62 protein-coding genes (2 of these 62 running past the window's edge) are annotated in these 55,758 nt (G+C 56.9%); 14 read left to right on the forward strand and 48 right to left on the reverse strand.

Features of this window, described 5'->3' with window-relative positions; genetic code table 11:
- Together folK and folB are read right to left on the reverse strand one after the other, a co-directional pair.
- On the reverse strand, positions 1–47 hold the 5' portion of the coding sequence (gene folK, locus BLT77_RS04075) for a 2-amino-4-hydroxy-6-hydroxymethyldihydropteridine diphosphokinase (RefSeq protein ID WP_090362484.1). The gene continues 460 nt to the left of window position 1, outside the view; only the first 47 of its 507 coding nucleotides appear in the window; its start codon is at positions 45–47; the stop codon falls past the left edge of the window.
- The gene (gene folB, locus BLT77_RS04080) at positions 47–412 is read right to left on the reverse strand and encodes a dihydroneopterin aldolase (RefSeq protein WP_245709859.1); all 366 of its coding nucleotides are present in this window, start codon (positions 410–412) and stop codon (positions 47–49) included. The genes folK and folB overlap by 1 nt, the downstream gene beginning before the upstream one ends.
- 154 nt (positions 413–566) lie before the next feature.
- Between folB and plsY the strand changes: the two genes are divergently transcribed.
- Positions 567–1,172: a glycerol-3-phosphate 1-O-acyltransferase PlsY gene (gene plsY / locus BLT77_RS04085; protein WP_090362489.1), complete on the forward strand. Its 606-nt coding sequence runs from the start codon at positions 567–569 to the stop codon at positions 1,170–1,172.
- A 1-nt stretch (position 1,173) separates the two neighbouring features.
- Here the strand turns inward: plsY and tsaD are convergent, their stop codons facing one another.
- On the reverse strand, positions 1,174–2,193 hold the full coding sequence (gene tsaD / locus BLT77_RS04090) for a tRNA (adenosine(37)-N6)-threonylcarbamoyltransferase complex transferase subunit TsaD (protein WP_090362493.1): 1,020 nt from the start codon (positions 2,191–2,193) through the stop codon (positions 1,174–1,176).
- Between the two features lie 334 nt (positions 2,194–2,527).
- Between tsaD and rpsU the strand changes: the two genes are divergently transcribed.
- From rpsU to rpoD, 4 genes are all read left to right on the forward strand, one after another.
- Entirely contained in the window at positions 2,528–2,743 is a 216-nt protein-coding gene (rpsU, locus tag BLT77_RS04095; protein WP_084144540.1) for a 30S ribosomal protein S21, read from the forward strand.
- A gap of 12 nt (positions 2,744–2,755) precedes the next feature.
- On the forward strand, positions 2,756–3,199 hold the full coding sequence (locus BLT77_RS04100) for a GatB/YqeY domain-containing protein (RefSeq protein ID WP_090362495.1): 444 nt from the start codon (positions 2,756–2,758) through the stop codon (positions 3,197–3,199).
- A gap of 85 nt (positions 3,200–3,284) precedes the next feature.
- Positions 3,285–5,051, forward strand: coding sequence for a DNA primase (gene dnaG / locus BLT77_RS04105; protein ID WP_090362497.1), 1,767 nt, complete (start codon positions 3,285–3,287; stop codon positions 5,049–5,051).
- Between the two features lie 79 nt (positions 5,052–5,130).
- Entirely contained in the window at positions 5,131–6,963 is a 1,833-nt protein-coding gene (gene rpoD, locus BLT77_RS04110) for an RNA polymerase sigma factor RpoD (RefSeq protein ID WP_245709860.1), read from the forward strand.
- A 68-nt stretch (positions 6,964–7,031) separates the two neighbouring features.
- Here the strand turns inward: rpoD and BLT77_RS04115 are convergent, their stop codons facing one another.
- Entirely contained in the window at positions 7,032–7,820 is a 789-nt protein-coding gene (locus BLT77_RS04115) for a crotonase/enoyl-CoA hydratase family protein (RefSeq protein ID WP_090362501.1), read from the reverse strand.
- Between the two features lie 101 nt (positions 7,821–7,921).
- Here BLT77_RS04115 and BLT77_RS04120 point away from each other — a divergent pair, with 101 nt between their 5' ends.
- Complete coding sequence (locus BLT77_RS04120) at positions 7,922–8,902, forward strand: response regulator (protein WP_090362503.1); 981 nt, start codon at positions 7,922–7,924, stop codon at positions 8,900–8,902.
- A gap of 10 nt (positions 8,903–8,912) precedes the next feature.
- The gene (locus tag BLT77_RS04125) at positions 8,913–9,875 is read left to right on the forward strand and encodes a GGDEF domain-containing protein (RefSeq protein WP_090362506.1); all 963 of its coding nucleotides are present in this window, start codon (positions 8,913–8,915) and stop codon (positions 9,873–9,875) included.
- Here BLT77_RS04125 and BLT77_RS20175 read toward each other — a convergent pair.
- The 7 genes from BLT77_RS20175 to BLT77_RS04155 form a co-directional block, all read right to left on the reverse strand.
- Positions 9,869–10,027 (reverse strand): hypothetical protein, encoded by a 159-nt coding sequence (locus BLT77_RS20175; protein WP_176819174.1) that lies wholly within the window; start codon positions 10,025–10,027, stop codon positions 9,869–9,871. The genes BLT77_RS04125 and BLT77_RS20175 overlap by 7 nt on opposite strands.
- 43 nt (positions 10,028–10,070) lie before the next feature.
- Entirely contained in the window at positions 10,071–10,592 is a 522-nt protein-coding gene (locus BLT77_RS04130; RefSeq protein ID WP_090362508.1) for a prepilin-type N-terminal cleavage/methylation domain-containing protein, read from the reverse strand.
- Positions 10,593–10,655: 63 nt separating this feature from the next.
- Complete coding sequence (gene rraB, locus BLT77_RS04135) at positions 10,656–11,009, reverse strand: ribonuclease E inhibitor RraB (RefSeq protein WP_035416282.1); 354 nt, start codon at positions 11,007–11,009, stop codon at positions 10,656–10,658.
- A gap of 37 nt (positions 11,010–11,046) precedes the next feature.
- Positions 11,047–11,784: a 1-acylglycerol-3-phosphate O-acyltransferase gene (locus tag BLT77_RS04140; RefSeq protein WP_090362510.1), complete on the reverse strand. Its 738-nt coding sequence runs from the start codon at positions 11,782–11,784 to the stop codon at positions 11,047–11,049.
- Between the two features lie 91 nt (positions 11,785–11,875).
- Positions 11,876–12,517, reverse strand: coding sequence for a CatA-like O-acetyltransferase (locus BLT77_RS04145; protein WP_090362512.1), 642 nt, complete (start codon positions 12,515–12,517; stop codon positions 11,876–11,878).
- Positions 12,518–12,636: 119 nt separating this feature from the next.
- Positions 12,637–14,892, reverse strand: coding sequence for a DNA topoisomerase IV subunit A (gene parC / locus BLT77_RS04150; protein ID WP_090362514.1), 2,256 nt, complete (start codon positions 14,890–14,892; stop codon positions 12,637–12,639).
- Positions 14,893–14,897: 5 nt separating this feature from the next.
- Positions 14,898–15,974, reverse strand: a complete 1,077-nt coding sequence (locus BLT77_RS04155) for a PQQ-dependent sugar dehydrogenase (protein ID WP_245709862.1) — start codon at positions 15,972–15,974, stop codon at positions 14,898–14,900.
- A 476-nt stretch (positions 15,975–16,450) separates the two neighbouring features.
- Between BLT77_RS04155 and BLT77_RS04160 the strand changes: the two genes are divergently transcribed.
- The gene (locus BLT77_RS04160) at positions 16,451–16,789 is read left to right on the forward strand and encodes a hypothetical protein (RefSeq protein ID WP_090362518.1); all 339 of its coding nucleotides are present in this window, start codon (positions 16,451–16,453) and stop codon (positions 16,787–16,789) included.
- A 60-nt stretch (positions 16,790–16,849) separates the two neighbouring features.
- Here BLT77_RS04160 and parE read toward each other — a convergent pair whose 3' ends face one another.
- Genes parE through nudF form a run of 5 tightly spaced genes read right to left on the reverse strand, consistent with a single transcriptional unit; the run spans position 16,850 to position 21,276 of the window.
- Complete coding sequence (parE, locus tag BLT77_RS04165) at positions 16,850–18,742, reverse strand: DNA topoisomerase IV subunit B (protein WP_090362521.1); 1,893 nt, start codon at positions 18,740–18,742, stop codon at positions 16,850–16,852.
- A 57-nt stretch (positions 18,743–18,799) separates the two neighbouring features.
- A complete protein-coding gene (locus BLT77_RS04170) occupies positions 18,800–19,375 on the reverse strand; it encodes a YqiA/YcfP family alpha/beta fold hydrolase (protein WP_090362524.1) in 576 nt (191 codons plus the stop codon).
- A gap of 11 nt (positions 19,376–19,386) precedes the next feature.
- A complete protein-coding gene (gene cpdA, locus BLT77_RS04175; RefSeq protein ID WP_245709863.1) occupies positions 19,387–20,211 on the reverse strand; it encodes a 3',5'-cyclic-AMP phosphodiesterase in 825 nt (274 codons plus the stop codon).
- A gap of 8 nt (positions 20,212–20,219) precedes the next feature.
- A complete protein-coding gene (locus BLT77_RS04180) occupies positions 20,220–20,654 on the reverse strand; it encodes a DUF1249 domain-containing protein (protein WP_090362531.1) in 435 nt (144 codons plus the stop codon).
- Complete coding sequence (nudF, locus tag BLT77_RS04185; RefSeq protein WP_090362534.1) at positions 20,647–21,276, reverse strand: ADP-ribose diphosphatase; 630 nt, start codon at positions 21,274–21,276, stop codon at positions 20,647–20,649. Before nudF ends, BLT77_RS04180 begins: the two co-directional genes overlap by 8 nt.
- Before the next feature lie 213 nt (positions 21,277–21,489).
- On the opposite strand from nudF, the gene tolC reads away from it, so the two are divergent.
- Entirely contained in the window at positions 21,490–22,803 is a 1,314-nt protein-coding gene (gene tolC, locus BLT77_RS04190; RefSeq protein ID WP_090362537.1) for an outer membrane channel protein TolC, read from the forward strand.
- 64 nt (positions 22,804–22,867) lie between these two features.
- Here the strand turns inward: tolC and BLT77_RS04195 are convergent, their stop codons facing one another.
- From BLT77_RS04195 to BLT77_RS04205, 3 genes are read right to left on the reverse strand one after another with little or no spacing between them, the layout of a single operon-like run.
- A complete protein-coding gene (locus tag BLT77_RS04195) occupies positions 22,868–23,533 on the reverse strand; it encodes a TIGR04219 family outer membrane beta-barrel protein (protein WP_090362539.1) in 666 nt (221 codons plus the stop codon).
- A 7-nt stretch (positions 23,534–23,540) separates the two neighbouring features.
- Positions 23,541–24,509 (reverse strand): DUF2333 family protein, encoded by a 969-nt coding sequence (locus BLT77_RS04200; protein ID WP_090362542.1) that lies wholly within the window; start codon positions 24,507–24,509, stop codon positions 23,541–23,543.
- Between the two features lie 14 nt (positions 24,510–24,523).
- Complete coding sequence (locus BLT77_RS04205; protein ID WP_090362545.1) at positions 24,524–24,967, reverse strand: copper chaperone PCu(A)C; 444 nt, start codon at positions 24,965–24,967, stop codon at positions 24,524–24,526.
- A 60-nt stretch (positions 24,968–25,027) separates the two neighbouring features.
- Between BLT77_RS04205 and BLT77_RS04210 the strand changes: the two genes are divergently transcribed.
- Positions 25,028–25,765, forward strand: a complete 738-nt coding sequence (locus tag BLT77_RS04210; protein ID WP_090362548.1) for an enoyl-CoA hydratase/isomerase family protein — start codon at positions 25,028–25,030, stop codon at positions 25,763–25,765.
- A 149-nt stretch (positions 25,766–25,914) separates the two neighbouring features.
- Here BLT77_RS04210 and BLT77_RS20180 read toward each other — a convergent pair whose 3' ends face one another.
- The 5 genes from BLT77_RS20180 to BLT77_RS04230 all read right to left on the reverse strand — a co-directional run bounded on the left by BLT77_RS20180 (position 25,915) and on the right by BLT77_RS04230 (position 28,552).
- A complete protein-coding gene (locus BLT77_RS20180) occupies positions 25,915–26,076 on the reverse strand; it encodes a hypothetical protein (RefSeq protein WP_176819175.1) in 162 nt (53 codons plus the stop codon).
- Entirely contained in the window at positions 26,061–26,261 is a 201-nt protein-coding gene (locus tag BLT77_RS04215) for a PspC domain-containing protein (RefSeq protein ID WP_028114405.1), read from the reverse strand. Before BLT77_RS04215 ends, BLT77_RS20180 begins: the two co-directional genes overlap by 16 nt.
- 105 nt (positions 26,262–26,366) lie before the next feature.
- The gene (locus tag BLT77_RS04220) at positions 26,367–26,654 is read right to left on the reverse strand and encodes a hypothetical protein (RefSeq protein ID WP_090362551.1); all 288 of its coding nucleotides are present in this window, start codon (positions 26,652–26,654) and stop codon (positions 26,367–26,369) included.
- Positions 26,655–26,930: 276 nt separating this feature from the next.
- Positions 26,931–27,926, reverse strand: coding sequence for a tRNA dihydrouridine(20/20a) synthase DusA (gene dusA / locus BLT77_RS04225; RefSeq protein ID WP_090362554.1), 996 nt, complete (start codon positions 27,924–27,926; stop codon positions 26,931–26,933).
- A 215-nt stretch (positions 27,927–28,141) separates the two neighbouring features.
- Positions 28,142–28,552 carry a secondary thiamine-phosphate synthase enzyme YjbQ gene (locus tag BLT77_RS04230; RefSeq protein ID WP_090362557.1) on the reverse strand — a complete coding sequence of 137 codons (411 nt, stop codon included), beginning with the start codon at positions 28,550–28,552 and terminating at the stop codon, positions 28,142–28,144.
- On the opposite strand from BLT77_RS04230, the gene BLT77_RS19965 reads away from it, so the two are divergent.
- Complete coding sequence (locus BLT77_RS19965) at positions 28,539–28,724, forward strand: hypothetical protein (protein WP_143026551.1); 186 nt, start codon at positions 28,539–28,541, stop codon at positions 28,722–28,724. The two genes, BLT77_RS04230 and BLT77_RS19965, sit on opposite strands and share 14 nt — an antisense overlap.
- A gap of 249 nt (positions 28,725–28,973) precedes the next feature.
- On the opposite strand, the gene BLT77_RS04235 is transcribed toward BLT77_RS19965, so the two are convergent.
- From BLT77_RS04235 to BLT77_RS04250, 4 genes are all read right to left on the reverse strand, one after another.
- Positions 28,974–29,891: a DUF5692 family protein gene (locus BLT77_RS04235; RefSeq protein ID WP_090362560.1), complete on the reverse strand. Its 918-nt coding sequence runs from the start codon at positions 29,889–29,891 to the stop codon at positions 28,974–28,976.
- A 181-nt stretch (positions 29,892–30,072) separates the two neighbouring features.
- Positions 30,073–30,924 (reverse strand): hypothetical protein, encoded by an 852-nt coding sequence (locus tag BLT77_RS04240; protein WP_245709864.1) that lies wholly within the window; start codon positions 30,922–30,924, stop codon positions 30,073–30,075.
- 46 nt (positions 30,925–30,970) lie between these two features.
- Positions 30,971–32,143: a DUF5692 family protein gene (locus tag BLT77_RS04245; RefSeq protein ID WP_245709865.1), complete on the reverse strand. Its 1,173-nt coding sequence runs from the start codon at positions 32,141–32,143 to the stop codon at positions 30,971–30,973.
- A 49-nt stretch (positions 32,144–32,192) separates the two neighbouring features.
- Positions 32,193–32,990: a hypothetical protein gene (locus BLT77_RS04250; protein WP_245709866.1), complete on the reverse strand. Its 798-nt coding sequence runs from the start codon at positions 32,988–32,990 to the stop codon at positions 32,193–32,195.
- Between the two features lie 503 nt (positions 32,991–33,493).
- Between BLT77_RS04250 and BLT77_RS04255 the strand changes: the two genes are divergently transcribed.
- Positions 33,494–34,054, forward strand: coding sequence for a chalcone isomerase family protein (locus tag BLT77_RS04255; RefSeq protein ID WP_090362566.1), 561 nt, complete (start codon positions 33,494–33,496; stop codon positions 34,052–34,054).
- Between the two features lie 42 nt (positions 34,055–34,096).
- Here BLT77_RS04255 and alr read toward each other — a convergent pair whose 3' ends face one another.
- Together alr and dnaB are read right to left on the reverse strand one after the other, a co-directional pair.
- Entirely contained in the window at positions 34,097–35,179 is a 1,083-nt protein-coding gene (gene alr / locus BLT77_RS04260) for an alanine racemase (RefSeq protein ID WP_090362569.1), read from the reverse strand.
- A 10-nt stretch (positions 35,180–35,189) separates the two neighbouring features.
- Positions 35,190–36,590, reverse strand: coding sequence for a replicative DNA helicase (dnaB, locus tag BLT77_RS04265; protein WP_090362572.1), 1,401 nt, complete (start codon positions 36,588–36,590; stop codon positions 35,190–35,192).
- 95 nt (positions 36,591–36,685) lie between these two features.
- Between dnaB and BLT77_RS04270 the strand changes: the two genes are divergently transcribed.
- The gene (locus BLT77_RS04270; protein ID WP_090362576.1) at positions 36,686–38,893 is read left to right on the forward strand and encodes a S46 family peptidase; all 2,208 of its coding nucleotides are present in this window, start codon (positions 36,686–36,688) and stop codon (positions 38,891–38,893) included.
- A 140-nt stretch (positions 38,894–39,033) separates the two neighbouring features.
- On the opposite strand, the gene rplI is transcribed toward BLT77_RS04270, so the two are convergent.
- Genes rplI through rpsF form a run of 4 tightly spaced genes read right to left on the reverse strand, consistent with a single transcriptional unit; the run spans position 39,034 to position 40,492 of the window.
- Complete coding sequence (rplI, locus tag BLT77_RS04275) at positions 39,034–39,486, reverse strand: 50S ribosomal protein L9 (protein WP_090362578.1); 453 nt, start codon at positions 39,484–39,486, stop codon at positions 39,034–39,036.
- Between the two features lie 42 nt (positions 39,487–39,528).
- The gene (gene rpsR / locus BLT77_RS04280) at positions 39,529–39,756 is read right to left on the reverse strand and encodes a 30S ribosomal protein S18 (RefSeq protein WP_028109942.1); all 228 of its coding nucleotides are present in this window, start codon (positions 39,754–39,756) and stop codon (positions 39,529–39,531) included.
- 11 nt (positions 39,757–39,767) lie between these two features.
- Complete coding sequence (gene priB / locus BLT77_RS04285; RefSeq protein ID WP_090362580.1) at positions 39,768–40,076, reverse strand: primosomal replication protein N; 309 nt, start codon at positions 40,074–40,076, stop codon at positions 39,768–39,770.
- 5 nt (positions 40,077–40,081) lie between these two features.
- Positions 40,082–40,492, reverse strand: coding sequence for a 30S ribosomal protein S6 (gene rpsF, locus BLT77_RS04290; protein WP_028114386.1), 411 nt, complete (start codon positions 40,490–40,492; stop codon positions 40,082–40,084).
- A 298-nt stretch (positions 40,493–40,790) separates the two neighbouring features.
- Between rpsF and BLT77_RS04295 the strand changes: the two genes are divergently transcribed.
- On the forward strand, positions 40,791–41,528 hold the full coding sequence (locus BLT77_RS04295; RefSeq protein WP_090362583.1) for a DUF481 domain-containing protein: 738 nt from the start codon (positions 40,791–40,793) through the stop codon (positions 41,526–41,528).
- Between the two features lie 56 nt (positions 41,529–41,584).
- Here the strand turns inward: BLT77_RS04295 and rlmB are convergent, their stop codons facing one another.
- The 14 genes from rlmB to BLT77_RS04365 all read right to left on the reverse strand — a co-directional run.
- Positions 41,585–42,322, reverse strand: a complete 738-nt coding sequence (rlmB, locus tag BLT77_RS04300; protein WP_090362587.1) for a 23S rRNA (guanosine(2251)-2'-O)-methyltransferase RlmB — start codon at positions 42,320–42,322, stop codon at positions 41,585–41,587.
- Complete coding sequence (rnr, locus tag BLT77_RS04305; RefSeq protein WP_090362590.1) at positions 42,322–44,784, reverse strand: ribonuclease R; 2,463 nt, start codon at positions 44,782–44,784, stop codon at positions 42,322–42,324. The genes rlmB and rnr overlap by 1 nt, the downstream gene beginning before the upstream one ends.
- 53 nt (positions 44,785–44,837) lie before the next feature.
- Entirely contained in the window at positions 44,838–45,467 is a 630-nt protein-coding gene (locus BLT77_RS04310) for a tetratricopeptide repeat protein (protein WP_090362596.1), read from the reverse strand.
- Between the two features lie 84 nt (positions 45,468–45,551).
- Positions 45,552–46,847 (reverse strand): adenylosuccinate synthase, encoded by a 1,296-nt coding sequence (locus tag BLT77_RS04315; protein ID WP_090362598.1) that lies wholly within the window; start codon positions 46,845–46,847, stop codon positions 45,552–45,554.
- Between the two features lie 64 nt (positions 46,848–46,911).
- Positions 46,912–47,103, reverse strand: coding sequence for a DUF2065 domain-containing protein (locus BLT77_RS04320; protein WP_090362600.1), 192 nt, complete (start codon positions 47,101–47,103; stop codon positions 46,912–46,914).
- A 59-nt stretch (positions 47,104–47,162) separates the two neighbouring features.
- Entirely contained in the window at positions 47,163–48,047 is an 885-nt protein-coding gene (gene hflC / locus BLT77_RS04325; protein ID WP_090362604.1) for a protease modulator HflC, read from the reverse strand.
- A 3-nt stretch (positions 48,048–48,050) separates the two neighbouring features.
- A complete protein-coding gene (gene hflK / locus BLT77_RS04330; RefSeq protein WP_090362607.1) occupies positions 48,051–49,172 on the reverse strand; it encodes an FtsH protease activity modulator HflK in 1,122 nt (373 codons plus the stop codon).
- A gap of 105 nt (positions 49,173–49,277) precedes the next feature.
- Entirely contained in the window at positions 49,278–50,564 is a 1,287-nt protein-coding gene (gene hflX / locus BLT77_RS04335) for a ribosome rescue GTPase HflX (RefSeq protein ID WP_090362610.1), read from the reverse strand.
- Between the two features lie 17 nt (positions 50,565–50,581).
- Positions 50,582–50,857, reverse strand: coding sequence for an RNA chaperone Hfq (gene hfq / locus BLT77_RS04340; RefSeq protein WP_028114377.1), 276 nt, complete (start codon positions 50,855–50,857; stop codon positions 50,582–50,584).
- A 95-nt stretch (positions 50,858–50,952) separates the two neighbouring features.
- Positions 50,953–51,879 carry a tRNA (adenosine(37)-N6)-dimethylallyltransferase MiaA gene (miaA, locus tag BLT77_RS04345; RefSeq protein ID WP_090362613.1) on the reverse strand — a complete coding sequence of 309 codons (927 nt, stop codon included), beginning with the start codon at positions 51,877–51,879 and terminating at the stop codon, positions 50,953–50,955.
- Position 51,880: 1 nt separating this feature from the next.
- The gene (gene mutL / locus BLT77_RS04350; RefSeq protein ID WP_090362616.1) at positions 51,881–53,665 is read right to left on the reverse strand and encodes a DNA mismatch repair endonuclease MutL; all 1,785 of its coding nucleotides are present in this window, start codon (positions 53,663–53,665) and stop codon (positions 51,881–51,883) included.
- A gap of 8 nt (positions 53,666–53,673) precedes the next feature.
- Entirely contained in the window at positions 53,674–55,002 is a 1,329-nt protein-coding gene (locus BLT77_RS04355) for an N-acetylmuramoyl-L-alanine amidase (protein ID WP_090362619.1), read from the reverse strand.
- Positions 55,003–55,006: 4 nt separating this feature from the next.
- Complete coding sequence (gene tsaE / locus BLT77_RS04360; RefSeq protein WP_090362622.1) at positions 55,007–55,462, reverse strand: tRNA (adenosine(37)-N6)-threonylcarbamoyltransferase complex ATPase subunit type 1 TsaE; 456 nt, start codon at positions 55,460–55,462, stop codon at positions 55,007–55,009.
- Positions 55,463–55,468: 6 nt separating this feature from the next.
- Positions 55,469–55,758, reverse strand: partial view of an NAD(P)H-hydrate dehydratase gene (locus BLT77_RS04365; RefSeq protein WP_090362625.1) — the end only. It continues 1,207 nt past the right edge of the window; only the last 290 of its 1,497 coding nucleotides appear in the window; its start codon lies beyond the right edge, outside the window; the stop codon is at positions 55,469–55,471.

The raw sequence follows: 55,758 nt of genomic DNA on the forward strand, positions 1-55,758 counted from the left end.
TGGTGCGGGTCAATATTGCCGCCGACACTGATGAAGATGCGCGCCATCAACCCGCCCGGTGACCGCGAGCGATGCGTACCCCCAGGGTGGTGGTGTTGGCCACCGCCCCCGGCTTATGTACCGTCACCTGGACCCAGTTGACGGAGAAGCGGCTGCGGATCAGCTCCGCGACCTTTTCCGCCACCGTTTCAATCAGCTCATGGGGGGCCCCTTCGACCAGCTCCACCACCGCCTTGGACACCGTGTCGTAACACAGTGCCTGACGGTAATCGTCGCTGCTGGCCGCCGGCTGGATGTCCCAGCTCATCTCCAGATCGAGATACAGGGCCTGACGAATCTGCTTTTCCCAGTCAAAAACGCCGATCACCGACTCACATTTCAACTGCTGAATAAACACCGTATCTGCTTGCAAGGCTGGTACTCCCATCAAAGGTTAGATACCCTAACGCTCTGTCTGTTTTAGGTTTGCGCAGGATAATAATCGCTTTCAGCGCCTGTCAGCAAACCCAATCCGGCTGTATCGGCATCAGCGCCAAAATTTAGGTTGCGAAGGAAACCCATACCCTATGGTCCCATTGATGATTGTACTGGCCTACCTACTGGGATCGATTTCCAGTGCGGTTTTGGTGTGCAAACTGAAAGGGTTACCGGATCCCCGCTACCATGGCTCCAATAACCCCGGGGCCACCAATGTCCTACGCCTGGGGGGCAAAGCGGCGGCGGTAATGGTACTGCTGTTCGACGTCCTCAAAGGCACTATCCCGGTCTGGACCGGCTACCATCTGGGCATCGATCCGCTGTCGCTGGCCTTCATCGGCATCGCCGCCTGCCTGGGGCACATCTACCCGGTATTTTTTGGTTTCAAGGGCGGCAAAGGGGTTGCCACGGCATTGGGGGCGCTGGCGCCCATCAGCGATTGGATGGGCTTACTGATCATCGCCACCTGGCTGGTGATCGTCTTTATCACCCAATACGCCTCATTGGGCGCGGTGCTGACCTCGATGCTGGCGCCGCTGTACACCTACCTGATCAAGCCCCAATACACCCTGTCGGTGGCCTTGCTGTGCCTGCTGATCATCTGGCGTCACCAGGACAATCTGGTGCGTTTGTGGCAAGGCAAGGAGCCGAAAGTGTCCGAACGCATCAAGCGCAACCGCGACGGACACCCCTGACTCAGCTTCCCGGCTTCTCCAGGCTGTCCAACGGCCAACGCGGCTGCCCTTTGACCGCCAGGGGCTGCGTTTCCCCCGCTTTCAAGCGCTGTAAGCCGGCATAAGCGATCATCGCGCCGTTATCGGTACAGAACTCATTGCGAGGATAAAACACCTCGCCATTGAGCTTGTCCATCATCACTTTCAGTTCCGCTCTCAGGTGACGGTTGGCACTGACGCCTCCGGCCACCACCAGCCGGTTCAGGCCGGTCTGCTTCAGCGCACGACGACATTTAATCGCCAGAGTGCCCACCACCGCATCTTCAAAGGCACGGGCGATGTCTGCCCGGGTCTGCTCGCTGTCGTCTTCGGCGGCAATGGTATTGGCCGCGAAGGTTTTCAGGCCGGAGAAGCTGAAATCCAGTCCCGGCCGATCGCACATGGGACGGGGAAAGGTGAAACGGCCACTGTGGCCCTGTTGAGCCAGCCTGGACAGCAGCGGGCCTCCCGGGTAATCCAGCCCCATCAGCTTGGCGGTCTTATCGAAGGCTTCACCGGCGGCATCGTCGATGGACTCGCCCAGCATCTGGTACTGACCGATGCCGTCCACCTGCACCAGCATGGTATGGCCACCTGACACCAGCAGTGCCACAAACGGGAATGGCGGCGGCACCTCCTCCAGCATCGGTGCCAGCAAGTGCCCCTCCATGTGATGCACCGCCACCGCCGGCTTGTCCCAGGCGAACGCCAGACTGCGGCCAACACAGGCTCCCACCAACAACGCGCCGACCAGGCCGGGGCCGGCGGTATAGGCGATGCCATCGAGTTGTTCTGCGGTGGTATCGGCATCGGCCATCGCCTGCTTGATCAGCGGAATGATCTTGCGGACGTGGTCCCGGGACGCCAACTCAGGCACCACGCCGCCGTAATCCGCATGCAGCTTAACCTGGCTGTAGAGGGCATGGGACAGCAATCCCTGCTCATCATCGTAGATGGCAATGCCGGTTTCATCACAGGAAGTTTCGATTCCCAACAGTCGCATGCTAGACTCTCTTGCTAAAATTTGAAGGACGCAATTCTACCTGTGCTCAGCGCCGGATACCAACCCGGCATTCCGCCGGACAGTAACCGGAGTCGGTTCCGCCTCACTGGCGGGCCCGACAAGGCGATGAAATTACAGATAAATTGCTTGATTCAGAGCAGTTTGCGTTATCGCCCTCGGGTCAACCCAAGGGTGAGGGTCACTATTGGGTCAGTTATCGACATGACTGCCCTTTACAAGCCCGCCTTGTTCAGAGTAGAATTTCGCACCATTTTGAAGTTCTGCTGGTCAAAAGATGACCAGCGTTAACCCCATTTATTGAGGTGAGTGGCAGATGCCAGTAATTAAAGTACGTGAAAACGAACCGTTTGACGTAGCCCTACGTCGCTTCAAGCGTTCTTGTGAAAAGGCAGGTATCCTGTCTGAAGTACGTCGTCGCGAGCACTACGAGAAGCCTACCACTGCACGTAAGCGTGCTAAAGCTGCCGCTTCCAAGCGTCACGCTAAGAAGCTGTCTCGTGAGAATGCACGCCGTACTCGTCTGTACTAAGTAGAGACGACTATGTCTGTAATTGAGCGTTTAAAAGAAGAGCAAAAAGCTGCCATGCGTGCCAAAAACAAGGCGCGCCTGGGAGCCATTCGTCTCGCTCTGGCTGCCATTAAGCAGCTGGAAGTTGATGGCCAGAAAACACTGTCTGACGACGAAGCTGTCGCTGTGCTGACCAAAATGGTTAAGCAGCGTCGCGATTCCATCAGCCAGTATGAAGCTGCCAATCGCCAGGATCTGGCCGACGTGGAAGCCGCCGAAGTCGTGGTACTGCAGGAGTTCCTGCCACAACCGCTGACCGACGACGAACTGGCCGCTCTGATTGAAAAGGCAATGGCTGATTCCGGCGCCAGCTCAATGCAAGACATGGGCAAGGTGATGGGGCTGTTGAAGCCTCAGGTTCAGGGTCGTGCCGACATGGGGGCCTTAAGTGGTCTCATTAAGGCGCGTCTGGGCTAAGTCAGCTTGCCTTCGCGTGAAACAAGCCGTGCCCTGCACGGCTTGTTCGTCTCTATTCGATCGCTTTCAGGAGACTCTGAAGTAAGTGGCAGGCCGTATCCCAAGAGATTTCATTGACCAGCTACTGGCCCGAGTCGACATCGTCGACCTGATCGACGCACGCGTAAAATTAAAGAAATCAGGCAAAAACCACAGCGCCTGTTGCCCATTCCATAACGAAAAATCCCCCTCCTTCACCGTCAGTCAGGATAAGCAGTTCTATCACTGTTTCGGCTGTGGCGCCCACGGCAACGCCCTGGACTTTGTGATGGAATACGACCGTTTGGAGTTCGTTGACGCCATCGAAGATCTGGCGGCAATGATGGGTATGGAAATTCCCCGGGAGCAAGGCAGTCATCGCAGCAATGCGGCCCAGGCCCCCAAACTGACCAGCCATTACGAATTGATGGACTGGGCAGCCAAATTCTTTCAATTGCAGTTGAGAAAACACCCCAGCCGCCAAGCCGTCATTGATTACATCAAGCAGCGCGGGCTGGACGGCGACACCGTCAAACGCTTCGGCATCGGCTTTGCCCCCGATGGCTGGGACAACCTGCAATCGCAACACAAGCACAACCCCAGCGGTCTGGCGACCCTGACCGAATGTGGCATGCTGATCGCCAAAGAGGGCGGCGGTCGCAGTTACGACCGTTTCCGCGATCGGCTGATGTTCCCCATCCGCGACCGTCGCGGCCGGGTGGTGGCCTTTGGCGGCCGGGTACTGGGTGACGGCACCCCGAAATACCTGAACTCGCCGGAAACCCCGATCTTTCATAAGGGGCGGGAGCTGTACGGCCTGTATGAACTGAAGCAACACCAACGCAATCCTCAGCGGATTCTGGTGGTGGAAGGCTACATGGATGTGGTGGCCCTGGCCCAGCACGGCATCCCCTACGCGGTGGCGTCCCTGGGCACCTCGACCACCTCGGATCAGATGCAGTTGCTGCTGCGCACCAGCAGCCAGATCATCTGTTGCTATGACGGCGATAACGCCGGCCGGGAAGCCGCCTGGCGCGCCATGGAAACCGCATTGCCACACCTGCGCGACGGCGTGCAGCTGAAGTTCATGTTTCTGCCTGACGGCGAAGACCCGGATAGCCTGGTGCGCCAGCAGGGGCAGCAGGCCTTTGAAGCCCTGGTTGACGACGCCACACCGTTATCGGACTACCTGTTCACCACCATGTTGAAACAGGCGGATCTCTCCAGTCAGGAGGGCAAGTCCAAGCTGGCCACCAACATGGTGCCACTGCTGAATCAAATCCCGGAGGGGCTGCTGAAAGAGAGTCTGTTCTCACAGCTGGAACGCTCTCTGGGCTGGGGAGCCCGCTCCCTTCGAACCCAATCCACTCCTGCGGTGTCTCAACCTAAGGGAGTGCAAGGCAGAGGGACACCGGTTCGCCGGGCCATCGCCTTGTTGCAACAACACCCTCAGCTGGGTTATCAACTGCCAGCCCAGGAGGAGTTAGCTCACCTGGAACTGGCCGGTCTACCACTGCTGAGGGAGATGTTGGAGCTGTGCCGTCCAGAGCCTTTGACCACAGGGCAACTGATGGAACGGTTCCGCGGGCGCCCGGAATATGGCGCCCTGAGTAAACTCCTGGGCTGGAAGCTGGAGATTGAAGATGAATCTCTTTTCGAACAAGAGTTTACCGATTGTTTATTGTGGTTGAATCAACGATTTTTTGAACAGATGTCAGAGCAACTGCAGCGTAAAGCGCGTGATGGTTCGATAACCACCGAGGAGCTTAGGCAGTTGCAAGAGATGAATCTGTTATTACAGGGGCTGAAAGGGTCCCGAAAGGCTAGCGATTGAACATGCAAAAAGCTATAATTGGCTATTTGCGCGTCAATCGCCAAATACCCGTATTCACAACCGTAAGTGGATGATATCTATGGATCAAACTCCGCAGTCACAACTTAAGCTTCTGGTAGCAAAAGGCAAAGAGCAGGGCTACCTGACCTACGCCGAGGTGAACGATCACCTGCCGGCGGATATGATCGATTCCGATCAGATCGAAGATATTATCCAGATGATTAACGACATGGGCATCAAGGTCTTCGAGACCGCACCTGACGGTGACACCTTGATGATGTCGGAAGACGCAACGGACGAAGATGCCGCCGAAGCGGCTGCCCAGGCGCTGGCCAGCGTCGAAGGCGAGCTTGGCCGTACCACCGACCCGGTCCGCATGTACATGCGTGAAATGGGCACCGTGGAACTGCTGACCCGTGAAGGTGAAATCCTGATCGCCAAGCGCATTGAAGATGGCATTAACCAGGTTCAATGTTCCGTTGCCGAATATCCGGAAGCCATCTCGTTCCTGCTGGATCAATGGGACCGATACGAAGCCGATGAAATCCGCCTGGCGGAGATCATCTCAGGCTTTATCTCCGACGATGAAGACGAAGCGAACGTGGCCCCGACCGCCACTCACGTGGGTTCCGAGTTGTCCAAAGAGGAGCTGGATGACGAAGACGACGAGGATGACGACGACGACGACGACACCCCGTCCGGCCCGGATCCCGAGGAAGCCCGTGAGAAATTCGCCGAACTGCGCCGCCACTACGAGCTGGCCCAGCAGGCGATCGCCGAACACGGCCACGACTCTCTGGAAGTGGCGATGATCGTGACCCGTCTGTCGGAGCTGTTCAAGCAGTTCCGTCTGGTTCCCAAGCAGTTTGATCATCTGGTCGGCAACATGCGCACCATGATGGACCGGGTTCGTGTTCAGGAACGTCTGATCATGAAGCTGTGTGTCGAACAAGCCAAGATGCCGAAAAAGAACTTCATGAAGGCATTCGCCGGCAGCGAGACCGATCCGGCCTGGCTGACCACCGAGTGTGACGCCGGCAAGAGCTACAGCCCGGCGCTGGCGCTGGTGCAGGAAGAGCTGAACCGCTGCATGGGCAAGCTGAAGCTGGTGGAGCAGGAAACCCGTCTGACCATCGGCCGCATCAAAGACATCAACCGTCGCATGTCCATTGGTGAAGCCAAGGCTCGTCGCGCCAAGAAAGAGATGGTGGAAGCCAACCTGCGTCTGGTGATCTCCATCGCCAAAAAATACACCAACCGGGGACTGCAGTTCCTGGATCTGATTCAGGAAGGTAACATCGGCCTGATGAAGGCGGTGGACAAGTTCGAATACCGTCGCGGTTACAAATTCTCCACCTACGCCACCTGGTGGATCCGTCAGGCCATTACCCGCTCCATTGCGGATCAGGCCCGGACCATCCGGATTCCGGTACACATGATCGAAACCATCAACAAACTGAACCGCATCTCCCGTCAGATGCTGCAGGAGATGGGTCGTGAAGCCACCCCGGAAGAGCTGGCGGAACGGATGATGATGCCGGAAGATAAGATCCGTAAGGTACTGAAGATCGCCAAAGAGCCGATCTCCATGGAGACTCCCATCGGCGACGATGAAGACTCCCACCTGGGTGATTTTATCGAGGATACCACCCTGGCCCAGCCCATTGATGCCGCCACCAGTGAAAGCCTGAAAGTGGCCACCAATGAGGTGCTGGAGGGCTTGACCGCCCGTGAAGCCAAGGTACTTCGAATGCGTTTCGGTATCGACATGAATACCGACCACACCCTGGAAGAGGTAGGCAAACAGTTTGATGTAACCCGGGAACGGATTCGTCAGATCGAAGCCAAAGCGCTGCGTAAACTGCGCCACCCTTCCCGTTCAGAGATCCTGAAAAGCTTCCTGGACGAATAGGGATTCGGTCATCAAAAGAAATAAAAACGCCCTGCATTTGCTGGGCGTTTTTTTATATCCATCATTCACTATCTGGGTAAATAATCTCGCTCTTTGCCCTTCTGTTTGGCCACCGCAATGCGCTGGTTTTTAGACAGCATCATTTTAATCTGGCCCCAGGTTTCGCCAATCAAAATTCGACCGTTAGAGGCAAAGCCTTGTCGCCGATATAGACGCTTCACCTCAGCCAGTGCATTGGGTGAACGCTCTATCAGCGCCTGCGCCAATATCTCGGCCCGCAGCTTGGGCTGCTCCGCGACTTCCGTGACCAGATTCAGCTCCAGCGCCCGCTGGGCATCCACCGGCTCGGCCATCATCGACAGCATCAGAGCCTGATCCTGGGGCAACTGCTCCCTCAGTGCCAGCGTGCCCCCCATATCGGGAATCAGCCCCCACCGCCCCTCCATCACCGCCAGGCTGGCATCGGGAGCGGCAATTCGGAAATCGGCCCCCAGGGCGATCTGCATGCCGCCGCCCCAGCAGCGACCGTCGATGGCGGCAATCACCGGTACCGGCAGGTCACGCCAGCCGGTATTGACTCTCTGGGCCAGGTTGGCCCGCCAGGGAAACACTTTAAACAGCAATTTCATTGCCGATGAGGGGGAATTAAACAACGACTTAATATCGATGCCCGAGCAAAAGTCCCGCCCTTCGCCGAACAAAATAACCACTCGAACGTCACGACGTCGAAGCAACTGTTTTTGCACGGATACTAAGGCTTTGAACAGCTCGTAATCCAACGCATTACATTTATCCGGGCGGTTCAATGCCACCCAGGCAACGCCTTCTTTTACTGCCAATTTTACTTTTTCCGACATGACCACTCCTTTGCCGTCAGAAATTCATCACCGTCAGGATCATGACATTCTCGAATTAATTCAATAGAATGTTCACTAATACCACTGAATAAGAAGGTCTTTTGACCCTAGGGCACGGAGGCACCACTATCAAGGTTCTAATATGCGATGACTCAGCACTGGCCAGAAAGCAACTGGCTAGGACCTTGCCATCTGGCCTCTGCAGCGACATCGCGTTCGCCGAAAGTGGCGAGCGGGCGCTGGAAATGCTGAGCCAATCTGAATATCAGTTGCTGTTTCTCGATCTGAATATGCCGGGAATTGACGGCTACCAGGTGTTGGAAAAGCTATCTGGTCAGACCTCCAAGCCTCAGACTATCGTGGTTTCCGCCGATATCCAAGCCCAGGCGCTGCAAAGAGTTAAAGATCTCGGGGCGCTCGACTTCCTCAAGAAACCGCTCAGCGCCTCGGATCTGGCCAGAGCCCTGGCCCGCTATCAGCTGCAAGATGACTGTCCCCCAGTCTGGATAAACACCCCCAACGTCAGCCTGGAGGATGCCCTGCGTGAGATCTGCAACGTCGCCATGGGACGCACCGCCTCTCTGCTTGCCAAGGTGATTGACGACTTTGTGCACCTGCCGGTGCCCAAGGTGTCCCACTGGAAGGCCAGTGACCTGGAGATGATGCTGACCGGGGCCCGTCAGGACAACGACACCCAGATTCTGTCCCAAGGCTTCATCGGTGCAGGCATCGCCGGCGAGGCGCTGCTGCTGTTCCATGACATCAATGAAACCGATCTGGGCCAACTGTTTGGCTTCCAGGGCTGCAGCATTGACCAGCAGGAGGAGGTACTGATGGACGCCGCCAACCTGCTGTTTGGCGCCTTCCTCAACAGCTTGTCCGAGCAGCTCAATGTGGCCTTCAGTCAGAGTCCGCCGTTGATTTGGCGCCACTCAAGCGAAGACACCCGCTTGTCCGGCGAAGTGTACGCCATCGAAATCAGTTACCGTCAGGAACAGCACAAACTCAATTGCGATCTGCTGCTGCTGCTACCCCAACCAAGCTGGCAACTGTTGCAAGTTCAGCTAAAAGACATCGTCTGAGCCCACCATCATGCCCAATAAAATCAGCCCCAACCCCGAACTGGATGCCCTGCACCTGTTGACCCAACTGGTGCAAACCATTGAGGTGGGTCTGGTGGTGCTCGACCGGGATTGCCGGGTTCACCTGTGGAACAGCTTCATGGAGAATCACAGTGGAAAACGCGCATCTCAACTACGAGGCAAACGCATCTTTGATCTCTTTGCCGAACTGCCGGAACGCTGGCTGACCGGAAAACTGGAGACCGCCTTTCTGCTGAATAACCGGGCCTTTACCACCTGGGAGCAACGCCCGTTTATCTTTGAGTTCCCCAACTCCAGGCCGGTCACAGGGCAGAGCCCCTACATGTATCAAAACCTCACCATTCAGCCGCTGAGTAACCGCCTGGGAGAGGTCAACCACGTAGCACTTCTGGTCTATGACGTGACCGTCGAGGCCAATCACCGCATGGCTTTGGCAAGAATGAGTCAGATCGACACCCTCACCGGGCTGGCCAACCGCCGCCTGTGGCAGGAGCACCTGGACAAAGAGTTTGAGCGCAGCCGTCGATACCACCACCCTGCCACCCTGATGGTACTGGACATCGATCACTTCAAGTCCATCAACGATACACTGGGGCACAGCGCCGGCGATACCGTCCTGGCCCAGGTCGGCCAGCAGCTGCGTAAGCTACTCAGAAAAAGTGACATTGCCGCCCGTTATGGCGGCGAAGAGTTTACCCTGCTGCTGCCGGAAACCGACACCGAGCAGGCGGCACTGTTGGCCGAGCGGATTCGAAGTACCATGGAGGCACAGGAGGTCAGCACCGAGAGTGGCGTGGCCCGCTTTACTGTCAGCATCGGCTATGCCCTGTTCGATCCGGGGCTCAGTGACGATAAGCAGTGGTTCAGCGCCGCCGATAAGGCACTGTATGAAGCCAAGCGCAGTGGCCGCAACCGCTGCATTCTGTACAGCGAGTCGTTGGACGCTCACTGATTGGGCGGGCTGAAGGGCCCGTCTTCCCGACGACGACCGCTACCGTGTCGCCGCTCCGCCTTACCGGGTTCCCAGCGAATGTACTGACGACGGTCCACGGTCTGACGTCGGTGTATGCTGCGGCGTTCAACGCCGGATGGATATTCTGCCATTCCCCAGCCTCTCAACAGTCAGGTGTTGAGCCACTCACTATAGCTATAAACGCAGCACCTCTCCAGAAAGGCTGTTGTAATGAAATCTTAGGCTGGTGTCGGACAACAGGGTGTAGCGGCAACTCTGGCTGCCGGTGTATTCGGACCGATAGGTGGCCAACTCTTTGGATACGGCCGGTGAGCGGCTGTCGGAGGCACTCCAGACCCCTTGTTCGGTATCGAGGATGGTGTCCCACAACAGCAGGCAGTCGTGTTCATTACCCACCGATTTGGTGCCGCCCCCCTCCAGGCTTCCCACAGGAAAGCCCTGAGCGTTGTAATCAACACTATTGTACTGGGCATCATCGGAGCAACGCAGATTTTCCTGCTCTCTGTCGCCACCACGAAGGCGCCAGCACAGGTGGCTCTGGTTGACGGCCTGGTGAAAGGCGGCAAAGGTGGTCTCGAACACCGCCGTTTCAGATTCGGAACTGAGGTCAATAAAGCGCGGAGCGGCGACAACCGCCGTAATGGCAAGGAGGAGGAGCACCACCACCAATTCGATTAACGTAAACCCTTTGTTCATTCGCCCTCCCTGGCGCTTAAACGCAAGCGCCTTCACCAGCGCCTTAGAGTAACACCTGAATAATTACTCTACAAAGTAGGTTCCCCAGCCGTCATATTGAACACCGTGCTTTTCGGCAAGCTCAATCAGAGTCTTGGCATCGCTGTTCAGGCGTTCAATATCGAGCTTGTGCTCAATAATGGCGTCAAAGGCAAACACGGTGGCGCCGTCATCCAGCTCCAGTTCTTCGGCGTCATCCACCTCAAAACCGGCCTTAAAGGCATCCACCGCCGCCTTCTCCAGTTTGTCAAAATTGGCACCGGAAAAATGATGCTCGATGGTGTAGTCGGCATCGGGGTTGGAGCCGTCTTCCAGCAGTGCCTCGACAATATCCTGATTCTCTTGCAACTGCTCCTGAACCAACTCTTCAATGGTCATCGCCATCTCCACTAATAAACAAGTTTAGGCAATTATATCAGGCTGGCGTCGCCTTAGCTCCAGTCAGGCTCAACGCTTCCTGGTTCAGTTCATTGAGACGCTGCTGCATCCGCTGATACACCTCTTCAGCCAGCTCGCGGACGTGCTCGCGGCCATAGCCCTTGGTAGGGATCGGCTCCAGAGTCTCAACAATCACCACCCCGTTATTTTTCTGGTTCAGGTGAATCCCCTGCTGATTGGAGGCCACCACAGGCACAATCGGGACTCCCGCCTGAATGGCGGTATGAAACGCTCCGGTTTTAAACGGCAGCAGACCCCGGCCACGTGAGCGGGTACCTTCCGGGAAAATCCATACTGACAGGGATTTAGCGGTGATCTTCTCCGCGGCCTGTTGCAGGGTTCTCACCGCCTTGGAGCGATTGGCGCGATCGATAAGAATGTTGCCGGTCAGCCAGTACAGCTGGCCGAAAAACGGAATCCACTTCAGGCTCTTCTTACCCATGGACACGGTTCCCGGAGGCACCGAGCCGGTATGAGTAAACAGGTCGAAGTTATTCTGGTGATTACTGACGTACACCACCGGCTCGTCACTGCCGGTCTGGTGGCCCCGGTGGATCACCTTGATGCCCAGCACCGGCGCGACACTGGAAAACACCTTGGCAGTGTAGTGGACATTATTCCGGTGAAACGGGCGCAGCAGGCACAACAGCATCCCCATCAGGGACACCAGCACCAGCAACACCGATAAAGTCAATGAACGCAACAGCAGCAACATCGGCGAATCTTTCTCCTCAAATCAGGGGCGCCCAGTATAGGCAACTCCCCTCGCCGAAACAACGAATTCGTTACAACTGTGCGCTCAAATTTTAAACCCAGTTTTGGCAATCATCGAGACGTTGCTGTAATTGCTGATAAAACTGGCCTGCATGCAAGCCGTCGGCAATGGCGTGGTGAACCTGGAATGCCAGCGGCAACACCACTTTTTTGGGCTGGATGTCGTATCGACCCCAGGTGATCCGCGGCACCGAGTCCGCCGGACTCAGGGGCATGGGGTTGGTCATCTGGGTAAAACGTACCCAGGGCAGGCAGGACATAAAGATGGCGTCATCATCACTGTCATCCTGGTCTGAAAACAGCTCTGGTCGCCGCTGCGAGCTCAGCGACTGCTCGGTCATGGCCCGGGAGAATGTCGGAAAATCCTCGCTGAACGCCACCCGGGTAAAGCGCACCTGCTGGTCCTCACCCAACGACGTGAGACCGGCGTTGACCCTGGGGTGCTCCAGCACCTGCTGGCCCCGAATGCGCCAACGCATCCAGGGTAACTCATTGGCCACCGTCATAATGGCGTGGCTGATGGCGTGGTATACCGATACCTGCCGGGACTGCCCCAGTTGATGCAGGGTGGTGATGTCCACGTCGGCACAGAGGCTGAAATAGGGCTGGGCCAATTGATTGAAAAAGCGAAACTGCTGGGCACGAGGCCAGGTTTCCATGTCGAGGTACTTCATATATCCCTGTCTGAAACGGGCTGGCCCAAGGCCAGCAATAACGGCGCCCTTATGCTACCTCCATCCCACAGATATTCCACAACAAAAAACGGAACCTGTACGGTTCCGTTTTGTCACTGTCAGTCCAGAACCAACTCCAGGTTATCAACCCGCTGCAGTCCCCTGGGCAGTTTGTTGCCCCGGCGGCCCCGCTCCCCCTGATAGTGCGCCAGGTCATCCGGCTTCAGGGTCAGCTTGCGTTTGCCCGCCCACAAGGTGACCGCGGCCAATGCCGGCACCACCATCAGATGCTTGACGAACTCTTCGCGGTTTTTGACCCGCTCGGTGGGAATGCCGATGATCTTGTTGCCCTTACCCTTGCTCAGTACCGGCAGTTGCGCGATAGGGAACAACAACATCCGTCCCTCGGTAGTGATGGCCAGCAGGCGATCGCTGGCCTGATCCGCCACCAGAGCCGGCGCCACGACCCGGGCCCCAGACGGCACCGTCAGCAAAGCTTTACCCGCCTTATTACGGCTGATCATATCCTTCAGCGCACAGACAAAGCCGTAACCGGCATCGGTGGCCAGCAGGTACAAGGCCTCCGGATCCCCCATCATGGTATGTTCCAGCACCTCGCCGGCCACCAGATTGAAGCGCCCGGACAGGGGTTCGCCCTGACTGCGCGCCGATGGCAGAGTGTGGCTGTCGGTGGTGTAACTGCGACCGGAGCTCTCCAGGAAGATCACCGGCTGATTGCTACGACCACGGGCATGGGACAGATAGCCGTCTCCGGATTTGTAGCTGAGGGTCTGCGGATCCACCTCATGGCCCTTGGCCTGTCGAGCCCAGGCTTTCTGCGACATCACTACGGTGATCGCTTCGGTGGGCATCAGTTCGGTCTCACTCAACGCCTTGGCTTCTCCCCGCTCCTGCAGCGGGCTGCGGCGGTCATCGCCGTAGGTGGCTGCGTCCGCCAGCAGCTCTTTTTTCACCAGCGTCTTCATTCGTCGCTCGGAGGACAGAATCAGTTGCAGCTTATCGCGCTCGGTGGCCAGCTCATCCTGCTCGGCACGAATCTTCATCTCTTCCAGCTTGGCCAGGTGGCGCAGCTTCAGATCCAGAATCGCTTCCGCCTGCTTCTCGCTGAGGCCAAAGTGCGCCATCAGCACCGGCTTGGGCTCATCCTCATTGCGAATGATGGCGATCACTTCATCGATGTTCAGGAATGCAATCAGCAAGCCATCAAGGATGTGCAGTCGGGCCAGAATCTTATCCAGACGGAACTGCAGCCGTCGCCGCACCGTCTCCAGCCTGTACTCCAGCCACTCGGACAGGATGGTTTTCAGCCCCTTGACCGCCGGGCGCTGGTCCAGGCCCAGCATATTCAGATTGACCCGGTAGCTTTTCTCCAGATCCGTGGTGGCAAACAGGTGGGCCATCACCTGCTCCAGATCGACCCGGTTAGAGCGGGGCACCACCACCAGGCGGGTGGGGTTTTCATGATCGGATTCGTCACGGAGATCGGTGACCATCGGCAGCTTCTTGGCCTGCATCTGGGCGGCGATCTGCTCCAGAATCTTGGCGCCGGACACCTGATGCGGCAGCTCGGTGATCACCACCTCGCCCTGCTCAATACGATAGACCGCCCGCATCTTGATGGAGCCTTTACCGGTGGCGTACAGCTTGGCGATGTCAGCCTGCGGGGTAATGATCTCCGCCCGGGTCGGATAATCCGGCCCTTTAACGAAGGTCATCAGTTGTTCCAGATCGGCTCTGGGGTTGTCCAGCAGGTGAGCACAGGCGTTGGCCACTTCACGGGCATTGTGAGGCGGAATATCGGTAGCCATACCAACGGCGATGCCGGTAATGCCATTGAGCAAAATGTGCGGCAGTCTCGCCGGCAGGGTTTTCGGCTCCTTCATGGTGCCGTCAAAGTTGACGCCCCAGTCGACGGTGCCCTGTCCCAGTTCACCCAGCAACACTTCGGAAAACTTAGACAGACGGGATTCGGTATAACGCATTGCTGCAAAAGACTTAGGATCGTCGGCGGCACCCCAGTTGCCCTGGCCATCCACCAAAGGGTAGCGGTAGCTGAATGGTTGGGCCATCAGCACCATGGCCTCGTAGCAGGCGCTGTCGCCGTGAGGGTGGTACTTACCCAGTACATCGCCCACGGTTCGGGCTGACTTCTTATATTTGGCGGTGGCCGACAGTCCCAGCTCACTCATGGCATAGATGATTCGCCGCTGTACCGGCTTGAGGCCATCACCAATGTGGGGCAGAGCACGATCCATGATCACGTACATGGAGTAGTTCAGGTAGGCCTCTTCGGTGAAAGCGTGCAGCGGCCGCTGCTCAATGCCTTCCAGGCTCATTTCAGTTGCATCACTCATTGTCATTATCTATCCGCGTGGGCCGGCGAGTCGGTGTACGTCAATTTGTAAACTGCACCATTATAATCGTCAGAAATCAAAAGCGAACCGTCTGGGTGCTCAAGAAAAGCGACCGGACGGGCCAAAGGTTGTTCTCCATCAAGCCAACCGTCAATAACTACTTGATACTGAGGCACTCCCTGCTCGTTCACTCGCAACATGCTCACCCGGTAGCCCACCTTGCTGCTGCGGTTCCAGCTGCCGTGTTCGGCGATGAACAACGCCTCCCGGTACGGCGCGGGAAACTGACGCCCCCGGTAGAAGTGCACACCCAGGGGGGCAACGTGAGCCTGCAGCTCAAACCAGGGCGGCTGAAATGCCGCCCGTTGGGCATCGGAGGTATGAAACTGCGGATCTGGTACATCTTTGCCATGGACAAAGGGGAAGCCAAAATGGGCCCCCGGGGTCGTGAGGCGGTTGATCTCATCCGGCGGTGAGTCGTCACCCAGATGATCCCGGCCATTGTCAGAGAAAAACAGCTCACCGGTGCGGGGATGAAAATCAAAACCGACGCTGTTCCTCACACCGGTGGCCAGCACCTCATAGTGCCCCTTCTCCAGATGCAGGGCCAGCAGACTGGCATAGGGCCGCTCCCGGTTACAAACGTTGCAGGGGGCGCCCACCGGCACGACCAGGCGGCCAGCCGGGTCGAAACGGATGAACTTCCAGCCATGATGAGAATCACTGGGCAGGCCGTCAAACGCCACCTCATAAGCGGGCGCCAGCAGGTTGGCCTCGATGTCATCGAAGCGCAGAATTCGATTAACCGCCGCCACGTACAGCGCCCCGTCGCGAAATGCGACTCCAGACGGCATAAACAGGCCTTTGGCAATGACGTCGCGGGTTTCGTAGTCACCGTCGCCATCGAGATCGCGCAGGGCATAGACCTTGCCCTCCTTGCGGCTGCCCACAAACAGGGTTCCCTGGGCGCCCCAGGCCATCTGCCGGGCATTGGGCACTCGATCCGACAACAACTGCAGCGAAAACCCCGGCGGCAACTGCACGGCCGACACCATGGCCGACCACAGCCACAGGCTCATCATCCCCATTCCCCGCATAGAACACTCTCCTTTTGTCACTGTGACCAAACTAGTGCAACCCGCCGGTGAAAGAAAGCCGTCCGCCCACTTAGCGCCCCAAGTCCAGTGCATTAATTCGCTCATTTGATGAATATGCATACATGCTCAGGCTGAACCTGCTGACGGCTTTTTTTTATCGGTATGTTAAGAAAAAACCAACCACAGATAACCAGCATTGCGTTTCCCGATCGGCAGATCTTCAACATTTATTATAATTGGAAGGTTAACATCAATAATTTCTGATTATTTTGCAATTTTTCCGAGTCACAAAAAACCACAAAAACGTGACCGCAACCACCATCACAAGCTGAACCCAGTGACCGCAAGCACAGAAAGGAAGGTTAAAAAAACCGCAGATCCATTAGTGTGAGCTGGTGACAGAATCCGCCAACTCCGGTTTGCTATTAATACGCCAGCACTCAACAAGGTGGGTAAAAACCATGCAAAGCGTAATCAATACATTAGATAAAAACAGCCCTTCAACGCCGCGCCGCCCAAAACTGGAAGATCTCGTCAAAGACAGCGGCTGGGTCAATGAAACCACCGCCGTTACCCAAGAACCCGACGGCAGCCTGGTGCACTGGCGCATGCCACTCCATCAGGTGGTGGCAGCCCGTCTGTCCTACCCGGCCAAATCCCTGCGCAGCGAACTGGGAGGCAGCTTTTCCAAATGCGTAGTGCAGGTCGCCCATGAAAAGCGTGAGCTGGCCGAGGACTGGTCCAGTGGTGTAGTCAGCGCCCTCAATTTTATGGACTGCAAAAAGCGCACCGCCTGGTAACCCCTACCGATCGAAAAGGGCCGCCGTTGGCGACCCTTTTCTGGTGACATCCCGGCGCAATCAGTTCTCCAGTGCCGCCAGGTCGCCCTTGCTCTCCAGCCAACTCTTACGGTCGCCGGCCCGCTTTTTCGCCAGCAACATGTCCATCAGCGCCTCTGTCGCCTGTTGATCGTCCACGGTCAACTGCACCAGGCGACGGGTGTTGGGATCCATGGTGGTTTCCCGCAACTGTCCCGGGTTCATCTCACCCAAGCCCTTAAACCGGGTCACCTGCACCTTGCCGCGCTTCTTCTCGGCGGCGATGCGATCCAGAATGCCCTGACGCTCGCTGTCATCCAGGGCGTAATGCACCTCTTTACCCACATCGATACGGAACAGAGGCGGCATGGCCACGTACACGTGTCCGTGCTCCACCAGGGTGCGGAAGTGCTTCACAAACAGGGCACACAGCAGGGTGGCGATGTGCAGACCGTCGGAGTCGGCATCGGCAAGGATGCACACCTTACCATAGCGCAAACCGGACAGATCCTCGGAGTCCGGATCCATGCCCAGGGCGATGGAGATGTTGTGTACCTCCTGAGACGCCAGCACCTGGGAAGCATCGACCTCCCAGGTATTCAGTATTTTGCCCCGTAGCGGCATGATTGCCTGAAAATCCCGATCCCTGGCCTGCTTGGCACTGCCGCCGGCGGAGTCCCCCTCCACCAGAAACAGCTCCCCCCGCATCGGCTCGGTGGTGGTGCAATCGGTCAGCTTTCCGGGCAGGGCTGGACCCGAGGTGATCTTCTTGCGGGCCACTTTTTTGGCTTTTCGCAGGCGCGTCTGGGCACTGGAGATACAAAACTCGGCGATCGCCTCTGCCTGCTCGGTGTGCTCATTGAGCCACAGACTGAATGCATCCCGCACTACGCCGGAGATGAATGCGGCGGACTGACGGGAGGACAGACGCTCCTTAGTCTGGCCGGCGAACTGGGGATCCTGCATCTTGGTGGACAGGATGTAGCTGACCCTGTCCCAGATGTCTTCCGGTGCCAGCTTGATGCCTCTTGGCATCAGGTTGCGAAACTCGCAAAACTCCCGCAGCGCCTCCAGCAACCCCTGGCGCAGACCATTAACGTGGGTGCCTCCCTGCGCGGTGGGAATCAGGTTGACGTAACTCTCGGTGATCGACTCACCGCCTTCCGGCTGCCACACCAGTGCCCAGTCAACGGCTTCATTGTTGGCAGAAAATGCACCGGTAAACGGGATTTCCGGCAGCATCGGCCACGACTTGACCGAGTCATACAGGTAGTCTTTGAGGCCATCCTCGAAGTACCACTCGGTCACTTCGCCGGCAACCTTATTGTCAAACTTGATTCTCAGCCCCGGACACAGCACCGCCTTGGCCCGCAGCAGGTGGGTCATTCTCGCAACCGAGAAGTTGGCGGAATCAAAGTAGCTGGGATCCGGCCAGAAATGAACCCGGGTGCCGCTGTTGCGGCGACCACAGGTGCCGGTTACCTCCAGATCCTGAACCTTATCCCCGTGTTCAAAGGCGATTTCATGCACCTGACCGTCGCGGCGGACACTGACCTCAACCCGGGTGGACAAGGCATTCACCACCGAGATCCCCACCCCGTGCAAGCCGCCTGAGAACTGATAATTCTGGTTGGAGAACTTACCACCGGCGTGCAATTTGCACATGATCAACTCGATCCCCGGGACCCCCTCTTCCGGGTGAATGTCCACCGGCATCCCCCGGCCATCATCGATCACTTCCAAAGACTGGTCTTTATGAAGGATGATCTGAATGGAGCTGGCATGGCCGGCCAGGGCTTCATCAACACTGTTGTCGATCACTTCCTGCCCAAGGTGGTTGGGACGGGTGGTGTCGGTGTACATTCCCGGACGCCGCTTAACCGGCTCCAGTCCATTCAGAACCTCAATGGCATCAGAGGTATATTGAGTTGTCATCTAGGGATCCAATTCGATTTTACTAAGGGTCATAGTACAGAGTGCGATCACTGGCAATCAAGCCAGTTCCAGGAACCGGCAGGCGTCGGGCAACTGCCGCTCAAAATTCACAAAGCTGTGGTCACCGCCCGCCTCCACCACCATCTGACAATGGTGGTACTTATCGACGGCTTGGCGATAATCGAGCACCTCATCGCCGCTTTGCAGCAGCACCAAAAACTGCTGCGGCTCGGTAATCACCTGTGTGTCCAGCGCCTTAAGCTGGGTCATATGCTCAGGAAGCACTTCAAAGTGCTCCTGGGTATAGGGGTTCTGTTGTGGCCCCAGATACTCCTGCAGCAACTCATAAGGACGCACCGCCGGGTTGATCAACACCGCCTTTCCGCCGTGCTTCTGAGCCAGGTAACTGGCAAAGTATCCTCCCAGGGAGCTGCCCAGCAATCTCAGGGGCTCTCCCACCGCCACCGCCGGAGCCACCAGAGCCTCCAACTGATCCATGGCATCTGTCGGGGTAGTCGCCAGCCTGGGGATCGCCAGGGGCTCGTGCGGATGATGGCGCTCCAGATAACGCCGCACCTGCATCGCCTTTTCAGATTGAGGGGAGCTGTTGAAACCGTGGATATAGAGCAGCATAGGTCCCTTGCCTAATAGCCCGATGCAGTCCTGTCCGGTTGGAACTGATCACCAGGCAAACGTTTCACTTGGGTGTCGATGCTACCATCGGCACCCAGGGTCAGCAAACGGTAGCCCGGTTGCAGGTGGTCCAGGGTAAAGTCATGGCAATGGGGGCGAAACTGAATCGAGGTCGAGGGCGCCGCCATCATTCGAATGCCACCAACGCGTTGATCCATCTGCTGATGCACGTGTCCCCAGATCACCCCTTTAACGGTCTCGAACCGCTGAATCAATGCATTAAACTCAGGTCCGTTGTCGAGACGGTGCTGATCCAGCCAGGTACAACCGGTATCCAAAGGGTGGTGATGCAGGGCGATCACCGTGTGGTAAGCCGAGGAATGGGTCAATACCGCTTCCAGCCACTCCAGCCGGTGATGGTTAAGGTGGCCGCCCGGCAATCCCAGTACCGTGCTGTCGAGCTGCAACAGCTGCCAACGGCCGAGGATGATACGCCGATCGAGCATGATGTCACTGCCCGCCAGCCCCTGCTCCATGCGGTCGAAGGCATCGTGATTGCCCGGCAGGGCGGTCGCCGGCAGGCCCAGTTGACTCACGGCGTCCGCAAAATTTCGGTAGGCGCCGATACTGTGATCCTGGCTGATGTCACCGGAGGCGATCACCATATCGATCGGCTCCTGTGCCACCTGTTTCAACACCGCCTCGAAGCTGTTCCAGGGATTCAGGCCCAGAAACTCCGCCCCTTTATCGGCAAACAGGTGGGGATCAGAAATTTGTGCGATGCAAACATCCTGCCTGTGGGCAGGGAACGTCAATGCCTTGGCTCGAACACTCAAGGGCCGGTTTACTCCCTAACTACAGCCGCCATCGATTTCAGCCGGTGGGGCGCTAAACATTCCAATATCTCGGCCAGAAACAGGTTAGTCTGGAACCTGTCCCGAGCAAGTAACAATTTGGCAGTCTTCCAATCATATACCGGCCACAGTCCAGAGATCTGTTGACCACTTAACACTTCTGCAAGCTGAGCATCGTGGTACATCCTAACCGACATCGTCGGCAGAGTCAGCCAGGCGCTGGAAGGCAACCAGCGCTGAATCTGTAAAACCTGGGTGTAGCGAGTTTGTTCCAGCAAACAGAAGCCCAGCTCCACATTGGGCGCCAGGTTCAGGTGCCAGTGCTGCCCTTCTGACACGGTCTCGGGTACCAGAGGCAACAGCCTCAGGTAGTTGCGGCCATAGAGTGCATGCAGCTTTGCCAGCGAGTGGCGGCCTTTAGCCATGGTCGATTCGGTGCTCCAGTTTGTGACGATTCAGCTCAAGCCATTGTAGCCCAATCACGCTGCTGGCATTGTCTATTCTTCCCTGCTCGACCCATTGATAGGCGTCGGCGCGGGGCAACACCAACACTCGAATGTCTTCATGTTCGTGGGACAGTCCGTGTACGCCGGACGCCTGGTCGCTGTCTACCTCTGCCAACACCAGGAACAGCCGCTCCGAACTGCCTCCGGGAGAAGAGAGATGGCTGCCCACCTGGGTCAGTCTGCTGGCACGGAGGCCGGTTTCCTCCATCAGCTCTCTGGCCGCGACCTCAAGCACCGATTGCCCATCGTCCATCATTCCAGCCACCAACTCGTAGAGCCAGGGGGAATCGGCATTGCCGATGGCCGGCACCCGCAGCTGTTCAATCAGCACCACCCGATCCCGAACCGGATCGTAAGGCAGCACCACCACCGCATTACCCCGCTCAAACACTTCCCGAGTCACCGGCTCACTCTGACCGCCCTCAAACAGCGGATGACGCAGCGTCAGCTCAACCACCTTGAAAAAGCCCTGGTACACCACCTTTTTGTCCAAAATATCAATACTTTCAACGGATAACTGTGTCGGTACGGCGTTATTCATCACTCTCCCCTGTGTTTGGTGAATTGTTGCAAGCTGTCTGGTTCCATAACCTGTTACACTTATCGAAGTAAAATGATTGACTTACCTAGGCTCAATTCAGTTTACTAAGCTTGTCAAAGTCAAGGTCGTCTTGGGAATAGCGGGTTTTCCCAGCCCGGAAATATAGCTTGCCATAGGTGCAGGCTAGCTTTGTATTTACTTTAAGGATTTGAAATGCGATTCAAATTTCGTGCAATGACCATTGCGCTTGGCCTGGCCAGTGCGACCCTGCCAGCCCAAGCGGACGATCTGTACCAGATCTACCAACAAGCTCTTACCAAGGACCCGGTACTGCTGCAAGCCAAAGCCACTCGGGATGCGGCGTTCGAAGCCATCGATCAAAGCCGAGCCTCGTTGCTGCCACAAATCAGTGGCTCATTGGGCTACGGTTTCAACTGGTTTGATGATTTGGGCGAACAGACCGACGACGGCGGCAGCGGCAACGCTGGTCTGTCGTTGAACCAGAGCATCTACGACCACGCCAACTACGTCAATCTGGCGTTGTCAGAGAAGAGCGCCTCTCAGTCCGATGCCAACTACGCTCTGGCGGTGCAGAACCTGGTGGTCCGTGTGTCTCAGGCCTATTTCGACGTGCTGTCGGCCCAGGATGCCCTGGAGTTTGTTCAGGCCAACAAACGGGCCATTGAGCGCCAGTTGGAACAGACCAAGCAGCGGTTCGCCGTAGGCCTGACGGCCATTACCGATGTGCATGAAGCACAGGCGCAGTACGATCTGGCGGTCGCCGAAGAGATCAACGCTCAAAATACGCTGGAAAACAGCTATGAAGGCCTGCGTGAAATCACCGGCATTCCGCACACCGATCTGGCGGTACTGGACACCCAGCGTTTCAGCCCGTCCACACCGACCCCCTCCACGCACGAAGCCTGGCTTGCCCTGGGTGAAGAGAGCAGCCTGGAGCTGTTGAGCCGTCGTCTGGGTGTGGACATCGCCAAAGAGCAGATCAACCTGGCCAAAACCGGCCACCTGCCAAGCTTGGGCCTGAGCGCCGGCGTGACCAAGTCATTCAGCGAGGACGATCGGATTGGCAGCATCAGCAATGACACCACCGGCAATGTGGCGTTGCAGCTGAGCGTACCGATTTTCCAGGGTTTCTCCGTCAGCAGCCAGGTTGAACAGGCGAAGTACAACTTCGTGGCTTCCTCCCAGGCACTGGAGGAGTCCCACCGCTCCGTGGTACGCAGCCTGCGTAACAGCCTCAACAACGTCAACGCCTCCATGAGCACCATCCGTGCCTATGAGCAATCCGTGGTCTCTGCGGAAAGCGCCCTGAAAGCCACCGAAGCCGGCTTTGAAGTGGGAACCCGGACCATTGTTGAAGTGCTGACCTCCACCCGTCAGTTGTACAGCGCCAAGCAGCAGCTTGCCGACGCCCGTTACAACTACATTCTGGCGGTGCTGTCACTGAAACAAGCGGCCGGCACCCTGAGTGCAGAAGACGTGCAGATGATCAACAAGGGTCTGAAATAAACCCAGGTTCATCACCCACAAAAAAACCGCCCGAGGGCGGTTTTTTTATGTCTTGAGTCTGGACTCAGAAGCTGAGTTCGACACCGGCAAACACCCCGGAAAACTCCAGATCGGCGTTGGTTCCCCAACGACTGACGTCAAAGCTGTGCTGGCGATAACCGCCCTTCACTGCCAGGTTCAGGGGCAGCATGTCCAGCTCCCATCCCAGGCCCAGTTGGTAATCACTGATGTCCTTGTCGTCGTACGAGCCCACAGACAGGTCGGTGTAGATAAACAGGCCGGTTCCGACCAGGTTAACCTGCCCTTTGGCGTATACCAGCAGGATACCGTCGTCGAGATCATCGCTGTTGAAGCCACCGTCGTTAAGCTTACCGCTGTAGATGCGGTAGTTGGCGCCCAAGTCCAGCTCGACGGCGCCGTTGTCCAGCAGCTCATAATAGGCAATGAAATCGGTGTTGGTCAGATCCGCACTCAGAGAACCACTGCCGTCGGCTTCCTGCTGATTGTGACGAATCATCACGTTCGGCACCAGTGGAATGAAGTGCTCAAACGCCACATAACCGCTGAAGCGGTAGCTGTCGTCCCAGCCGGCACCGCTGCCGTGCACATTGCCATCAACGCTGCTCTGCTGCAGATCCAGCCCCACTTTTACGCCCAGTGCATCGGCGTGGGCGCCCACGGAGATCAACGAGGCAATTGCGGCGGCTGCCAGACTTAGTTTTACACGCATTGTCTATTTACCCTTGAGTTAACAACTGTTTTAAGTCAATCAGTGCGGCATTGGCACGACTGATGTAGTTGGCCATCACCAACGAATGGTTGGCCACAATTCCAAAGCCACTGCCATTGAGTACCATCGGACTCCAGACGGTTTCCTGAGTGGCCTCCAGTTCACGAATGATCTGTTGCAAGCTGACGGTGGCGTTTTTCTTTTCCAAAACCTGTTCAAAATCCAGCTCGACCGCCCGCATGATCCCCAACAATGCCCAGCAGCTGCCACGAGACTCGTAGAACACGTCGTCGATTTTCCACCAGCTGGTTTTGACGATCTGGTCGCTGACGGTCAGGGTGGAACTGCTGGCGGAGCTGTCTCCGGCCAAGTCGGTATTCAGTCGGCTCTGGCCGACACTGGCGGACAGCCGTTGTGACAGGCTGCCCAGCCGCTTGTCCACCTGATCCAGCAATGCCACCAGGTTATCGGCACGGGCGTAGAACTGCGCCGTCGGCTGGGTGGGGTCACTGATGCGATCCCGGTAGGCACGCAGCGATGCCGCCCCCTCCCGGTACTGGGACTCAGCGGAGGGGATGATCCAGCTGCGATGATCGATATTGAATTTGGGCTGTGCCTTCTGCAGATCCGGATCGGCGGTAGACTGAGACTGGGACCGAGACAGGTCTTTACGCATCACCAGCGTCAGATCGCGCACCTGCTCCAGGGCGCCAAACTCAAACGCCGGCATGTTATCCATCAGCACCGACGGTGGCAATTTGTCGTTGGACAGGAAGCCGCCGGGCTTATTTAGCAGGGTTTCGGTAATCAGGATGGCGGCGGTGGTCGTGGCATAACCCGTGACCTGTGGTTCGCTGCGCAACTGCGCATACTCAATGGCGTCCGGCTCAATGCTCCACCATACGGCGATCAGCCACCCCAACAATACCAGGCCTACTGTGGACCCGATCACCCACTTGCGATTCAATGCAACCATCATGAACTCCCTACTTAGTGATTGTGGTGGGTCCCATGTGCCTTCATAGCGACCACCGGCAGCTGCACCTGTTGGCGACTGCCATTCTCGAAGGACAACTGGCAAGTCACCTGCTGACCGGCCTTGGGCGTATGGTGTATGGCCAGCAACATCAGGTGATCGCCACCTTGCTGAAGCTTAACCTCTTTCTCTTTCGGCAACGCGACCTTTTCGATGCGCCGCATCTTCATCATGCCATTTTCGGTCAGCATGGTATGGATCTCGGTCTTGCCGGCCAGATCACAACTCGCCCCCACCAGGGCGGTATCTTCGCCGTGATTGATCAGCGTCATATAGGCGGCGGTATTGGGCACGCCCGGTGGCATCTCTCTGACCATTCCCTGGACAATCTCAACCTGGGCAAACAGCGGTGTCGCCAGCAGTAACGCCGACCAAGCAAACAGTTGTTTGAATTTCATATGGCTTACCTTACACTTCCTTGGTATAAAAAATACTCACCTCCACGGAAAGGAACTGTTATGGCATCCACCATAGAATTGTCCCGTGACGGTCATGTCATGGTACTGACCATCAATCGTCCGGACAAGCGTAACGCACTGACTCAAGAGATGTATTGCAGTCTGACAACACACTTGCAACAGGCCGATGACGATCCCGAAGTGCGCGCCTACCTGATCCGTGGCCAGGAAGACTGCTTCACCGCCGGCAACGACCTGTCCTCCTTTCTCGATTCAGACTTCGGTGAGGAGAATGAAGCGGTGCGCTTCATCAAGACGCTACCGACCCTGAAGAAGCCGCTGATCGCCGCGGTGGCCGGCAGTGCCGTCGGCGTCGGCAGTACCCTGCTTCCCCACTGTGACATGGTCATCGCCGCCGACAACGCCAAATTTGTCCTGCCCTTTGTCAATATCGGCATCGTCCCGGAAGCGGCCTCCAGCACATTGATCCCGCAGATGTGCGGTGGTCCGCTGGCCTCGGAACTGCTGCTGCTGGGCGAACCCTTCGGAGTCGACAAAGCCAAGGCGGTAGGTCTGGTCAACTACAGCTGTCCGGCGGATCAACTGATGAGTCTGGCCATGGAGTACGCACAGAAATTTGCCGCCCGGCCGCCCGAAGCGATGCAACAGGCCAAGGCGCTGCTGAAGCTGTCCCAACCTCAAATGGGTCAGGTCATGCAGGCGGAGTTTGCGGCCCTGGCCGAGCGCCTGGCCAGTGATGAGACCCGCCGTGTGATTGGCGCGCTGATCAACAAATAATGGCCAATGCTGCATTTAGGTGGCCGAGCGCCTGAGCCGCGATGAGACTCATCAGGTGGTCGGTGCGCTGATCAACAGATAATGGCCCATTGATGCATTAAGGTGGCGGGGCCCCTGAGAGGGCGATAGGGACTCCGCCGAAATTGACACTACCGGCTTCGCTGCCACACCCAGCACGCCAGCAGCAGAATCGCCACCAGCAGCAGTGACGGCGTTCCGTAGTCCTGCCACCACCAGACCATGGCGGTGGCGTCCGTGATGGTGACCATGACCAGGCACACCACCAGCAGGATAATCAGTAATACCGGCATCGCCGCTTTGGCATCAGCAGGGATGCCACAATGTAGATCAAGGTTGCGGAAACAGGCTCTATCATCAGATAGACCGCGAACACCACCCGGCACCAAAACAGATTCAGGCCCCAGTGCTCACACAGGCCGGCAAATAATCCAGCCACCCACCCCTTTGCAGGGTCCCGCATTAATCGACTGCTCATGTTGCTCTCCTTAGTGTCGAGATTGATACCACCACACGCCCAGGGCGCTGACGCCCCACCCGGCTACCGGCAGCAAGCACAGCAGCGCGGGGGTCCAGCCGGCGATCATTCATCGTCTCCGAACTGACTGTTGGAAGCGGTCAAGTTGCTGTGATCGGTGATCAGCACCAGTTCGGTACACATCTCGGCAATACTGCGGGATGCCTCAGACTTCAGCTCACCATCGAGTTGCGCGGCGATGTCCAACCGCAGGGATGAGATCTGGGAAGACACGAACTGCTCGACTCCCTGTTCAATCTCATCTTGTGGGTTTGCAACCGCAGCACCAGACACCATCATCAGGGTGACCAGGGATACCGACAGCAGGGACTTCACTTTGATTGAACCTTCCATGAGTTGCTCCATTTAGGATGTTGGTTAATGACACTGATGGTTATTCAATCAGCGTGCCAACTTTTAAACCACTGATATGAAAAGGTTATTATAAAATCGACCGCGACGGGCTAGTGCGGATATGGGGAAGTAGGGAGGAATGTGGCGAGTTTCACCAACCGATGGTTAAACTCGCCAGCGAGGCTATTCCCGTTGCTCAGGGAATCGCCGAAAGGCACGCAGATCAGTTGGCGATCAAAAACGCCGCCGGACTGGCGGCGTTGTTAACTCGGTAACTCAGGCGTCAGCAGGCAACTCGCCGATGCACGCCATCGCCTCCAGCAACAATCCAGGCCCGGCATCGGCCAGGTGCGCTTTTTCGGACAGGGTACGACGCCAGCCACGGGCGCCAGGCAGACCGTTAAACAGCCCCAGCATATGACGGCTGACGTGATTCACCCGGCCGCCACGGGCCAGGTGACGCTCAATGTAAGGCACCATGGCTTCCACCACCGCCTGACGCTCCACTACCGGCGTGGTCTGACCGTACAACTCGGTATCCACGGAGGCCAGCAGGTAGGGGTTCTGATAGGCCTCACGCCCGACCATCACGCCATCCAGGTGTTGCAGGTGAGTCTGGCACTCCTGCAGGGTCTTGATGCCGCCATTTAGCGCCAGGGTCAGCGCGGGGTAATCCCGCTTCAACTGGTAGGCCCGCTCATAATCCAGCGGCGGGATCTCGCGGTTCTCTTTCGGGCTGAGCCCGGACAACCAGGCTTTTCGTGCATGGATGGTAAAACTGTCACAGCCGGCCGCCGACACCGTATCGATAAACTGGGTCAGGAACTCGTAGCTGTCCTGATCATCGATGCCGATGCGGGTCTTCACCGTCACCGGCAGATCCACCGCTTCTCGCATGGCAGCCACACACCGGGCCACCAATTCCGGCTCCGCCATCAGGCAGGCGCCAAAGCGGCCATTTTGCACCCGATCCGACGGGCAGCCGACATTGAGGTTGATCTCGTCATACCCCAACTCCTGCGCCCGCTTGGCACACAAAGCCAGATCCGCAGGATCGCTGCCACCCAACTGCAGCGCCAGGGGGTGTTCCTGCTCGTTGTAGCCCAGATAATCGCCCTTGCCGTGGATGATGGCACCGGTGGTCACCATCTCGGTGTACAGCAGGGTATGACGGGACATCAGCCGTGCAAAATAGCGGTAATGACGGTCGGTCCAGTCCAGCATGGGGGCAACGGAAAACCGGCAGTTGTGTTCAACCTGACTCAAGAGCATGACACCTATAACAATTTCACTCAGACCATTCAGTTACCGATGGCCAACCTGGGCCACCACTGTTCGGCCACCCGCGGCCCGACCGGGCCAGGGGCGGGAGTATACCAGAGCCGGGCGACACTGAAAAAAGCCAATCGCCCCTCTACTCAAGGGCGATCGGCGCCTTCCTGCTTAACTCCTTGTCAGTACAAGGATTGCCGCCAACAGAGGCTGAGTCAGCCCATCAGGGTGGTCAGCAGTCGCCGCGCCCCGCCCTGATCCCGGTGCTCACCGAGGTAGATCCCCTGCCACTGCCCCAGTCCCAGTCGCCCCTGGCGCACCGGCAGCAACAAGCTGGTGCCCAGCAGGCTGCTCTTAATGTGGGCCGGCATGTCGTCGTCGCCTTCATAATCGTGGCGAAAATAGGGGCTGCCATCGGGCACCAGGCGATCAAAGAAGGCGCTGAAGTCGCCCCGAACCGTGGGGTCGCAGTTCTCATTCAGGGTCAGGCTGGCCGAGGTGTGTTGCAGCTGCAGGTGCAACAGGCCACTGGACAGCTGCGCCAACGGCAGTGCCTCCTCAATCTCGTCGGTGATCAGGTGAAAGCCCCGCGGCCGGGGGGACAGGGTCAGCATGCGCTGGTTCATGGTGGCACTCCATCGTAATCCTTGTCCGGGCATGATGGCCACTCGCGCCCGCCAGGGCAAGTCCATCCGTCGTCGCCAACACCGTCAGGGGAGCATGGGCTGGCCCATTCACCGGCCAACGACTCAGCCACTGACCTTTTTTAGCGATGAAAGCCCCGAGGATTACCCCTAAGTTACCTCCATGGGTTTGACCGACAACGCGCTTGTTCAGCTGGCGAAGACTATAAATCATGATGCGGCGAGCACTCTTGCTGCTCCTAGCGCTGCTCCTGTCCCCCCAGCCAGCGGCCTGTGTGACTACTGGCGGGATCGACCCAGGAGTTAGGAGCGGCAACAGACAGACGCGTAGAGAAACGGCCGGCTCGTTGGGACCCATGCAAGGCGAGCCGGCCGTGATACAGCTAAGGTGTTATTGGTGTCGCTACCGCGACGCCGCCACCTTTTGATAGGCAGGAAGATGCTGATACAACTCATCTTTCATAGGGTGGAGCTTAGCCTGGGCAATGCGACGGAACTGATACACCACCAGGGCCACATTCGACGCCAGCGCAATGGCGGAGACCCACCACAGGGCTTGCGGGTTGTTGGAGGCCTTGACCGCAAACATCGAGGTATCCACAAAGCTCGGGAAGCACATGACGAACATCATCCAGAACCCCAGGGTGTGAGCCCGGTGCTGCAGCCAAGCCCCTTTTCGCATGAAGAAAGCCGGAATGGTGCAAGACAGGAGCAAGGCCCCACCGGCATAAAACGCATGATCGCCGACGCAGTTGTAGACGTAGGCAAAATTCCACAGATCGTAGGCAACGATCCAGAACCACAGCATGTCCGGCCACAGCATATCCTTGAACTTGTCATTGCTGATGAAGATGCCGGCCCAGCCACAGATGGCGATGATATTGAGGATGCCGGCCACGCCATTCATGATGTTCCAGACGCCGCCGGTGATCATGATGCCATCCACCATGCCGTTGAAACTGAAGCACTGGAAGTCGCGAACGACGGCCTCGGCGATGTTAATCGCCAGGATCGCAGGCGGGAACATCAGCACCCACTTCTTGTCCGCCGCTCCTTTGATGTAGCGAATGGCCATGAAGCCGACGCAACCCGCCAGCGAGGAGTAGACCTTGGCCCAGTGGAACCAGGTACCGACACTGGATCCTTCTGCCGAAGTGGTTTTCGGCCACACAGTAAAGGTCAGAATCAGCGGCAGAACGATAAAACAGGCGATACCGGCCCACATGCTACGGCGGGAGATTTCGTTCAACAGAATCAACGCCACCAGCACGCCCAAAAAGGCCGCCCAGGAGTACCAGGGAATGGGTTCAAACAGAAACATAATGCTACCTCGTCAAGGTAGGGGTGACCGCCGGGACGCTAATAGCGGCGGCCACCCATTTCAGCTCTCGCCGGGTGAGGATGAACCCGGCATTGACCGAAAAGGAGAGTGGGTCTCTTTGCCAGCCCGGACACTCAGGAGACGGCGACTCCCGAGCCGGCAAAGATCCCACAGGGGTGGATTAGAAGGCGTAGTTGTACTCAACCCAGAAGCTGTCGTTCTTGGCCGTCGAGTAGTAGGTACGCACGTTTTGCTTCTTGGTCAACTGGTAAGCGACAGACACTTCAAACTCGGTGGCGTCCATCTGCAGACCGCCATCCATCACGTCGTCATCCCAGGACTTACCATTCAGCTCCATGGTGTAGCGGTAGCTGGCCAGCATCCACCACTTGTCGGTGAACTTCCAGTTGACGTACACCATGGCGGTACCAATGGTTGAAGCGATGTCGACGCCGCTGCTGCTGCTGTCGGGCCATTCAGGGTTCAGATCCTGAATGTTGTCATCCATGATCACGCCACCCACATACAGGATGGGCCAGATCAGAATCTTATCGCCCACGGGAATGGTGGCCACCGGACCGGCCTGAATCACCGAGGTGGAGCCAAAGAAGGGGTGATCCGCAAACACGGCGTCAACCGAGAAGCCCAGGCCGTTCTTGGTATTGATGGTGCCATAGCGCAGACGATAGGAACGGTTGCTGGCCTTACCCTTGGTCTTCACACCCACCGGGCCGACACTGCCATCGGGGTACTGACCATAAGCGATGCCACCGAACTTGTCGTTCTTATCGCCTTCGTTGAAGATGTTTTTCATCTCAAACAGGATGCCGGACTTCTGAGCGTACTCTCCTTTATCTTCCGACAGTGCCATCATCCCTTTCAGGTTGGCTCCTTCGGTACCGTAAGACGCACCCAGATAGGTATACACTTCAGTGGGGCTCCCCATATTGGGGGCGTCTTCCACGGCGTCATCCGCTGCCAGTGCACAGAAACTCATTGCGGCTAAGGTGAGAGCAATCGTCTTTTTCATCATAAACTCCATCGAGATTTTGTATTTATATAATCAGTGCCTAATAAAACTAACTAGCCATTTCTTGTTGTAATCTGTAATTACGCCATTTCGCTCCATATACCTGAATGAACAAAATAGTGTTCAGCAGGAAACTCAAGAAACCAATTGCCAGCATCAATTCATCATTACGTGGCAACATCACAACGTTACTTTCGTACATCGCGGGGTTGGTGAAGTAATACATAAATGACAGGGCAAGAGTAAACGCTCGAGCCTGCAACCAAGTTCCCTTAGTAATAAGCAATGAAGGAATGGTCGCTGCGGTCAACACCATAAATTGAGCGGTCGCGGAACCCGGGAAGTTCAAATAAACAAACGCAAAGTTCCAAACGTCGTAGGCGATAATCCAAAACGTGGTCATGGCCGGCCAAACCATGTCTTTGTCTTTGGTTTTAGCCGCCTGAATTTGCGCCCATCCGGTCAGGGTAATAATGGAGAAAATACCACCAATTGCATTCAGTACGTTGGCCGTATAGCCCATGCTGAAATCCTGAAGTACCGCTTCAGAAATATTCAAAGCCAGGAAGCCCGCCGCACAGAATTTCGCCCATTTCATCTCTCCGACCTTGGTGTACCGAATCAACGTAAACAGCACACAGGCACCCACGACCGAATACAGCTTCACCCACTTGAACCAGTAGCTGACGCCATAACTGGCCCACAGGGGAATCAGCACAATCGGCAGAACAAAGAAGATCACCACTGTCGGCCATTTGTAGCGGCGACAGATTTCGTTCATCACCATCAGGCCGATCAGGACGAACAGCACATGAGCGTAAGCGCGCACCTGTACCCATTTATGACCGGTAAACTTCTTATTGCCCTTCTCATACAGGAAGCGGTCAACCGCCACCATTGGCATCGACACATCATCGAAATCGCTAATGATCTGGCCGCTGCTGCTGGTGATGGTCAGTTGCTGATCTTGAACCTGCCAGCGCTTCTGTTCGACAACGTTATGACCACCGTACTGCTTGGTCACAGTAACCTGGTTGTCAGCGGCAAACTCCATGCGGAAAAAAAGACTTCCTTGTCCAGGATCCCCATCCATGGTTCCTTGCCAAATCTGACCAACCAACTGGTCTTGAAAATCAACTCCTTCCAGATCCGTTGCCATGGCCGCCGGGGTCAGCAGCAACATCAGCATCATCGCCTGAAATGCTTTCACTAATCTGTTCATGCTATCGATTCCCTGACGGGGTGGTGGTGGCCACCCCGTTCCTTACCTATTAGGCTGTTACAGGCTTCTGACCAGAGGCGATCGAAGGCTTTTGCGTCTCAAGCAGCGGGCTGCTCTCCTCGGTTCTGGCGTCCACTACCAGCGGCGGTGTTCGATTGCCATAAGGCGGTTCCTTACCTCCTTCAGCATTGGGCTGACGGAACTTCTTGAAGTAGTAAATCAGGTAAGCAATGTGCAGTACGGCGTTGGCCACACCCCAGAACATCAACACGTTGTCGTTGGCCCAGTGGGTGGAGTCCATAACGTCGGCAAAGGGGTCGCCCATGGCACGTACCAGGATGTGGAACGCCAGAGTGTAGACTCGGGCAATGATGTACAGCTCAGGCCGGCCTTTAATCAGCGGGTACAGCTCGGCCGCCATCAAAATACAGAAGGAGCTGGCGAAGTAACCAGGGTTCTCGCCGTAGACAAACGCCATATTCCAGGTGGTATAGAGGAAGTTCCAGGCGGCGGTGGAGAAGAACAGAAGGTCGTTTGGCGCATCTTTGCCAATCAGCCAGTACTGACGCTTACCGTTTTTGTATTTTGGCAGCGGCATGGTGGCCAACAACACACAACCGGCAATGAAGTTAAAGTAGTTCTGGGTAACCAGATCCTTAACGGTTGCCTCGGCAATGTTCAGGAACAGGACGCCATACAGACACCACAGCACCCAGTCTTTTCGGAAAAACTTGAGAATTCGGTTTGGATTATCGTAATAGAGATAAGCCAACCTCGCACTGCCCACAATAATGGCAGTCGGAATCAATACACTGACGGTTTTGGCCCAGCGGAACCATCCATCCAAGTTATCAGCCCACAACGGAGCGGTAAGTAAAGAGAGCAGCCAAAATGCAAAAGTGAATCTTGGTGTTCTTCTCATCATCTCTACTAATACAAGTAGAAATACTATGTAGCCAACCATCGAAACGATGTAGGTGGAAATTGGTATGCCCATAACCAACCCGTCCTCTTTTTATTATCCCAAACAAAATTAGTGTATTTACTCTAATTCGAGGTCTGACCAGATAACGTGACTGAGATCAAGCTATGGATTTCTTCATTAAAAAGGTAAACGCAATGTGAATCGAACCACATTCTTTAACACGAGGCCAATCAAAACAACTTGAATAAGGGTTGGAAACAGAGTGATCCACCACAATACCAAGACAACGCGGGAGTGGGTGCTTTTTGATAACAATTCAAATACAAGCGACACCAACAGCGGACATAAAATTGATCCAGGTCAGAAAAAAAACAAATTAGAGCATATACTCTAATCGAATCTCCTCCAATCAATCGGTGGCTATCATGCGTAAATTGTTAACTGCGGTTCTTCCCTTATCTTTGTGCCTGAGTGCGCCCGGCTGGGCATTAACTGTGGCCGACGTCAATATTGACGATACCCTGAATATCCAAGGCATTGAAATGCCACACAGGGGTGCCGGTATTCGTAAAAAGTTCTTTATGAAGCTGTATGTCAGCAGCCTGTATAACCAGGACAGCCTGCCCGCTCAGGAGCTGATGGAAGGCAAATCCGCTGCCGCCATTCAGCTGGACATCATCTCCTCAATGATCACCTCAGAGAAGATGACCGCCAGTATGGAGGAGGGGTTTGAGCAATCCGCCGGTGACCGTCTGCCGCAGATTCAGGATAAGGTTGATCAGTTCACCGCCGCCTTCAGTGAACCCGTTCAGGAGGGGGATCGATTCCGCATCGTCTCGCTGCCGGAAAAAGGCGTGGAGTTGCGTAAGAACGGCAAATCATTGGTGGCCATCGAAGGGGAAACCTTCCGCCAGGTGCTGCTGGGAATCTGGCTCGGTGACGATCCGCTGGATGACGATCTGAAAGAAGCGATGCTGGGGGAGTAGACCTTAGCAATGCAAAAAAAAGCGGCCCGATGGCCGCTTTTTTTATTCGACATACTGATACTGGACCCGCGCGGTGGTGCTGCACAACAGCTCATAGGGAATGGTGGTGGCGCACTCGGCAATCTCCTCCACCGGCAAGCCCTTGCCCCAAAGCACCACGGGATCGCCCACTTTCACCTCGGCGTCACCGATGTCCACCGTCATCATGTCCATCGACACCCGCCCTGCCAGAGGCAAGCGCTGACCGTTAATCAACACCGGCGTGCCACTGACGGCATGTCTGGGGTAGCCATCACCATAGCCCATGGCGATCACCGCCAGACGGGTATCCCGGCCGCTGCGCCAACTCTGACCGTAGCCCACCGGCTCACCGGCCTTAAGCTCACGTACCGCCAGTACCGCGGTTTTCATGGTCATCACCGGCTGCAGCTGGAAATCCTGGGGCCGTCCGGCAATCATCGGCGACCCGCCGTACAGTGCCAGCCCGGTGCGCACCCAGTTGCCGTGCGCCGCCGGCCACACCAGGGCACCGGCAGAGTTAGACAGAGTCCGTTCGCCGGGAAGATCCCGGGTCAGTTGGTTGAACAGGGCGATTTGACGGGCCGTCTCCGGGTTTTCCGCTTCATCGGCCACCGCGAAGTGGGTCATGAAGTTAATGTCCCCCTCCAGGTGGGTCAGGGCACTCAAGCGCCGGTAGATAGCACTGAACTGTTCAGGCTGAATTCCCAACCGGTGCATGCCGGTATCCAGTTTCAGCCAGATGCGAATCGGACGGCTGAGCACCGCCCGTTCCAGCATCGCCACCTGCTCGACATCGTGAACCGCCACCTCCAGGTTGTTGGCCGCCGCCAGCTCCAGATCCTCTTCCGAAAATACCCCTTCGAGCAGCAACATCCGGGCAGAGATGCCCTCATTGCGTAGACACAGGGCCTCCTCCAGCCGGGCCATGCCAAAGCCGTTGACTCCGGCCTGATCCAGCCAGCGGGCCAGGGTGGTTAACCCATGGCCATAGGCGTTGGCTTTTACCACCGCCATGATTTTTGAGTGGGGAGCCAGCTTTCGCAGCCGCTCCAGATTATGCAGCAAGGCATGGCGGCTGATCTCAGCCACAGGGGAGAATCGCACAGCAGATTCCTTATTCGTCGTATTCGAAGCCACCGCCGGCGTAGCTATCAAAGCGGGAGAACATCCCCTGGAAGGTCAGCGGCACCTTACCGATGGGGCCGTTACGCTGTTTACCGATGATGATCTCCGCGGTACCCTTTTCGGCGGTGTCGGGGTGATACACCTCATCCCGGTAGATAAACATAATCAAGTCGGCATCCTGCTCAATGGAACCGGACTCACGCAGATCCGAGTTCACCGGTCGCTTGTCGGCCCGTTGCTCCAACGAGCGATTCAACTGCGACAGGGCGACAACCGGCACATTCAGCTCTTTGGCCAACGCCTTCAGAGAACGGGAGATCTCGGCGATCTCCAGGGTCCGGTTGTCCGACAGTGCCGGCACCTGCATCAGTTGCAGGTAATCCACCATGATCATCGACAGGCCGCCGTACTCCCGGGCAACCCGGCGGGCACGGGAGCGCACATCGGTGGGAGTCAGGCCGGAGCCGTCGTCGATGTACATCTTGCCCTGCTCCATCATCAGCCCCATGGTGCCGGACACTCGGGCCCAGTCTTCATCATTGAGCTGACCGGTACGAATCTTGGTCTGATCCACCCGCCCCAGCGACGCCAACATACGCATCATGATCTGTTCCGAGGGCATCTCCAGAGAGAAGATCAGCACCGGCTTGTCTTCATTCATGGCCGCCTGCTCACACAAGTTCATGGCAAAGGTGGTCTTACCCATGGAGGGACGGGCAGCAACGATGATCAGATCCGAAGGCTGGAACCCGGCGGTCATCTTATCCAGATCCGCGAAACCGCTGGAGACCCCGGTCACACCGTTATGAGGGTTACTGTACAGCTCCTCAATCTTATCAACGGTTTTCTCCAGAATGCTCTTGATGTTCTCCGGGCCTTCGTTGGCACTGGTGCGGCTTTCGGCGATCTTAAACACCTTGGTTTCCGCCAGATCCAGCAGGGCGCCGGAGTCGCGGCCATCGGGATTGAAACCGGCGTCGGCGATCTCATTGGCCACCTTGATCATCTCGCGTACCACCGCCCGCTCGCGCACGATTTCGGCGTAGGCGACGATGTTGGCCACACTGGGGGTGTTGCGTGAGATGTCGGACAGATAGGCGATCCCCCCGACATTATCCAGCTCACCGAGGCGGTTGAGCTCTTCGGAGACGGTCACCAGATCCAGCGGATGGCCGTTTTCCAGCAGTTGCGACATGGCGGCATAGATAAACTGATGGCTGCGGCTGTAGAAGTCCTCTTTGACCACCCGCTCCGCGACCTGATCGAAGACGTCGTTATTCAGCATCAGGCCACCGAGGACCGACTGCTCCGCCTCCAGAGAGTGAGGAGGAATCTTCAGCTGATCCACTGTCTTTTGCCGTTTGTCGTCGCGCTGGCGCGTTTCTGCCATGTTAAACCCGTTACACTCAATGCGTTAAATTGGTAAGATTTCCCCTTTCTGGGCGCACCGCCCAAACAGGAATGATAATAATAAAGGGACCTCCCATGCCAACCAAAGTTTCTTCTTCGGTCTCCGCCCTGGCACTCAGCCTGGCCGTGGCCCTGCCCGCTGTTGCCAATGAAGGCCAGTGGCTCCCCATGCAGATGCCGCAACTGAGCGATGAGCTTCAGCAAGCCGGCATCCGTCTGCCGGCCGAACAGCTGGCTGACCTGAATCAGTATCCAATGAATGCGGTGGTAGGACTGGGGTATTGTACTGCCTCCTTCGTTTCTCCCAAAGGATTGGTTGTCACAAACCACCATTGTGCCTACCGGGGCATTCAATTCAACAGCAACGAAGAGCACAACTACCTCGATGATGGCTTCCTGGCCACCAGCCTGGATAAAGAGCCTTCCGCCGGACCTCAAGAGCGCCTGTACGTCACCGACAAGATCGAAGACGTTACTGAACAGGTGTACGCCGGCGTTACCGACGACATGGACGGCTATCAACGCTACCACACCATTCAGGGTAACCGTAAGGCACTGCTGAAGCAGTGCGAGTCCAACGACAACTACCGTTGCCATGTGCGCAGTTTTCACGGCGGCAAGAAATACTACCTGTTGCGCCAACTGATGATTCGCGATGTGCGCCTGGTGTACGCGCCGCCTCAGAGCGTCGGATCCTACGGTGGTGACATCGATAACTTCGAGTACCCCCGCCACAGTGGTGACTTTACCTTCCTGCGGGCCTACGTTGCGCCGGACGGTTCACCGGCCGCCTACAGCGAAAACAACGTACCCTATCAGCCAAAGAGTTTCCTCAAGGTCAACGCCAGCGGCGTGAAGCAGGGAGACGGGGTGCTGGTGGCCGGCTATCCGGGTCGCACCAGTAGACACAAGCTGCTGAGCGAATTGGAGTTTGCCAGTAACTGGCAGTACCCGATCGGGGCCAGCCGCTATCAGCAGCGCATCGATCTGATCGACCAATATGGCCTCGAGGACGGCGTCATCAAGATCGCCTATGCCGGCACCAAAGCCAGCCTGGCCAATCGCATGAAGAAGATGAACGGTCTGTTGGACGGCTTCCGCAAAACCGACATTCCAGCCATCAAAGGTGGCAATGAGCAAGCGTTCAAAGCCTGGCTGAACGCCGATCCGGCCCGCGCCGACGCCTTGGCAAAAGTCGACCAACTGGAGCAAAAATTGGCCGAGCAGCGGGAGTACAAGCAGCGCGCTTTCTACTTCGAAAACGCCCAGTCCAGTGCCCTGCTGAACACCGCCAACCGACTGTACAAACTGGCCAATGAGCGCCAGAAGCCCGATGCCGAGCGTGAGGAAGGCTATCAGGAGCGGGACATGAAGATGCTTGAGGGTCGCCTCAACCGCCTGACCCGCAGCTTCCATACCCGCATGGATCGGGGCCTGTGGCAGATGGACATCGACGCCTACCTGGCCCAGTCGCACCGCACCCCGGCCCTGGACACCGTGCTGGCCAGCCTGGATCTGGATAAAGCCTACGCCAACACCGGCCTCAACGACAGCGGTCAGCGCCTTAAGTGGATGACCCAGCCGGTGTCGGCGTTTCAAACCAGCGATGACCCCTTCATTCGAATGGCGGTGGCCCTGTACGATGCCAACGAAGCCAACCGCAAGCAGCGTCAGACTCTGGCCGGTGACATCACCGCCGTGCGTCCGGCCATGATGTCGGCCCTGTTGGCCTGGTACGACAGCCGAAACCAGCCGGTCTACCCGGACGCCAACGGCACCCTGCGCATCGGCTATGGCGTGGTCGATGGCTACCAGGCCGCCGATGCCCTGTACAAACAGCCGTTCACCCGACTGGAGGGGATCGTCGAGAAGCACACCGGTGTCGAGCCGTTCAATGCGCCGCAGAAGATCCTGGATGCCATCAAGGCCAAGCGCTATGGCAGCTATTCGGTAGACAGCATCAAAGCGAACACCCAATCCTGGTACTGCGGCATACTGCCCTGTGCCGAAGCCAATAATGAGGGTCACTTTGGCTCGGTGCCGGTGAACTTCCTCTCCAGCGTCGACACTACCGGCGGCAACTCCGGCTCGCCGATCCTCAACGGCGACGGCGATCTGGTCGGCCTGAATTTCGACTCGACCTATGAGTCGATCACCAAGGACTGGTACTTCAACCCCAGCATCACCCGGGCCGTCCACGTCGACTTCCGCTATGTGTTGTGGATGATGGAAAATGTCGACAGCGCCGACAACCTACTGACCGAATTGACCCTGGTTAAGTAAACGCCCACCAACGACAAAAGCCGCCATCTGGCGGCTTTTTAGATCTCAACGGCCGAAAACAGGCATAAAAAAACACCGCCATAAGGCGGTGTTTTTCTGCTCCGGTCTCCCGGATTAAGCGACCTGAGTCAGCTTAGTGATTACTCACCAGCAACAACAGTCAGCTTAACAGTAGCAGTCACTTCGTTGTGCACAGCAACAACGATGTCGTACTCGCCGGTGTTGCGCAGAGCGCCTTCGGACAGACGTACTTCAGACTTGGCTACTTCAACGCCGGCAGCGGTGATCGCGTCAGCAATGTCGCGAGTACCGATGGAACCGAACAGCTTGCCTTCGTCACCCGCTTTGGAAGCGATAGAAACGCCTTCCAGAGCAGCCAGCTTCTCAGCGCGAGCTTGAGCAGCAGCCAGCTTGTCAGCGATGTTCTTTTCCAGATCAGCGCGACGAGCTTCGAATTCAGCTACGTTAGCAGCGTTAGCGAATACTGCTTTGCCTTGTGGCAGCAGGTAGTTACGAGCGTAACCAGACTTAACGCTAACTTTGTCACCCAGACCGCCAAGCTTGGCAATCTTATCCAACAGAATAACTTCCATTACCTTTTCCTCTACTTAAAAGGGTTAACCTAATGCCTAAACTTAACCTTGCAGGTCAGTGTAAGGCAGCAGAGCCAGGTAACGAGCACGCTTGATAGCGCGAGCCAGCTGACGCTGGTACTTAGCGCTGGTGCCAGTGATACGGCTCGGTACGATTTTACCGCTTTCGGTAACGTAGTTTTTCAGAGTTGCTACGTCTTTGTAGTCAATCTCAGTAACACCATCTGCAGTGAAACGGCAGAATTTACGACGACGAAAATAACGTGCCATGTGGGCATCTCCTATGAAATAGGTTCAATTGAGTCAGCATGCAATATCAGGCGGCTTTGGCCATTTCGGCTTTGTTGCCAGGCGAGAAACCCCGCAACCTTGATTGCATGGCCGGAATCCAGATTGTCCAGTAAAGGTTGTGATTGCTGACCGCTGACAACCACTTGAATCCGACAGTAAACGGGACGATTCAGTCCGGCTTCCTGTTGCATGGAGCGATGCTCCAGAATGAAATACCCATGGGGAATTCCATTGATTCCAGTTGCCTTTTTCGGTGGCCGAAGGACAGTGCCCGTCAGCTCGAGGCGGTTAGTGTTCACAAGCCTTACTCGGCGCTGGCTTCCTCAGCAGCTGGGGCTGGAGCTGGCTGTGCTTCACGACGATCGTCACGACGATCATCACGCTCACGGCGCTCTTCCTTAGCTTTAGCCATTGGAGATGGCTCGGTAACAGCACCTTTGGTACGGATTACCATGCTACGGATAACGGCATCGTTGAAGCGGAAGTTGGTTTCCAGTTCAGCAACGGCTTCAGCAGTCGCTTCAGCGTTAACCAGCACGTAGTGTGCTTTGTGCAGCTTCTCAATTGGGTATGCCAGTTGACGGCGGCCCCAGTCTTCCAAGCGGTTTACAGAACCACCATCTTTAGTGATGGTAGCAGTGTAACGCTCGATCATGCCTGGAACCTGTTCACTCTGATCAGGGTGAACCATAAATACGATTTCGTAATGACGCATTATTGATCCTTACGGTTATTCAGCCTCTTTCAGGCTCAGCCATACCTGGAGGCAAGGAACAAAAGGGTTTCGGCTGATTAGCCGGCGCATAGTACAGGATTCCCGGGGAGGGGGCAAGAGATTCTCGCCCTCAATCCGCGACGAAGCTGCCGACGTTCCCCCCCCGGAGAAATCTCATCAGTTGATCGCCGTTTTGAATCGCTTTGAGGTAAGATAATGCCCTGCACCCTAAGCCCGCCACCTTGCCGGGACTGAGAAGAACTCAAACAAAAAATACGCAGTGAAAGCAGTAGGTATTATGAAACGATTGATGATGGTCGCGATGCTGTTGTCTCCGTCAGTGTGGGCCCTGGTGCCACCGGAGTACAAAGAGCCAGAAGACAGATTGGACGCCGAAGTGGAACTGGGGCTGCAATACACCTCGGGCAACACCGAATCCAGCAACTTCAACAGCCGCGGCAAAATTGTCTATGACGCGGAAGCGGCCCGCCACGAAACCAATTTGCACGCCTATTTTGCCTCGGACAACCAGAGTACCACCGCCGAACAGTACACGGTGCAATACCAGCTGGATTACAAACTCAAAGGGACTAAGTATGTCTATGGCCGGAGTGAATTTATCTGGGATCGGTTCGGCTCCTTTACCCAGCAACAGATCTACTCCTTCGGTTACGGTTACTCCCCCATCGATCACCGCCATACCAAACTCTCACTCGAAGCCGGTGCCGGTTACCGTTATAACAAGCCCAACCTCAGCGACACTGAAAGCGAGACCTCCTCTACCGATGAAGGCATTGCCCGTTTCGCCGGCAAACTGGAGCAACGCCTGCACGAGTACACCACCTTCAACGCCGAAGGCGCGGTGGAGACCGGTAACCGCAATACCATTGCCACCCTGAAACTGTCGATTCGAAACCAACTGTGGGCCGATCTGGCCCTGAAGATCGGTACCGACGTCAAGTTCACCGAAAAAGTACCGGAAAACAGCGAGAAGACCGACATCATCTCCACCGTCAACCTACTGTACAGCTTCTGACAACGGTTATAGACAACAAAAAAGGCGCCAAAGGCGCCTTTTTTATCTTTTTAGGATTAGCTCCGCCGCTGGCGAACCGCTTCGAACAGACACACGCCGGTCGCCACCGACACGTTCAGGCTGGTGACCACCCCGGCCATGGGGATAGAGATCAGCTCATCGCAGTGTTCACGGGTCAGGCGACGCATCCCTTTGCCTTCCGCCCCCATGGTCAACGCCAGCGGACCGGTCAGTTTGGCCTGGTACAGGTCGTGATCGGCTTCACCGGCGGTACCGACGATCCACACGCCCCGCTCCTGCAGCTCCCGCATGGTGCGAGCCAGGTTGGTCACCTGAAACAGCGGCACGCTTTCGGCGGCACCCACCGCCACTTTACGCACCACAGGGCCAAGGCTGGCGGAGCGATCCCGGGGCACAATGACACCGTGGACACCGGTGGCATCGGCACTGCGCAGACAGGCCCCGAGGTTGTGAGGATCGGTTACGCCATCCAGAATCAGCAACAGCGGTGTCTCCACACCATTGAGCAGGGCATCCAGCTCCGCCTCACCCTTCACCGGCGCCGCTTTGGCGGCGGCAACAACGCCCTGATGCTGTGCCGACTTGGCCTTGTCATCCAGGGCCTTTCGGGCGGCGGGTTGACAGCTGATGCCATGCTGCATCGCCAGTTGATGAATGCGCTGCAGACGATCGTCGTCGCGCCCCTTCAGCATCCAAATGGACTTTACCCGTTCAGGCTCCGACGCCAGCAACGCCTCAACGGCGTGCAGGCCAAATACCATCTCTTGTTTCATTAACGATTTTTCCGCTTAGAACTGCTCTTGTCCGCACCGCTGCGGGTGTCTGTTTTTTTGCCGCCGGCCTTGGCGCCGCCGCTGCCTTTGGCTGCCCCGGGCTTGGCCTGTGAGCCACCGGTGCGCTTACCGCCACCACTTCGACCCGATTTGGGTTTGCCCTGTTTGGCTTTGTAAGGCGCGTTGCTGTCGGCCGGCTTGCGGCCGGACTTGGGCTTGCCTTTGCGCCCTTTGCCGGGCTCCTGAACCAGGCCCAGATCGATCTGGCGGTCGTCCAGCTTCACCGACATCACCTTCACCTCAACCGCATCGCCGAGGCGGTAGCGCTTGCCACTGTGCTCGCCGTACAGCCCCTGACGGACCGCATCAAAGTGGAAATAATCGTTTTCCAGGCTGGAGATGTGCACCAGCCCATCGATGTGGTACTGATTCAACCGCACAAACAGACCAAAACTGGTCACGCCACTGATCACCGCATCGAAGGTGTCACCGACATGATCCTGCATGAACTCGCACTTAAGCCAATCCGACACATCACGGGTGGCGTCATCGGCGCGGCGCTCGGTCATGGAGCAGTGCTCACCCAGCTCCACCAGCTCCTGGGTGTTGTACAGCACTCCGGCGTCGTCGGCCTTGGTAGCGTCGCGATTAAGCAGGCTGCCGATGGCCCGTTTAAGCATGCCACCTTCGCTGTCCTTGGCCAGCAAACCACGAATCACCCGATGCAAAACCAGGTCGGGGTAACGGCGAATCGGCGAAGTAAAGTGACTGTAGCCCTGCAGCGCCAGGCCGAAGTGGCCTTCGTCATCCGGGCTGTATACCGCCTGCTTCATGGATCTCAGCACCATGGTCGTCACCAGCTCGGCATCGGCACGGCCACTCAGCGAGGCCAGCAGCTTGGCGATGTCGGTCGGCGAAGGCTCATCACCGCCGCCGAGTTGCAGCCCCTGCTGACCGAGGAAGTCGCGCAGAGATTTCAGCTTGGCATCCCCCGGTCCTTCGTGAACCCGGTACAGCACCTCACCTTTCTGCTTCTTCACGAAACGGGCCGACGCGACGTTGGCCAGAATCATGCACTCTTCGATCATCTTGTGCGCCACATTACGCTCCCGAGGCACAATCTGCTCGATGCGTCGCTGGCTGTTAAAGATAAACTGCGTCTCGGTGGTCTCCAGCACCAGAGCGCCGCGCTTGAGTCGGGCGCCGTCCAGGGCGGCATACAACTTGTGCAGTTGCTGCAGGTGCGGGAACACCGACTGATAGCGCTCGATCAGGCGCTTGTCACCATCCAGCATGGCCGCCACCTTGGTGTAGGTCAGTCGGGCATGGGAGTGCATCACCGCCGGATAGAATTTGTAACCGGACAGGTTTCCGGATGCCGACACCGTCATCTCGCACACCATGCACAGACGGTCGACCCCGGGATTCAGTGAACAGAGGCCATTGGAAAGCTTCTCCGGCAGCATCGGAATCACCTGGGCCGGGAAGTACACCGAGTTACCCCGTTTCAGGGCCTCATCGTTCAGTGATGTGCCGGGACGCACATAGTGACTGACGTCGGCAATGGCCACCCACAGGCGCCAGCCGCCGCTCTTCTTCTTTTCACAGTAGACCGCGTCATCGAAGTCACGGGCATCTTCACCGTCGATGGTCACCAGTGGCAGCTGTCGCAGATCCACCCTGCCCTGCTTATCGGCCTCGGTCACCTCGTCGTCGATTCGAGCAACCTGATCCAGAACCGCCTGCGGGAACTGGTGCGGCAGATCGTGGTTGCGCAGGGCGATCTCGATCTCCATGCCCGGATCCATCTCGTCACCCAGCACCTCGGTTACCTTGCCCTTGGCGTGAGTATGACGACCCGGTCGCTGGGTCAACTCTACATTAACCACCTGTCCCAGACGTGCGCCCAGACGATGCTCTGCCGGTATCAGGATATCCTGGCTTATGCGGCGATCATCCGGTACCACAAAGCCAATGCCATCTTCGGTGAAGTAGCGACCAATGATGTTGGCGTTTCGAGGCTCAAGTACCCGCACAATCCGGGCTTCCTGACGGCCGCGGCGATCGTGACGATCCCCCTGGGCCATCACCCGATCACCATGCAACACGCTCTGCATGGTGCGCTCGGTCAGGAACATATCCTTGCCAGCACCATCGTCCGGGCGGAAGAAACCGAAGCCATCGCGATGCCCCAGTACGGTGCCGGTGAGCAGATCCATCTTCTCCGGGATGCCGTAGCGCCCTTTTCGGGTGTACACCAGCTGACCATCGCGCTCCATGGCGCGCAGGCGACGCATCAGGGCCACGTACTGGTCGCCCTCCAGGCCCAGTTGCTCAGCCAGCTCATCGCGACCAATCAGGCCGCGGCCGTCGGCGATCAACTGCAGCAGATACTCCCGGCTGGGAATCGGATTTTCGTACTTTTCAGCCTCCCGCTGAAAATGGGGATCTTGATTACTCAATAGTGATTTACTCGATAGATAAAAATGGGGTTACCGGAAAAGTATACTGGCTATCAGCGATACTTATCCTGAAATTTCTGACTGGCTTCGATGGTCTCGACTTCCCGTCTGGGAATAAAACGAGCCAGTTGGCTCAGCAACTCATCGGCCGTCGCCTGATCTTCGTCATGCTCGTACACCTCTTCAAACAGCCACCGATACGCTTGCGGATAATCCCGCGGCGCACCGTAGCCTCGAATGTACATTCGCACCAAATCAAAACGGGCACGCAGATGCCCTTGCTCGGACGCCAATTTGTAGTAGTGCACTGCCAACTCTTCGTTCACCAGGGTGAACTTGCCAATGCGGTAGTAGCGTCCCAACTGCTCCAGGGCGTCTGGTAGGCCAGACTCCGAGGCAGTCTCGAGGTAATAAAACCCCTCTTTGACGTTTTTTTCGATGCACACACCGTACATCAGCATATCGGCCCACAGCATCTGATAGGCCGGCTCTTTCAATATTTTAGCGTGAGCCTGTACGTCTTCCACCAGTTGGCAGTCATCACGGCGCATCTGCATCAGATGGGTATTGTCACGAATCATCTGCAACAGCGCGTCCTGTGAGTACAGCTCCACCACCTGCAATTCCGACTGGGCAGGGGCGATCATCAGCATTGTTGTCAACAGCAGATAAAAGCGCTTCATACTCTAACGTATCGACCTAGCCTGAAAAAACTAAAGCCCACCATAGCATAACGGGGCCAGAAGGCCCCGTTTTACACTCAATGATTATGCGAAAGGATTTCGCAGAATCATGGTCTCAACCCGGTCGGGGCCGGTTGAGATGATGTCCACCGGCACGTCGAGCAATGCCTCGATGCGAGCGATGTAATCCAGTGCTGCCTGAGGCAGTTTGTCGTGCTCGACCACACCAAAGGTGTTGTCGCTCCAGCCTGGCATGCTTTCGTATACCGGTACGGCATGCTCGTAGTCTTCGGCCGCCAGAGGTGGCACGTCGACGATGCTGCCATCGGCCATCTTGTAGCCGGTGCACAGCTTCAGCTCTTCCAGACCATCCAGCACATCCAGCTTAGTCAGACACAGGCCGGTGATACCATTGATCTGCACCGCGCGGCGCATGGCTACGATATCCAGCCAGCCGGTGCGACGCTGACGGCCGGTAGTGGCGCCAAACTCATGGCCCTTCTCACCCAGATGCTTACCAACGGCATCATCCAGTTCGGTAGGGAACGGACCGCCACCGACACGGGTCGCGTAGGCTTTCACAATGCCCAGGACGTAATCGATACGGTTCGGACCAAAGCCGGAACCGGTGGACACGCCACCAGCGGTGGTGTTGGAGGAGGTCACGTATGGATAAGTACCGTGGTCGATGTCCAGCAGGGTGCCCTGGGCGCCTTCGAACAGAATCGGTTCACCGGCTTTACGAGCCTTATCCAGCAGATCCGTTACGTCCACCACCATGCTCTTCAGCAGGTCGGCAACGGACATCGCCTGTTCATACACGGTATCGAAGTCCACAGGCTCGGCCTTGTGATACTCCACCAGCATGAAGTTGTGGTACGCCAGTACCTCTTTCAGCTTCTCAGCAAAACGCTCGGCATCGAACAGATCACCGACGCGCAGTGCACGACGGGCGACCTTGTCTTCGTATGCCGGGCCAATACCACGGCCTGTGGTACCAATGGCCTTGTTACCGCGGGCCGCCTCGCGGGCCTGATCCACGGCGATGTGGTACGGCAAAATCAGCGGACACGCCTCGGAGATCAGCAGTCGCTCCTCCACCGGAACGCCACGCTCTTTGAGCATGGTCAGCTCAGTCATCAGCGCTTCTGGAGACAGCACCACACCGTTACCGATGATGCACTTAACATTGTCTCGAAGAATGCCTGATGGAATAAGGTGGAGTACGGTCTTGTCGCCGTTGATCACCAGAGTGTGACCAGCGTTATGGCCGCCTTGATAACGCACCACATAGGAAGATTTATCGGTAAGCAGGTCTACGACCTTGCCCTTGCCTTCGTCACCCCACTGGGTGCCAAGAACAACAACGTTTTTACTCATTATGAATACAGAGGGTAGGTGGTTAAAGCAGGATTCTACCAGAACAAAATGCTCAAAACAGCAGCTATCTGGAAAAAATATACAGAATTACCCCGCCAATTGTGACCAGAACCCCTCCCAGGCGGCGCAGTAGGTGGTCCGGTTGCCGGCTCATTTCCGTCACCATACTGCGCCACTGTTTCGGCAGCATCATGGGTCCAATTCCTTCTAAAACCAATACCATACCAAGGGCAATTAACCAGGTCTGAATGCTCATTTTTGACGGCTCCATGCAAAAAGCCCGGCGAATGCCGGGCTTTGACTTAAGCAATACTTTTATTGCGGTTTAGCAGTGCTCTTCATGTACTGGAAGAACTCCGAGTCTGGTGACACCACCAACACGTCCTGCTTGCTGTTGAAGGACTTGGAGTAGGCATCCAGGCTGCGCAGGAAGGCGAAGAACTCCGGTGCCTGAGTGTAAGCGTCGGCGTAGATCTTGGCCGCCTGCGCATCACCCTGACCCTTAATGGTACGAGCATTTTTCTCGGCCTCAGCCACCATCACGGTCACCTTGGCATCGATGTTGGCCCGCAGCACTTCGGCCTTCTCTTTACCCTGGGAGCGGTGCTCCTTGGCAACGGCGATACGCTCGGCGCGCATACGATCGTAGATCGAAGAGCTGACTTCACGAGGCAGGTTGATCTGCTTCACCCGCACGTCCACCACCTTAATGCCCAGCTCAAGTGCGCTCTCCGCCGCCCCTTTCAGGGCTTCTTGCTGCAGCTCATCGCGGCTGCCGGAAACGATTTCGGAGATGGTTCGAGTACCAAACTCGCTGCGCAGGCCGTTGTTGATCTTACTTTGCAGCAAGGCTTCCGCCTGAAGCTGGTTGCCACCTGATGTAGACAGGAAGTAACGTTCAAAATCGATGATTCGCCACTTAACGTAGGAATCCACCATCAGATCTTTCTTCTCGGAGGTCACAAAACGATCTGCCGGCGCATCCAGCGTCAGGATACGGGCATTGAGACGAAGCACGGTATCAATGAGTGGCACCTTGAAATGGATGCCCGGCTCATACACCAGGGTCACGCCTTCGGCGTCTTTGGCAATCTTACCGAAGCGCTTGACGATGCCGCGTTCGCCTTCACTTACCACAAATAATGAGGATAAGCCCAAGAACAGAATGACGACAATGGCGCCAATGGAAATGGGTTTCATGGCTTAATTCCTCCCCTGGCGCACGCTGTCATTACGAACATTGCGGCGGTTGTTAAAGCTGTTGCTCGGCAGCGAGCTGCTGTCGTTCATCTGCGGGGGAGCCGTCCGTTGCGGGGCCTGTCCTGCACCTTGGCCAACAATCTTATCCAGCGGCAGATAGAACATGGAGCCATTGCCTTCGGTATCCACCATCACTTTGGAGGTGCTGCCGTAGACTTTTTCCATGGTTTCCAGGTAGAGACGATCTCGAGTCACATCCGGCGCCGCCTGATACTGAGGCAACAACTGAACGAAGCGAGCCACTTCACCTTCCGCTTCCAGAGTAACGCGATCGCGATAGGCGTTCGCTTCCTGCTCCATCCGCTGAACCTGACCCCGGGCACGAGGCTCGATTTCTCGGGCGTAGGCTTCCGCTTCACGGACGAAACGCTCTTCGTCTTCCTGAGCTGAGATGGCGTCATCAAAGGCGTCTTTCACCTCTTCCGGCGGACGCGCCGGCAACAGGTTGACATCCATCACCTGGATCCCCAGGCCATAAGGTTCAATGATCCCTTCCAGCTCTTCGCGAGTATCTTGACGAACCTGCTCCCGGCCGGTGGTCAGAATGTCGTCCATGATGGTATGGCCGATGACATAACGCAGGGCGCTGTCCATCGCCTCGTTCAGAGACTCATCCGGATTGGTGACGTTAAACAGGTAAGCCCGTGGATCCACGACCCGGTACTGCACCTTCATCTCAACCGCGACCACGTTTTCATCCATGGTCAGCATCATGCCGGACGCAGGCAGTTCACGAATGTTGTTGATGTTCACCGGGTACACCTGATCCACGAAGGTGGCTTTCCAGTGCAGACCCGGCTCTCTCAATTCGTAGAACTCACCAAAGCGAAGCACGACGCCGCGCTCCGCTTCCTCAATCTTGTAGATGCCGGACAAAAACCAGGTAATGGCAGCCAGAGCCAACACACCCAATACAATACCGGTGCTGACACCACCACCGCCCCCGCCACCAAAGCGGCCGGACAGCTTGCGGAACACTTGATCCAGGTCCGGTGGCCCCTGATCGTTGCCACCCCGGTTCCCCCATGGGTCTTTACCCTTATTTCCAGGCTCATTCCAGGCCATGTAGTACTCCGTTTTAACGTATCGGATGAGTTAATGGGGCCCCTGAGCAACCCGCCAGGGCATCCCCTCCGATGATAAGAGGTTTAACGCTAATTTATCAGGCAATTAGTGGATGATAAAGTCGCTTAACCTTCCCTGAGACGCTTTTAATTGCCGAAGCCACTCTGGCTCCGGCAAAACAATCTTCATCAAGCAGTTGCCTTCGTCATCATATTGACTGCTTTTCACCGCACTGAGTTCAAAAAACACATTCACCCAGCGTTGCTCCGATGGCGGCAGTTTTAATGATAGTTCAACTATTTGCCGACCGAGTAAGTCCGACAAGGCACGGAACAGCTGCGGCTGACCGCGATTCTCCTGAGCCGACACCCAGACCCGGACCGGTCTGCCGGTATCGTCCCGATCGATTCGGGGTTCGGCATCCTCCAGCAAATCCACCTTGTTATAAACCAGCAGCTGTGGGATGTCGTCGGCCTCAATCTCCTTGAGCACCTTCTGCACCTCTTCGATGTTCTCACCGGCCCGCTCATCACTGGCGTCGACCACATGCAGCAGCAAATCCGCCTGACGGGTTTCCTGAAGCGTGGCCTTAAACGCCGCCACCAGATCATGGGGGAGATGACGAATGAAACCCACGGTGTCGGCCAGGATCGTCGGGCCAACCTCATCGATCTCAATCCGCCTCAACGTCGGGTCCAGGGTGGCAAACAGCTGATCCGCAGCATACACGCCGGAATCTGTCACCAGATTGAACAGGGTCGACTTGCCCGCGTTGGTGTACCCCACCAGAGACACCGTCGGTATTTCACGACGCTGGCGGGAGCGACGCCCCTGCTCTCGCTGCTTTTCGACCTTCTCCAGGCGACGAAGGATGGTTTTTATACGTTCACGCAGCAATCGTCGATCGGTTTCCAGCTGAGTTTCGCCCGGACCGCGCAGGCCGATACCGCCCTTTTGACGCTCCAGGTGAGTCCAGCCACGGATCAATCGGGTCGAGAGGTGCCGCAATTGCGCCAGCTCAACCTGCAGTTTACCTTCGTGAGTTCGTGCCCGCTGGGCAAAAATATCCAGGATCAGACCGGTTCGGTCCAATACCCGGCATTGGAATATGGCTTCAAGGTTACGTTCCTGGGCCGGGGACAAGGCATGGTTAAAGATGACTACGTCCGCCTGTTCCGCCTGGACCAGTGCCGCAATCTCTTCCGCCTTACCGGCGCCACAGAAGTATTTGGGGTGTGGGGAGGAACGAGCGCCAGTAACGACTCCGCAGGCACTTACGCCTGCGGATGACACCAGTAGGTGCAGCTCTTCCAGATCTTCACGTTCCCCTTCTCGGGAAAAGTTCAGATGTACCAGTACAGCCCTTTCGCCTGCCTCATACCGCTCAAACAAGCAGACTCTCCTAGCTGTTAGTCTTGATTTCCGTGATCTTGCTGGTTGTATCCACCCTGCTGACTGCCTTGTTGTGCATTATTCATGTTGAATGGACGACCAGGAACCACGGTTGAAATGGCGTGCTTATATACCATCTGACTGACGGTGTTCTTCAGCAAAATAACAAACTGATCAAAACTTTCGATCTGCCCCTGAAGCTTAATGCCATTTACCAGATAGATGGATACCGGTACCCGTTCACGACGCAATGCATTCAGGAACGGGTCTTGTAAGGATTGCCCCTTAGCCATAATGATTCCTTAACTAAAATATTCTAATTTCTTTTAAAAACCAGCCTGCAAGCAACATCTAACTGAGCTTGTTGGTAGTTATAGCCTATGTAAAGTTAGATGGCGAGCCTTTGCAACATATTATCTACATTACCTGTATTTTCAGAGAGTAACCACTGCAAATCGGACCAACTCCGCAACCAGGTAATCTGTCTTTTCGCTAGCTGTCTGGTAGCAGCAATGCCCTTTGCGGTCATCCCTTGGTAGTCATCTTCACCAGCCAGAAAAGACCACATCTGGCGGTATCCAACGCATCGGATGGACGGCAAATTGGGGTGTAAATCCCCTCTTCGGAACAAACGGAGCACTTCCTGCTCAAAACCCGCATCTAACATCATCGTAAATCGGCGTTCAATACGCTGATGCAATCGCTGTCGCTGTTCCGGCGCAATGGCAAACTGACTGACCAGATAAGGTAAAGGCTCACTCTTTCTTTTCGTCAGCTCTGTCAGAGTTTCACCACTGATTCTATAGACTTCCAGAGCCCGCGACAATCGTTGTGGATCGTTAGGGTGGATTCTCTCAGCAGATATCGGGTCAATTTCTGACAATTGCCGATGCAAATCGCTCCAGCCCAGTTCTGCAGCCTCGGATTCGATCTGTTTTCGTACCAAAGGATCCGCCGACGGCAAGGGCGACAGCCCCTCCAGCAAGGCTTTGTAATACAGCATGGTGCCCCCGACCAGCAGGGGAATGCGTCCGGCGGCGGTGATCGCCGCCATCTCCCGCAGCGCATCATGGCGGAAGTCCGCCGCCGAATACGCTTCGGCCGGGTCCAGAATGTCGATCAACCGATGGGGCGCTCGGGCCAGCTCGTCGGCAGTGGGCTTGGCGGTGCCGATGTCCATGCCGGTATAGATCATTGCCGAATCGACACTGATGATGTCACAAGGCAGCCGCTGACACAGCTCCATGGCCAGATCGGTTTTTCCCGATGCCGTCGGCCCCATCAGGAAGATCGCCGGAGGCAAGGCATTACTCATATTACTGCTCCAGGGCCGCACGCCAGTCCAGCGTCACGGCCTGTGTCTGTATCAATTGGGTGACCCGCTCCGGCGCACTGCGCTGCAACTGCTTCCAGGCATCGGCAGCGGCGGTCGCGGAAAAATCACCGTGGTCGGCCAACCAGGCCGTCATCGCTTCCGGCTCCGGCGCCCCGCCCTGAGGGCAGGACAACAGCCACTGCAATAATTCTGGCACGATTTGCGCCAGGTTGGCTTGCCGCAACACCGAAGGCACCTTGCGGATAATCAGTCGCTGCTTCTGCTCCGCCAGCTCAAACCCCAGCCGTTTCAATACCCCTTGCTGCTGCCTGAGCACCGGCTCCCAGTCTGGCAAGCGGGCCACACTGACCGGCAGCAACAGCGGCTGGCTGACCAGCCCCTGGGGCAGGCGTTCCAGCAACTGCCATTGGCCCCAACAGCGCAACAGGGCGTTGAGGGGCAGCAATCTTAGTTGATCGCCGCGGCCAATTAAAGCTTGAGTCTCATCCAGCGGTGCCAACCATTGCCACCCCGCCTCGCCAGTGGCATGCGTCGGTGGTGCGGTATCGACGGCCTGCATCAGGTCGCCATAGTTGCTCACCGCCTCGGCTCGGGGCTGCGGCGATAGCGGCGGTGGGGTATACCCGGCCGCCGGCGCCCGGGACTGAACCTGATGCGGCGTGCTGCGGGGAGCGGTCGGGGGCACCGCCGGGGCCGTACGGGGCGAGGCGGTCAGCGGTGTCGGCTGGAACGGCGCCGGGTCGACGTCAATGTCAGGCATCTCTGAGCCCGCCAGCTGACTGACGGCATCACTAAGCCCCTGCAAAATGAAGTCATGCACATACCGGGCCTGGTGAAAACGCACCTCGTGCTTGGCCGGGTGCACATTGACGTCCACCTCCTGCGGCGGCAGATCCAGGTGCAGCACATAGCCGGCATCGCTGCTCTGGCCGTGCATCTCCAGAGCCTGTCGTAAAGCGTGATTGACCAGGCGATCCCGTACCACCCGGCCATTAACATAGAAGTACTGCACCTCGCTGAATCCCTGATGGCCGTCACCGATGGCCAGGCAACCGTGCAGTTGCAACTGCTCATTGCCGGTGGACAGGGTCACCGCCGCCTCCGCAAACCGATGGCTGCAGATCGCTCCGAGGCGTTGCTGGTGTTGCTTGTCGGTACGGGCAGCCCGGTACTGGCGCACCAGCTTGCCGTTATGGCTTAGGGTAAAGTGGATCGCAGGTTTTGCCAGGGCGATACGCCGAAGCTGTTCATCGATATGGTTAAATTCGGTTTTATCCGCCCGCAGGAAGCGTCGTCTGGCCGGGGTATTGAAGAACAGGTCCTCCGCCAGCACCGTGGTGCCGACCGGGTGGGCGGCCGGTTGCACCTTGACGGCCATCTCCTGGCCTTCGGCATAAGCCTGCCAGGCTTCCGGCTGCTCCTGAGTTTTGGAGGTCAGGGTCAGTCGCGATACCGAACTGATGGATGCCAGGGCTTCGCCCCGAAAGCCGAAGCTCAGTATCGACTCCAGATCCTCCAGACTGGCCACCTTGGACGTGGCATGACGGGACAGCGCCAGCGCCAACTCCTCCCTGGCAATACCCAGACCATTGTCGCGAACCAGAATTCGCTTACTGCCGCCCCGTTCAATCTCCACGTCGACCCGGCTGGCGCCGGCATCCAGGCAGTTCTCCACCAACTCCTTAACCACCGAGGCGGGGCGTTCCACCACCTCGCCGGCGGCAATCTGGTTGGCCAGTTGCGCCGGTAATATCTGAATCGTCATTAGCGGTCCTATAGGCGAGGTATGGTGAGTTTCTGCCCCACCTGCAGGGTATCGGTCTTCAACCGGTTCGCCTGACGTATGGCACTGACACTGACCCGGTAGCGCTGGGCAATGCGCGACAGGGATTCGCCGCGGCTGACCGTGTGCTGGCGGGTTTGGGCCAGCAACGCGTCTCTGGGCGGATTATCGGAGAAATAGGTTTTCACCGTCTGATAGATGGCGTCGGACATCTTATTCTGATAGCTGCTGCTACGAAGCTTTTTCTCCTCCTTGGGGTTGGAGATAAAGCCGGTCTCAATCAGCAGGCTGGGAAAATCCGGTGACTTCAAAACCGCCAGACTGGCGTGCTGAGGCGTTTTCTTGTGCAGCTTGGCAATTCGTCCCAGGCGACGCAGCATCTTCTCCGCAATGGCCTGACTTTCCACCATGGAGTTTTCCCGGGCCAGATCCAGGAAGGTGCGCTGCAGGTGGGGGTCATCATTGCCCGAGGCGGAGATCACCTCTCCGATCCCTCGCAGTTCCGACAGCTTATCGTCTTTCTCCAGCCAGCGACCCATCTCGGAGTTGGCGCGGCGTTTGGACAGGATCCATACCGAAGCCCCCTGAGGTTGCGGCGAGGTAAAGGCATCCGCGTGGATGGACAACAGCAGATCCGCTTTCTTTTCCCGGGCCAGTTCCGAGCGCCGATTCAGTGACACAAAGTAGTCGCCACTGCGCACCATAAACGCTTCAAATCCAGGAGTCTTATTAAACTGGTCCCGCAACTTACGGGCGATGGGCAACACCACGTTCTTTTCGTAGGTACCAGACGGCCCGATAGAGCCGGGATCCTTGCCGCCATGACCGGCATCAATGGCGATCACCACGTTTCGACCCGGACCCGGTTTCGAGGCGGGACGCGGCTTGGCTTTGGCGGAAGGCGCGGCCCCTGCCAGCAGATCGATCACCAACCGGTGTCCGTAGTTGCCTTTCGGCCCAAGCTTGAACACCTTGTAGGAGGACGCCTGCTTCAGATCCAGCACCAGACGCAGCGTACCTTTCTCCGGCGGGGTACTGACACGAATCCGTTTCAGCTGTTTCGAGTCGGCCTTCACCGTGGACAGTTTAGTTTTCAGCGTACTCCAGCGAAGATCCACCACCAAACGTTCAGGATCACTGAGTCGAAAAGCACCGTAACTGGGGGAAGCCGACAGATCCAGCACCACCCGGGTACGCTCCTTGTCGGGCCATACCCGAACCTTGTCCACCGTGGTGGCCTGCGCCGCCATGGAGTGCGTCAGTACTGCCAGCAACAGTCCCAACAGGGCGGTCGCCTTGTATCCCCAAAACTTTATCATCGACTTAAAGCTGTTCCAGTATGGCCTCGCCTTTGGTGGAATGGCTACTGAGAGTCACGCATCGCCCTTCACCCTGATAGCTTAGGGTAATGGTAAGATCCGCCGGGGGCAATACACCCTGCCCCTTACTCGGCCACTCCACCAGACACAGGGACTGGTCACTGAAATAGTCCCTAATCCCCATGAATTCAAGCTCTTCTGGATCGGCAAGGCGATACAGGTCGAAGTGGTAGACACTGACATTTTCCAGCTCGTAGGGCTCAACCAGGGTGTAGGTCGGGCTTTTTACGTGGCCTTGGTGTCCCAATCCCTGCACCAGGGCCCGGGACAGTGTGGTTTTTCCGGCCCCCAGTTCGCCCTCGAGGTGAATCACCAGTGGCGGCCGCACGATGGCCGCCAGGGCCGTACCCAGCTCCAGGGTCTGGGTTTCGCTCTGCAGGTTCAGAGTTTTGTCGCTCATAAAATATCAGTCTTCAGGGTTTACCAATTGCCTAATGTACGGCATCAGATCCGATGCCAGCATGCCTCGCTGTCCCCCTTCGGCTGCGATGTCTGCCGCTTCGCCATGCAGACATACACCGCACGCCGCCGCATCCATCAGAGATAAGCCCTGGGCCAGCAAGGAGGCGATTATACCAGACAAAACGTCACCGCTACCTCCTGTGGCCAACCCCGGGTTGCCCACGGGCGCCACCAGCATGGTTTCACCATCGAAGATTAGGGTTCCCGGCCCTTTAAGAACCACCACACCGCCGT

Origin of the sequence: Ferrimonas sediminum (assembly GCF_900100175.1) — a bacterium.
GTDB lineage: Bacteria > Pseudomonadota > Gammaproteobacteria > Enterobacterales > Shewanellaceae > Ferrimonas > Ferrimonas sediminum.

What these genes read in the sequence shown, in the direction of transcription:
- plsY (WP_090362489.1), top strand. Translation starts at nt 567, where the DNA reads ATGGTCCCATTGATGATTGTACTGGCCTACCTACTGGGATCGATTTCC.
- tsaD (WP_090362493.1), bottom strand. Translation starts at nt 2,193, where the DNA reads ATGCGACTGTTGGGAATCGAAACTTCCTGTGATGAAACCGGCATTGCC.
- rpsU (WP_084144540.1), top strand. Translation starts at nt 2,528, where the DNA reads ATGCCAGTAATTAAAGTACGTGAAAACGAACCGTTTGACGTAGCCCTA.
- BLT77_RS04100 (WP_090362495.1), top strand. Translation starts at nt 2,756, where the DNA reads ATGTCTGTAATTGAGCGTTTAAAAGAAGAGCAAAAAGCTGCCATGCGT.
- rpoD (WP_245709860.1), top strand. Translation starts at nt 5,131, where the DNA reads ATGGATCAAACTCCGCAGTCACAACTTAAGCTTCTGGTAGCAAAAGGC.
- BLT77_RS04115 (WP_090362501.1), bottom strand. Translation starts at nt 7,820, where the DNA reads ATGTCGGAAAAAGTAAAATTGGCAGTAAAAGAAGGCGTTGCCTGGGTG.
- BLT77_RS04125 (WP_090362506.1), top strand. Translation starts at nt 8,913, where the DNA reads ATGCCCAATAAAATCAGCCCCAACCCCGAACTGGATGCCCTGCACCTG.
- BLT77_RS20175 (WP_176819174.1), bottom strand. Translation starts at nt 10,027, where the DNA reads ATGGCAGAATATCCATCCGGCGTTGAACGCCGCAGCATACACCGACGT.
- BLT77_RS04130 (WP_090362508.1), bottom strand. Translation starts at nt 10,592, where the DNA reads ATGAACAAAGGGTTTACGTTAATCGAATTGGTGGTGGTGCTCCTCCTC.
- rraB (WP_035416282.1), bottom strand. Translation starts at nt 11,009, where the DNA reads ATGACCATTGAAGAGTTGGTTCAGGAGCAGTTGCAAGAGAATCAGGAT.
- BLT77_RS04140 (WP_090362510.1), bottom strand. Translation starts at nt 11,784, where the DNA reads ATGTTGCTGCTGTTGCGTTCATTGACTTTATCGGTGTTGCTGGTGCTG.
- BLT77_RS04145 (WP_090362512.1), bottom strand. Translation starts at nt 12,517, where the DNA reads ATGAAGTACCTCGACATGGAAACCTGGCCTCGTGCCCAGCAGTTTCGC.
- parC (WP_090362514.1), bottom strand. Translation starts at nt 14,892, where the DNA reads ATGAGTGATGCAACTGAAATGAGCCTGGAAGGCATTGAGCAGCGGCCG.
- BLT77_RS04155 (WP_245709862.1), bottom strand. Translation starts at nt 15,974, where the DNA reads ATGATGAGCCTGTGGCTGTGGTCGGCCATGGTGTCGGCCGTGCAGTTG.
- BLT77_RS04160 (WP_090362518.1), top strand. Translation starts at nt 16,451, where the DNA reads ATGCAAAGCGTAATCAATACATTAGATAAAAACAGCCCTTCAACGCCG.
- parE (WP_090362521.1), bottom strand. Translation starts at nt 18,742, where the DNA reads ATGACAACTCAATATACCTCTGATGCCATTGAGGTTCTGAATGGACTG.
- BLT77_RS04170 (WP_090362524.1), bottom strand. Translation starts at nt 19,375, where the DNA reads ATGCTGCTCTATATCCACGGTTTCAACAGCTCCCCTCAATCTGAAAAG.
- BLT77_RS04180 (WP_090362531.1), bottom strand. Translation starts at nt 20,654, where the DNA reads ATGGCTAAAGGCCGCCACTCGCTGGCAAAGCTGCATGCACTCTATGGC.
- nudF (WP_090362534.1), bottom strand. Translation starts at nt 21,276, where the DNA reads ATGAATAACGCCGTACCGACACAGTTATCCGTTGAAAGTATTGATATT.
- tolC (WP_090362537.1), top strand. Translation starts at nt 21,490, where the DNA reads ATGCGATTCAAATTTCGTGCAATGACCATTGCGCTTGGCCTGGCCAGT.
- BLT77_RS04195 (WP_090362539.1), bottom strand. Translation starts at nt 23,533, where the DNA reads ATGCGTGTAAAACTAAGTCTGGCAGCCGCCGCAATTGCCTCGTTGATC.
- BLT77_RS04200 (WP_090362542.1), bottom strand. Translation starts at nt 24,509, where the DNA reads ATGGTTGCATTGAATCGCAAGTGGGTGATCGGGTCCACAGTAGGCCTG.
- BLT77_RS04205 (WP_090362545.1), bottom strand. Translation starts at nt 24,967, where the DNA reads ATGAAATTCAAACAACTGTTTGCTTGGTCGGCGTTACTGCTGGCGACA.
- BLT77_RS04210 (WP_090362548.1), top strand. Translation starts at nt 25,028, where the DNA reads ATGGCATCCACCATAGAATTGTCCCGTGACGGTCATGTCATGGTACTG.
- BLT77_RS20180 (WP_176819175.1), bottom strand. Translation starts at nt 26,076, where the DNA reads ATGCCGGTATTACTGATTATCCTGCTGGTGGTGTGCCTGGTCATGGTC.
- BLT77_RS04215 (WP_028114405.1), bottom strand. Translation starts at nt 26,261, where the DNA reads ATGAGCAGTCGATTAATGCGGGACCCTGCAAAGGGGTGGGTGGCTGGA.
- BLT77_RS04220 (WP_090362551.1), bottom strand. Translation starts at nt 26,654, where the DNA reads ATGGAAGGTTCAATCAAAGTGAAGTCCCTGCTGTCGGTATCCCTGGTC.
- dusA (WP_090362554.1), bottom strand. Translation starts at nt 27,926, where the DNA reads ATGCTCTTGAGTCAGGTTGAACACAACTGCCGGTTTTCCGTTGCCCCC.
- BLT77_RS19965 (WP_143026551.1), top strand. Translation starts at nt 28,539, where the DNA reads ATGCGCTGGTTCATGGTGGCACTCCATCGTAATCCTTGTCCGGGCATG.
- BLT77_RS04230 (WP_090362557.1), bottom strand. Translation starts at nt 28,552, where the DNA reads ATGAACCAGCGCATGCTGACCCTGTCCCCCCGGCCGCGGGGCTTTCAC.
- BLT77_RS04235 (WP_090362560.1), bottom strand. Translation starts at nt 29,891, where the DNA reads ATGTTTCTGTTTGAACCCATTCCCTGGTACTCCTGGGCGGCCTTTTTG.
- BLT77_RS04240 (WP_245709864.1), bottom strand. Translation starts at nt 30,924, where the DNA reads ATGATGAAAAAGACGATTGCTCTCACCTTAGCCGCAATGAGTTTCTGT.
- BLT77_RS04245 (WP_245709865.1), bottom strand. Translation starts at nt 32,143, where the DNA reads ATGAACAGATTAGTGAAAGCATTTCAGGCGATGATGCTGATGTTGCTG.
- BLT77_RS04255 (WP_090362566.1), top strand. Translation starts at nt 33,494, where the DNA reads ATGCGTAAATTGTTAACTGCGGTTCTTCCCTTATCTTTGTGCCTGAGT.
- dnaB (WP_090362572.1), bottom strand. Translation starts at nt 36,590, where the DNA reads ATGGCAGAAACGCGCCAGCGCGACGACAAACGGCAAAAGACAGTGGAT.
- BLT77_RS04270 (WP_090362576.1), top strand. Translation starts at nt 36,686, where the DNA reads ATGCCAACCAAAGTTTCTTCTTCGGTCTCCGCCCTGGCACTCAGCCTG.
- rplI (WP_090362578.1), bottom strand. Translation starts at nt 39,486, where the DNA reads ATGGAAGTTATTCTGTTGGATAAGATTGCCAAGCTTGGCGGTCTGGGT.
- rpsR (WP_028109942.1), bottom strand. Translation starts at nt 39,756, where the DNA reads ATGGCACGTTATTTTCGTCGTCGTAAATTCTGCCGTTTCACTGCAGAT.
- rpsF (WP_028114386.1), bottom strand. Translation starts at nt 40,492, where the DNA reads ATGCGTCATTACGAAATCGTATTTATGGTTCACCCTGATCAGAGTGAA.
- BLT77_RS04295 (WP_090362583.1), top strand. Translation starts at nt 40,791, where the DNA reads ATGAAACGATTGATGATGGTCGCGATGCTGTTGTCTCCGTCAGTGTGG.
- rlmB (WP_090362587.1), bottom strand. Translation starts at nt 42,322, where the DNA reads ATGAAACAAGAGATGGTATTTGGCCTGCACGCCGTTGAGGCGTTGCTG.
- BLT77_RS04310 (WP_090362596.1), bottom strand. Translation starts at nt 45,467, where the DNA reads ATGAAGCGCTTTTATCTGCTGTTGACAACAATGCTGATGATCGCCCCT.
- BLT77_RS04315 (WP_090362598.1), bottom strand. Translation starts at nt 46,847, where the DNA reads ATGAGTAAAAACGTTGTTGTTCTTGGCACCCAGTGGGGTGACGAAGGC.
- BLT77_RS04320 (WP_090362600.1), bottom strand. Translation starts at nt 47,103, where the DNA reads ATGAGCATTCAGACCTGGTTAATTGCCCTTGGTATGGTATTGGTTTTA.
- hflC (WP_090362604.1), bottom strand. Translation starts at nt 48,047, where the DNA reads ATGAAACCCATTTCCATTGGCGCCATTGTCGTCATTCTGTTCTTGGGC.
- hflK (WP_090362607.1), bottom strand. Translation starts at nt 49,172, where the DNA reads ATGGCCTGGAATGAGCCTGGAAATAAGGGTAAAGACCCATGGGGGAAC.
- hfq (WP_028114377.1), bottom strand. Translation starts at nt 50,857, where the DNA reads ATGGCTAAGGGGCAATCCTTACAAGACCCGTTCCTGAATGCATTGCGT.
- miaA (WP_090362613.1), bottom strand. Translation starts at nt 51,879, where the DNA reads ATGAGTAATGCCTTGCCTCCGGCGATCTTCCTGATGGGGCCGACGGCA.
- mutL (WP_090362616.1), bottom strand. Translation starts at nt 53,665, where the DNA reads ATGACGATTCAGATATTACCGGCGCAACTGGCCAACCAGATTGCCGCC.
- BLT77_RS04355 (WP_090362619.1), bottom strand. Translation starts at nt 55,002, where the DNA reads ATGATAAAGTTTTGGGGATACAAGGCGACCGCCCTGTTGGGACTGTTG.
- tsaE (WP_090362622.1), bottom strand. Translation starts at nt 55,462, where the DNA reads ATGAGCGACAAAACTCTGAACCTGCAGAGCGAAACCCAGACCCTGGAG.